This is a genomic window from Paraburkholderia sediminicola, from assembly GCF_046030555.1.
Lineage (GTDB): Bacteria > Pseudomonadota > Gammaproteobacteria > Burkholderiales > Burkholderiaceae > Paraburkholderia > Paraburkholderia sediminicola_E.
This window is the reverse complement of sequence record NZ_JAQQCH010000023.1, coordinates 1-56818: the sequence shown is the minus strand read 5'-3', so window position 1 is coordinate 56818 and position 56818 is coordinate 1. Positions and strand designations below refer to the sequence as shown.

Annotated in this window: 52 protein-coding genes, 1 other RNA gene and 3 pseudogenes (1 of these 56 cut by a window edge); 22 read left to right on the top strand and 34 right to left on the bottom strand. The window is 61.2% G+C overall.

Translation table 11 applies throughout. From position 1 onward, the window contains the following. From miaB to PQQ52_RS27150, 7 genes are all read left to right on the top strand, one after another. A protein-coding gene (gene miaB, locus PQQ52_RS27180; RefSeq protein ID WP_408218264.1) for a tRNA (N6-isopentenyl adenosine(37)-C2)-methylthiotransferase MiaB crosses the window boundary here: on the top strand, positions 1-1194 show its 3' portion. It extends 180 nt beyond the left edge of the window; the window shows 1194 of its 1374 coding nt (coding positions 181-1374); its start codon lies off the left edge, out of view; its stop codon occupies positions 1192-1194. A gap of 46 nt (positions 1195-1240) precedes the next feature. Continuing rightward, a complete protein-coding gene (locus PQQ52_RS27175; protein ID WP_408218262.1) occupies positions 1241-2314 on the top strand; it encodes a PhoH family protein in 1074 nt (357 codons plus the stop codon). An 83-nt stretch (positions 2315-2397) separates the two neighbouring features. Next, a complete protein-coding gene (gene ybeY / locus PQQ52_RS27170) occupies positions 2398-2859 on the top strand; it encodes an rRNA maturation RNase YbeY (protein WP_408218259.1) in 462 nt (153 codons plus the stop codon). 27 nt (positions 2860-2886) lie between these two features. Further along, positions 2887-3588, top strand: a complete 702-nt coding sequence (locus tag PQQ52_RS27165) for a gamma-glutamylcyclotransferase (protein WP_408218256.1) — start codon at positions 2887-2889, stop codon at positions 3586-3588. Positions 3589-3929: 341 nt separating this feature from the next. Further along, complete coding sequence (locus PQQ52_RS27160; protein WP_408218254.1) at positions 3930-4823, top strand: CorC family transporter; 894 nt, start codon at positions 3930-3932, stop codon at positions 4821-4823. Between the two features lie 49 nt (positions 4824-4872). Next, complete coding sequence (gene lnt / locus PQQ52_RS27155; RefSeq protein ID WP_408218251.1) at positions 4873-6588, top strand: apolipoprotein N-acyltransferase; 1716 nt, start codon at positions 4873-4875, stop codon at positions 6586-6588. Positions 6589-6623: 35 nt separating this feature from the next. Continuing rightward, entirely contained in the window at positions 6624-6755 is a 132-nt protein-coding gene (locus PQQ52_RS27150) for a SymE family type I addiction module toxin (RefSeq protein WP_408218400.1), read from the top strand. Between the two features lie 66 nt (positions 6756-6821). Here PQQ52_RS27150 and PQQ52_RS27145 read toward each other — a convergent pair whose 3' ends face one another. The 4 genes and pseudogenes from PQQ52_RS27145 to PQQ52_RS27130 form a co-directional block, all read right to left on the bottom strand. Continuing rightward, a complete protein-coding gene (locus PQQ52_RS27145; RefSeq protein WP_408218248.1) occupies positions 6822-7058 on the bottom strand; it encodes a hypothetical protein in 237 nt (78 codons plus the stop codon). A 196-nt stretch (positions 7059-7254) separates the two neighbouring features. Continuing rightward, positions 7255-7398: pseudogene (locus tag PQQ52_RS27140) on the bottom strand (RHS repeat-associated core domain-containing protein); the annotation flags it as partial. 699 nt (positions 7399-8097) lie between these two features. Then, positions 8098-8430, bottom strand: coding sequence for an RHS repeat-associated core domain-containing protein (locus tag PQQ52_RS27135; protein ID WP_408218397.1), 333 nt, complete (start codon positions 8428-8430; stop codon positions 8098-8100). Between the two features lie 879 nt (positions 8431-9309). Continuing rightward, positions 9310-9528 (bottom strand): annotated as a pseudogene (locus PQQ52_RS27130) (tyrosine-type recombinase/integrase); the annotation flags it as partial. Positions 9529-9545: 17 nt separating this feature from the next. On the opposite strand from PQQ52_RS27130, the gene PQQ52_RS27125 reads away from it, so the two are divergent. Both PQQ52_RS27125 and PQQ52_RS27120 read left to right on the top strand, forming a co-directional pair. Further along, positions 9546-9911, top strand: coding sequence for a helix-turn-helix domain-containing protein (locus tag PQQ52_RS27125; RefSeq protein WP_408218245.1), 366 nt, complete (start codon positions 9546-9548; stop codon positions 9909-9911). 98 nt (positions 9912-10009) lie between these two features. After that, positions 10010-10243 (top strand): SymE family type I addiction module toxin, encoded by a 234-nt coding sequence (locus tag PQQ52_RS27120; protein WP_408218242.1) that lies wholly within the window; start codon positions 10010-10012, stop codon positions 10241-10243. A gap of 55 nt (positions 10244-10298) precedes the next feature. Here PQQ52_RS27120 and PQQ52_RS27115 read toward each other — a convergent pair whose 3' ends face one another. The 6 genes from PQQ52_RS27115 to PQQ52_RS27090 form a co-directional block, all read right to left on the bottom strand. Beyond that, the gene (locus PQQ52_RS27115) at positions 10299-10700 is read right to left on the bottom strand and encodes a hypothetical protein (RefSeq protein WP_408211646.1); all 402 of its coding nucleotides are present in this window, start codon (positions 10698-10700) and stop codon (positions 10299-10301) included. A 17-nt stretch (positions 10701-10717) separates the two neighbouring features. Continuing rightward, positions 10718-11197, bottom strand: coding sequence for an RHS repeat-associated core domain-containing protein (locus PQQ52_RS27110; RefSeq protein WP_408218239.1), 480 nt, complete (start codon positions 11195-11197; stop codon positions 10718-10720). Between the two features lie 129 nt (positions 11198-11326). Next, entirely contained in the window at positions 11327-11779 is a 453-nt protein-coding gene (locus PQQ52_RS27105; RefSeq protein WP_408204096.1) for a hypothetical protein, read from the bottom strand. Beyond that, positions 11769-15455 (bottom strand): RHS repeat-associated core domain-containing protein, encoded by a 3687-nt coding sequence (locus PQQ52_RS27100; protein ID WP_408218237.1) that lies wholly within the window; start codon positions 15453-15455, stop codon positions 11769-11771. Before PQQ52_RS27100 ends, PQQ52_RS27105 begins: the two co-directional genes overlap by 11 nt. Before the next feature lie 585 nt (positions 15456-16040). Continuing rightward, a complete protein-coding gene (gene loiP / locus PQQ52_RS27095; protein ID WP_408218234.1) occupies positions 16041-16799 on the bottom strand; it encodes a metalloprotease LoiP in 759 nt (252 codons plus the stop codon). Between the two features lie 291 nt (positions 16800-17090). Beyond that, complete coding sequence (locus PQQ52_RS27090; RefSeq protein WP_408218231.1) at positions 17091-17705, bottom strand: glutathione S-transferase C-terminal domain-containing protein; 615 nt, start codon at positions 17703-17705, stop codon at positions 17091-17093. 233 nt (positions 17706-17938) lie between these two features. On the opposite strand from PQQ52_RS27090, the gene PQQ52_RS27085 reads away from it, so the two are divergent. From PQQ52_RS27085 to purH, 5 genes are all read left to right on the top strand, one after another. Next, entirely contained in the window at positions 17939-19345 is a 1407-nt protein-coding gene (locus PQQ52_RS27085) for an aminopeptidase P N-terminal domain-containing protein (RefSeq protein WP_408218228.1), read from the top strand. A gap of 52 nt (positions 19346-19397) precedes the next feature. After that, the gene (locus PQQ52_RS27080) at positions 19398-20633 is read left to right on the top strand and encodes a UbiH/UbiF/VisC/COQ6 family ubiquinone biosynthesis hydroxylase (RefSeq protein WP_408218225.1); all 1236 of its coding nucleotides are present in this window, start codon (positions 19398-19400) and stop codon (positions 20631-20633) included. A gap of 262 nt (positions 20634-20895) precedes the next feature. Continuing rightward, the gene (gene dusB, locus PQQ52_RS27075; RefSeq protein ID WP_408218222.1) at positions 20896-21963 is read left to right on the top strand and encodes a tRNA dihydrouridine synthase DusB; all 1068 of its coding nucleotides are present in this window, start codon (positions 20896-20898) and stop codon (positions 21961-21963) included. Further along, positions 21960-22193, top strand: coding sequence for a Fis family transcriptional regulator (locus PQQ52_RS27070; RefSeq protein WP_007180440.1), 234 nt, complete (start codon positions 21960-21962; stop codon positions 22191-22193). The genes dusB and PQQ52_RS27070 overlap by 4 nt, the downstream gene beginning before the upstream one ends. Positions 22194-22260: 67 nt before the next feature. Beyond that, entirely contained in the window at positions 22261-23826 is a 1566-nt protein-coding gene (gene purH / locus PQQ52_RS27065; protein WP_408218219.1) for a bifunctional phosphoribosylaminoimidazolecarboxamide formyltransferase/IMP cyclohydrolase, read from the top strand. Positions 23827-24136: 310 nt separating this feature from the next. Here purH and PQQ52_RS27060 read toward each other — a convergent pair whose 3' ends face one another. After that, on the bottom strand, positions 24137-24376 hold the full coding sequence (locus tag PQQ52_RS27060) for a hypothetical protein (RefSeq protein ID WP_408218216.1): 240 nt from the start codon (positions 24374-24376) through the stop codon (positions 24137-24139). 128 nt (positions 24377-24504) lie between these two features. On the opposite strand from PQQ52_RS27060, the gene ruvC reads away from it, so the two are divergent. Further along, a complete protein-coding gene (gene ruvC / locus PQQ52_RS27055; RefSeq protein WP_408218213.1) occupies positions 24505-25047 on the top strand; it encodes a crossover junction endodeoxyribonuclease RuvC in 543 nt (180 codons plus the stop codon). Positions 25048-25051: 4 nt separating this feature from the next. Here ruvC and PQQ52_RS27050 read toward each other — a convergent pair whose 3' ends face one another. Further along, entirely contained in the window at positions 25052-25684 is a 633-nt protein-coding gene (locus tag PQQ52_RS27050) for a LysE family translocator (RefSeq protein ID WP_408218211.1), read from the bottom strand. A 281-nt stretch (positions 25685-25965) separates the two neighbouring features. Between PQQ52_RS27050 and ruvA the strand changes: the two genes are divergently transcribed. Together ruvA and ruvB are read left to right on the top strand one after the other, a co-directional pair. Next, a complete protein-coding gene (ruvA, locus tag PQQ52_RS27045) occupies positions 25966-26547 on the top strand; it encodes a Holliday junction branch migration protein RuvA (protein WP_325047805.1) in 582 nt (193 codons plus the stop codon). A 33-nt stretch (positions 26548-26580) separates the two neighbouring features. Beyond that, positions 26581-27645: a Holliday junction branch migration DNA helicase RuvB gene (ruvB, locus tag PQQ52_RS27040; protein ID WP_408218208.1), complete on the top strand. Its 1065-nt coding sequence runs from the start codon at positions 26581-26583 to the stop codon at positions 27643-27645. A gap of 4 nt (positions 27646-27649) precedes the next feature. Here the strand turns inward: ruvB and PQQ52_RS27035 are convergent, their stop codons facing one another. The 3 genes from PQQ52_RS27035 to tyrS all read right to left on the bottom strand — a co-directional run bounded on the left by PQQ52_RS27035 (position 27650) and on the right by tyrS (position 30194). Then, positions 27650-28327 carry a histidine phosphatase family protein gene (locus tag PQQ52_RS27035; protein WP_408218205.1) on the bottom strand — a complete coding sequence of 226 codons (678 nt, stop codon included), beginning with the start codon at positions 28325-28327 and terminating at the stop codon, positions 27650-27652. A gap of 110 nt (positions 28328-28437) precedes the next feature. Next, positions 28438-28896, bottom strand: a complete 459-nt coding sequence (dtd, locus tag PQQ52_RS27030) for a D-aminoacyl-tRNA deacylase (RefSeq protein ID WP_408218202.1) — start codon at positions 28894-28896, stop codon at positions 28438-28440. Positions 28897-28949: 53 nt separating this feature from the next. Beyond that, complete coding sequence (gene tyrS / locus PQQ52_RS27025) at positions 28950-30194, bottom strand: tyrosine--tRNA ligase (RefSeq protein WP_408218199.1); 1245 nt, start codon at positions 30192-30194, stop codon at positions 28950-28952. Between the two features lie 205 nt (positions 30195-30399). Between tyrS and PQQ52_RS27020 the strand changes: the two genes are divergently transcribed. Continuing rightward, the gene (locus PQQ52_RS27020) at positions 30400-31530 is read left to right on the top strand and encodes an anhydro-N-acetylmuramic acid kinase (protein ID WP_408218196.1); all 1131 of its coding nucleotides are present in this window, start codon (positions 30400-30402) and stop codon (positions 31528-31530) included. An 88-nt stretch (positions 31531-31618) separates the two neighbouring features. Here the strand turns inward: PQQ52_RS27020 and erpA are convergent, their stop codons facing one another. The 3 genes from erpA to rplM form a co-directional block, all read right to left on the bottom strand. After that, entirely contained in the window at positions 31619-31984 is a 366-nt protein-coding gene (erpA, locus tag PQQ52_RS27015; protein WP_054034493.1) for an iron-sulfur cluster insertion protein ErpA, read from the bottom strand. A 266-nt stretch (positions 31985-32250) separates the two neighbouring features. Then, the gene (gene rpsI, locus PQQ52_RS27010; protein ID WP_074302436.1) at positions 32251-32643 is read right to left on the bottom strand and encodes a 30S ribosomal protein S9; all 393 of its coding nucleotides are present in this window, start codon (positions 32641-32643) and stop codon (positions 32251-32253) included. An 11-nt stretch (positions 32644-32654) separates the two neighbouring features. Beyond that, entirely contained in the window at positions 32655-33083 is a 429-nt protein-coding gene (gene rplM / locus PQQ52_RS27005; protein ID WP_007180422.1) for a 50S ribosomal protein L13, read from the bottom strand. Positions 33084-33767: 684 nt separating this feature from the next. On the opposite strand from rplM, the gene PQQ52_RS27000 reads away from it, so the two are divergent. Next, on the top strand, positions 33768-34190 hold the full coding sequence (locus tag PQQ52_RS27000) for an OsmC family protein (RefSeq protein WP_408218192.1): 423 nt from the start codon (positions 33768-33770) through the stop codon (positions 34188-34190). Between the two features lie 86 nt (positions 34191-34276). On the opposite strand, the gene rnpB is transcribed toward PQQ52_RS27000, so the two are convergent. The 3 genes from rnpB to pyrC form a co-directional block, all read right to left on the bottom strand. Then, positions 34277-34690, bottom strand: an RNA gene (gene rnpB / locus PQQ52_RS26995) — RNase P RNA component class A. A gap of 167 nt (positions 34691-34857) precedes the next feature. Continuing rightward, a complete protein-coding gene (locus PQQ52_RS26990) occupies positions 34858-35697 on the bottom strand; it encodes a DUF3025 domain-containing protein (RefSeq protein WP_408218190.1) in 840 nt (279 codons plus the stop codon). Positions 35698-35708: 11 nt separating this feature from the next. Beyond that, positions 35709-36788 (bottom strand): dihydroorotase, encoded by a 1080-nt coding sequence (pyrC, locus tag PQQ52_RS26985; protein ID WP_408218188.1) that lies wholly within the window; start codon positions 36786-36788, stop codon positions 35709-35711. A 178-nt stretch (positions 36789-36966) separates the two neighbouring features. Here pyrC and PQQ52_RS26980 point away from each other — a divergent pair, with 178 nt between their 5' ends. Further along, complete coding sequence (locus tag PQQ52_RS26980; protein WP_408218185.1) at positions 36967-37893, top strand: class II glutamine amidotransferase; 927 nt, start codon at positions 36967-36969, stop codon at positions 37891-37893. Between the two features lie 223 nt (positions 37894-38116). Here PQQ52_RS26980 and PQQ52_RS26975 read toward each other — a convergent pair whose 3' ends face one another. From PQQ52_RS26975 to PQQ52_RS26950, 6 genes are all read right to left on the bottom strand, one after another. Further along, on the bottom strand, positions 38117-38842 hold the full coding sequence (locus tag PQQ52_RS26975; protein ID WP_063497320.1) for an amino acid ABC transporter ATP-binding protein: 726 nt from the start codon (positions 38840-38842) through the stop codon (positions 38117-38119). Next, complete coding sequence (gltK, locus tag PQQ52_RS26970) at positions 38839-39516, bottom strand: glutamate/aspartate ABC transporter permease GltK (RefSeq protein ID WP_408218182.1); 678 nt, start codon at positions 39514-39516, stop codon at positions 38839-38841. The genes PQQ52_RS26975 and gltK overlap by 4 nt, the downstream gene beginning before the upstream one ends. Beyond that, a complete protein-coding gene (locus tag PQQ52_RS26965; protein WP_408218179.1) occupies positions 39516-40256 on the bottom strand; it encodes an amino acid ABC transporter permease in 741 nt (246 codons plus the stop codon). Before PQQ52_RS26965 ends, gltK begins: the two co-directional genes overlap by 1 nt. A gap of 81 nt (positions 40257-40337) precedes the next feature. Then, entirely contained in the window at positions 40338-41231 is an 894-nt protein-coding gene (locus tag PQQ52_RS26960; protein WP_408218176.1) for a glutamate/aspartate ABC transporter substrate-binding protein, read from the bottom strand. Positions 41232-41504: 273 nt separating this feature from the next. After that, on the bottom strand, positions 41505-42818 hold the full coding sequence (locus PQQ52_RS26955) for a Glu/Leu/Phe/Val family dehydrogenase (RefSeq protein WP_408218173.1): 1314 nt from the start codon (positions 42816-42818) through the stop codon (positions 41505-41507). A gap of 137 nt (positions 42819-42955) precedes the next feature. Then, a complete protein-coding gene (locus tag PQQ52_RS26950) occupies positions 42956-43918 on the bottom strand; it encodes a LysR family transcriptional regulator (RefSeq protein WP_408218171.1) in 963 nt (320 codons plus the stop codon). 289 nt (positions 43919-44207) lie between these two features. Between PQQ52_RS26950 and purB the strand changes: the two genes are divergently transcribed. After that, positions 44208-45596, top strand: coding sequence for an adenylosuccinate lyase (purB, locus tag PQQ52_RS26945; protein WP_408218168.1), 1389 nt, complete (start codon positions 44208-44210; stop codon positions 45594-45596). 127 nt (positions 45597-45723) lie between these two features. Here the strand turns inward: purB and PQQ52_RS26940 are convergent, their stop codons facing one another. From PQQ52_RS26940 to edd, 5 genes are all read right to left on the bottom strand, one after another. Beyond that, positions 45724-46485: a class I SAM-dependent methyltransferase gene (locus PQQ52_RS26940; protein ID WP_408218165.1), complete on the bottom strand. Its 762-nt coding sequence runs from the start codon at positions 46483-46485 to the stop codon at positions 45724-45726. Positions 46486-46680: 195 nt separating this feature from the next. Further along, positions 46681-47184 (bottom strand): gluconokinase, encoded by a 504-nt coding sequence (locus PQQ52_RS26935; RefSeq protein ID WP_408218163.1) that lies wholly within the window; start codon positions 47182-47184, stop codon positions 46681-46683. A 10-nt stretch (positions 47185-47194) separates the two neighbouring features. Continuing rightward, complete coding sequence (locus tag PQQ52_RS26930) at positions 47195-48556, bottom strand: GntP family permease (protein ID WP_408218160.1); 1362 nt, start codon at positions 48554-48556, stop codon at positions 47195-47197. Positions 48557-48809: 253 nt separating this feature from the next. Beyond that, on the bottom strand, positions 48810-49451 hold the full coding sequence (gene eda, locus PQQ52_RS26925; protein ID WP_408218158.1) for a bifunctional 4-hydroxy-2-oxoglutarate aldolase/2-dehydro-3-deoxy-phosphogluconate aldolase: 642 nt from the start codon (positions 49449-49451) through the stop codon (positions 48810-48812). Positions 49452-49477: 26 nt separating this feature from the next. Then, on the bottom strand, positions 49478-51382 hold the full coding sequence (edd, locus tag PQQ52_RS26920) for a phosphogluconate dehydratase (RefSeq protein ID WP_408218155.1): 1905 nt from the start codon (positions 51380-51382) through the stop codon (positions 49478-49480). A 304-nt stretch (positions 51383-51686) separates the two neighbouring features. Between edd and PQQ52_RS26915 the strand changes: the two genes are divergently transcribed. Further along, positions 51687-52532, top strand: a complete 846-nt coding sequence (locus PQQ52_RS26915) for a MurR/RpiR family transcriptional regulator (RefSeq protein ID WP_408218152.1) — start codon at positions 51687-51689, stop codon at positions 52530-52532. 66 nt (positions 52533-52598) lie between these two features. On the opposite strand, the gene PQQ52_RS26910 is transcribed toward PQQ52_RS26915, so the two are convergent. Beyond that, positions 52599-52955 carry an OmpA family protein gene (locus tag PQQ52_RS26910; protein ID WP_408218150.1) on the bottom strand — a complete coding sequence of 119 codons (357 nt, stop codon included), beginning with the start codon at positions 52953-52955 and terminating at the stop codon, positions 52599-52601. 302 nt (positions 52956-53257) lie between these two features. Next, positions 53258-56791, bottom strand: a pseudogene (locus tag PQQ52_RS26905) (YadA-like family protein); the annotation flags it as partial. Positions 56792-56818 lie beyond the last annotated feature (27 nt).

The following is a 56818-nucleotide window of genomic DNA, read 5'->3' as shown; positions in this document are numbered from 1 at the left end:
TCCGAACTCGGCCGTGTGCGCGAGTTGAAAGAAGCGAACCCGAATCTGATCATCGGTGTGGGCGGTTGCGTGGCGAGCCAGGAAGGCGCGTCCATCGTGGCGCGCGCGCCCTATGTCGATCTGGTGTTCGGGCCGCAAACGCTGCACCGTCTGCCGCAAATGATCGACAAGCGCCGCGAAACCGGCCGTGCTCAGGTCGACATCTCGTTCCCGGAAATCGAAAAGTTCGATCACCTGCCGCCCGCGCGCGTCGACGGCGCGAGTGCGTTCGTGTCGATCATGGAAGGTTGCAGCAAATACTGCAGCTACTGCGTCGTGCCCTACACGCGCGGCGAAGAAGTGTCGCGTCCGCTGGACGACGTGCTGACCGAAATCGCCGGCCTCGCCGACCAGGGCGTGCGCGAAGTCACGCTGCTCGGCCAGAATGTCAATGCGTACCGTGCCGGCATCACGCTTGGCTCGAGCGAAATCGCCGACTTCGCTCAGTTGATCGAATACGTCGCGGATATTCCGGGCATCGAGCGGATCCGCTACACCACGTCGCATCCGAAGGAATTCACGCAGCGCCTCATCGACACCTACGCCAAGGTGCCGAAGCTCGTCAGCCACCTGCATCTACCGGTGCAGCACGGTTCCGACCGCATCCTGATGGCGATGAAGCGCGGCTACACCGTGCTCGAATACAAGTCGGTGATCCGCAAGCTGCGCGCGATCCGCCCGGACCTGTCTTTGTCGACCGACATGATCGTAGGCTTCCCCGGCGAGACGGAAGAAGACTTCGACAAGATGATGACGTTGATCCACGAGATGAAGTACGACACGAGCTTCTCGTTCATCTACAGCCCGCGTCCCGGTACGCCGGCCGCGAATCTGCACGACGACACGCCGCACGAAGTGAAGCTCAAGCGTCTGTACCATCTGCAGGCTACGATCGAAGAAAACGTGCAGCGCATCAGCGATTCGATGGTCGGCAAGGTCGAGCGGATTCTGGTCGAGCGCCCGGCGCGCAAGGACCCGAACGAGCTCGCGGGCCGCACCGAGAACAACCGCGTGGTGAATTTCCCGGCGCCGATCGCATCGCACGCGCGGCTGATCGGTCAGATGGTGGACGTGAAAATCGTCCATGCGTACCCACATTCGTTACGTGGCGAACTCGTGCTGGTGCACGACGACACGCCCGCAACCACCCACTGAGCGACGCCAGCCAGCGTCACAAACCCGACAGGATCGATCCACCGCCTTGAAGACCACTCAGCAGCATCTGGAATTCACCGCACCGCGCGATGACAACGCGCGGCTCGCCAACCTCTGCGGACCGCTCGACGAAAATCTGCGGCAGATCGAGCAGGCGCTCGACGTGACGCTGCAACGCCGTGGCCACCGCATCACGATTCGCGGGCGCGGCGCGAAACTCGCGCTCACCGCGCTCGAAAAGTTCTACAACAACTCGCAGGCGCCGCTGTCGGTCGACGACATCCAGCTCGCGCTCGTCGAAGTGCGTCAGCCGGCACGGCATCGCACGAACGGCAACGATCATGGCGGCGAAACCGGCGACTCGCGCTTTCCGGGCAATCCGGATCATCCGTTCGACCAACCCGCCGACAACGGCGACGAAGACCTCGAAGAACTCGGCCCGAAGCTGTACACGCGGCGCGCCGATCTGCGCGGCCGCACGCCGGCGCAACGCGAGTATCTGAAGCAGATCATTGCGCATGACGTGACCTTCGGTGTGGGGCCTGCGGGGACCGGCAAGACGTATCTCGCCGTGGCTTGCGCGGTGGACGCGCTGGAGCGCGATCAGGTCAAACGCATCGTGCTGACGCGCCCGGCCGTCGAAGCGGGTGAACGCCTCGGCTTTTTGCCGGGCGATCTGGCACAGAAGGTGGATCCGTATCTGCGTCCTTTGTACGACGCGCTGTACGACCTGCTCGGCTTCGACAAGACCGCCAAGATGTTCGAGCGGCAGATGATCGAAATCGCACCGCTCGCGTACATGCGCGGGCGCACGCTGAATCACGCGTTCATCATCCTCGACGAGGCGCAGAACACCACGCCCGAGCAGATGAAGATGTTTCTCACGCGGATTGGCTTCGGCTCGAAGGCGGTGGTCACCGGCGATACGACCCAGGTCGACTTGCCGCGCGGCGCGAAGAGCGGGCTGATCGAAGCTCAGCAGGTGCTCGCAGACGTACGTGGCATTGCGCTCACGCGCTTTACCAGCGCGGACGTGGTGCGCCATCCACTGGTCGCGCGAATTGTGGAGGCGTACGATGCGCATTCGCAAAAAACCGCCGGTCCGGCGGATTCCCGCTAATTCGCGGCGCTGATTAGCGTCACTAATTTGCGTTGAATTTCACTGGATCTGCCGCAGCAACCCTAGCAACACATCGACACCGCATGAGCCGCGCACCGAAACTGACGTTGAATCTGCAATTCCCGGCCGCCAAAGCCTGGCCGGAACACAAGGCACTGCTGCCGCGCGCCACCGTGGCCGGCTGGATTAAGGCGGCGCTCTTCGCGGACGGTGAGCTGACCGTGCGTTTCGTCGACGCCGAAGAAGGCCGTACCCTGAATCGCACCTATCGCGGCAAGGATTATTCGACCAACGTGCTGACGTTTGCGTACGCCGAATCGGAAGACGATCCGGTAACGGGCGACCTGATCCTGTGCTGTCCGGTGGTGGCAAAGGAAGCCGCCGAACAGGGCAAGCCGCTCCTCGCACACTACGCGCATCTGCTGGTGCACGGCGCCCTCCATGCGCAAGGCTACGACCACGAGATCGAGGAAGAAGCCGAGGAAATGGAAGCGATCGAAACCGAAATTCTCGGCAAGCTCGGTTTCATGGATCCTTATCAATAGTCTTTGCCGTCATCGTCAGAAACCACCGTGAGCACTTCGTCCCCTGAAGCCGATACCCAAAGCACGCCTTGCCCGGACTATCCGCCCGCGCTCGGTGAATCGCGGCTGCTGACGGACGAGGAGTTGCGCGCGTCGCTGGAATGCACTTTGCGCGACTGGGACCGCAAGAGCGACCTGTGGCTGTTCGGCTATGGTTCGCTGATCTGGAATCCCGGTCTGCCCACCGTCGAAGCGGCCCGTTCAAAAGTGCATGGCTACCACCGCGGCTTGTATTTGTGGTCGCGCGTGAATCGCGGCACCCCCGAACAACCAGGGCTCGTACTCGCGCTCGATCGCGGCGGTTCGTGCTCCGGCATCGCCTTCCGCCTCGCCGCGGAGGGTGCGATGCCGCATCTGGAAGCGTTGTGGCGCCGTGAAATGCCGATGGGTTCGTACCGCCCGGCGTGGCTGCCCTGCGTGCTCGCCGACGGCCGGCGCGTCGACGCGCTCGCGTTCGTAATGCGCCGCGACGTGCCGACCTACACCGGCAAGCTGCGCGACGAGGTGGTCAAAACCGTGTTTGGCTGCGCGTGCGGCCGCTATGGCACGACGCTCGATTACGTCAGCCGCACCGTCCATGCGTTGCGCGAAAGCGGCATGCCCGACCGCGCGCTCGAAGCGCTGCTCGAGCGTTGCCGCGAGGAAAGCGGCGAGGCCGGCCGGACGGACGAGCAGCGAACAAGTCCATGACCGGACCGATAAGCTGCAAGCCGCGAGCCGACTGATGACGCGCAGCCGACCGGTTTGCGAACAGTTGCGAACCGCCACCGTGGGCGCAGTGCTGAGCAGCAAAACAGCGCCGGCCACGTCGACCTGCACCGCGCTCGCCGCGCGACGAAGCGGGCTTTTTTGCTCGAAAACGCTTTTCCCCACGTAATCAGTTAGGATTGACCCACGCCCACCGCACGTGACCGGGCGGTTTCATTACAGCTTCATTCATCGCCCAGCCAGGCGGGACACGGTCCTGCCATGTGCCTGGTGTATCCTTAATGCTCTGCAACAGCGCGCCCAGTCTCGCCGGGCGCACTACCATGAACGACACGTATCCCAGTCGACGCCAAATCGACAAACCGCAAGAGAAACGCTCACTCCTCGAGCGTTTGACCGACTTCATCTCGCCCGAGCCCGACTCGCGCGCAGAACTCCTGGAAATCCTGCAGGACGCGCACGAGCGCAACCTGATCGACGCCGACTCGCTGTCGATGATCGAAGGCGTGTTCCAGGTATCCGAACTCAGCGCGCGCGACATCATGGTGCCGCGCGCGCAAATGGACGCGATCAACATCGCGGACAATCCCGCCGAATTCATCCCCTACGTGCTGGAAAAAGCACACTCGCGCTATCCGGTTTTCGAAGGCAACCGCGACAACATCATCGGCGTGCTGCTCGCGAAAGACCTGCTGCGCTACTACGCTGAAGACGAATTCGACGTGCGCGGCATGCTGCGCCCGGCCGTCTTCATTCCCGAGTCGAAGCGCCTGAACGTGCTGCTGCACGACTTCCGCGTGAATCGCAATCACCTCGCGGTGGTGGTCGACGAATACGGCGGTGTGGCCGGCCTGATCACGATCGAAGACGTGCTGGAACAGATCGTCGGCGATATCGAAGACGAATACGATTTTGACGAGGAAAGCGGCAACATCATTGCCTCGCCGGACGGCCGCTTCCGCGTGCGCGCGCTCACCGAAATCGAGCAGTTCAACGAGGCCTTCGGCACGGATTATTCGGACGACGAGGTCGATACGATCGGCGGTCTCGTCACGCACCATTTCGGACGGGTGCCACATCGCGGCGAAAAAGTCCGCCTCGACGATCTGATCTTCGAGATTCTGCGCGGCGACGCCCGCCAGATTCACATGCTGCTGGTGCGCCGCGACCCGCTCGCCGGCCAGCGCGAGCGCGAAGCACAGCACGTGCAGACCTGATCCGCTTCCTTTCTTCGCTTCTTCAACTCCTCACGCCGACCGCGCAACAATGGCCGACCCGATTACTTCCCGTTCGCGCCGCGGCGTGAGTGCCCCTGCCGCCGGAGAAACACGCGGCCGTGCACTGCCCCGCTGGCATTATCTCGTCGCATTGGTCGCCGGTGCGGCCAACACGTTTTCGTTCGCGCCGACGCCGCATGGCGGCTGGCTCGAACTCGTGATCTTCGTGTTCTTCTTCGCCTGGCTCACGCGGACGACCGGCTGGAAAAGTGCCGCGTTGACCGGCGGCGCTTTCGGCTTCGGCAACTTCGTCACAGGCGTGTGGTGGCTGTACGTCAGCATGCACTACTACGGCGGCATGGCCGCGCCACTCGCGGGCGCGGCGGTCGTGCTGTTTTCGCTATATCTGGCGGTGTATCCGGCGCTGGCTGCAGGCGTCTGGTCGTTCTGCGCCGGTCACGCACGCAACGGCGCGTCAGACACCGACAAACCTTTCTCGCCGACCTGGCACGGCGCGCTGGCTTTTGCGAGCGCGTGGGCAATCGGTGAATGGTTGCGCGGCACCGTGTTCACCGGCTTTCCGTGGCTTGCGAGCGGTTATGCGCAAGTGGACGGCCCGTTCGCCGGGTTTGCACCGGTAGCGGGCGTGTACGGCGTCGGCTGGATGCTGGCGTTGGTGGCAGCGTTGATCGTGCAGGCGCTGGTGCCGCTGCTGCCTTCGCGCGGGCAACTCGATGCCGCCGACGGCGGCAATGCTGGAAATACGGTGATTGGGGCTCAACGCAGTATCGCGCGCGTCGCGGTGCCGGGCGGAATCGCGATTGTGCTGATCGCGGCCGGCCTGTTGCTGCCGCTCGCGCAATGGACGCTGCCCGCCAACGCGCCGCTGACGGTGCGCCTCCTGCAAGGCAACGTCAAACAGGAAATGAAGTTCGAAGAAGCAGGCATGCGCGCCGCGATCGACCAGTATCAGCAGATGATCACGTCGAAACCGGCTGACCTGATTGTCACGCCGGAAACCGCCATTCCAGTGCTCGCGCAGCAATTGCCGCCGCAGTTTGCATCGGCGGTGCGCACCTTCTCAGATACGACCGGCACCGCGATCCTGTTCGGCGCGATCGGCGGCACGATTACGCCGGAAGGTCAGGTGATCGACTATACGAACAGCCTGTTCGGCGTCACCCCGGGCACGCGCGACGTGTATCGCTACGACAAACACCATCTCGTGCCGTTTGGCGAATTCGTGCCGTGGGGCTTCCGCTGGTTCGTGAATCTGATGAGCATTCCGCTCGGCGATTTCGCGCGCGGCGCGCCGGTGCAGAAACCGTTCATCGTGCATAACCAGCCGGTGGCCGTCAACATCTGCTACGAAGACATTTTCGGCGAAGAAATCGCCCGGAACATTCGCGAGAGCGATACGCCTGCGGGCGTGCTGGTCAACTCGACCAATCTCGCGTGGTTCGGCGACACGATCGCGCTGGATCAGCATCTGCAGATCGCGCGTATGCGGTCGCTGGAAACCGGCCGGCCGATGCTGCGCGCCACCAACACGGGCATGACGGCTGCGATCGATGCGAACGGCAAGGTGATCGGGCGCCTGACGCCATACACCATCGGTTCGCTCGATGTGACGGTGCAAGGGACCTCGGGCAGCACGCCGTATGTGACGAGTGGCAACAATACGGTGCTGGCGGTTTCGTTGCTGCTGCTGGCGTTTGGGTTTGCGTTTGGGCCGGGGATTATGCGGCGTCGGACAAAGTACTAAGTCAGATTCGGGGTTTGGCATGCCTGCCCTTCCATATGCGCAAGGAGCCGCCCACCTTTCCGTGGATGAAGCTCTCCGGACGGTGGATCGAGACCGCCGGCTTTGAACCCGGACAGCGCGTGCGTATCACCGTCGAACACCAGCGGCTTATCATTACGCCGCTTTAAATACAAAAGCGGCCGCGAATGCGGCCCCTTCTGTGATACCACAAACTCCTGGCAATAGCCGGGACCTTAGCCGCTTGATGCATCGTTGACGATCCGGAATATCTCATCCGTGTCGTCTATGACGCTTTCATCGCCCGCGAACTGAGACATCTCCAGTCTTCCGTCGTTAAATACATCAATCTCTATCCGCTTGCCGGGCAACGTCAAAGAAACCAACACCGAGTCTATACGGTGCCTACTTAAGCTGTAGTACAGCCGCCGACTATCGAGCTCTTCCAACAAGTCGTACAGCGCGTGGGTCATAGCGCCTCCATCAAGTTCACTTTCTGAACCGGCTATCGTTCAAGAGCTTCCAAGCCGTCTTGGCATCACGATCTCCGTTGCGCGATAACGCTTTTATCTCGTCCAAGGTCATGCCCAGATACTGCCCTGGGAAAACGCGCCGCACACTCGCTTGGCATTGACTAGAAATAATTTCATCAGCAGTCGGTGTCGTAGCCAGACCAAACGGATCGACATTTTGAACCGGATTGCCGCCTACATAAGCATACGCGTTCGTCTGCCCACTCGCCCAGCCGATCGGGTCCTCACTGATGAATCGTGCGGTCGTTGGACTGTAATACCGGTTCCGATAGTAGTACATCGAGACAGCGGCCCACACAAACCGTCAACAGTTGGGATGTCCCATCGTAGCCGCAAGGGTCGCGAACATATCGATTTTCGAAGGGCCCCCACACCCCTTCGCGGCTCGCTACGTAACGGCATCGGTCTCATCGTCGGAACAGGGGTATCCGACCGTCTCGAGGGACATGCCGCAATCCGCCAACAACCTTAGCGTTTGTGATGACGCGGAAAACGAAAATACAATCGTTTCACTCAATTTGCACTGGCAACGCTCAACCTAATTTACGCCGTCACTTGCATAAACATATATGTCAACGGTCGCACCGACGTCGCCAACTGCCTTGAGAAACGATGGCGTGAGCGAAATCGGGTAAATAGCTGTGTCGGGCAACCAGAAGAGGCCCATGCGGAACTCGACCGCGTCCACCCCGGGAAACCTGACCAGCCGCCTCACTTCAGCCTCGTAGCTTCGCAAGAAACTGAGCGTCGCATCAATCTGCGGTTCAAGGAGATGCTCGTCAATTGGCGACACCGCGATTTGTAGGGACGAGGACTCTCTGATGGGGCGGTATGCATTCCCAGTCGGCCCGCGTCGAAATATGTCTGCTATACCGGACCACGGAGAGGACGCCAAGAATCCGTCTACATCGAAGTCCGCACCAGATCCACAAAAAATGCAACCAGGCATAAAGTTCATCACCTCACAAATATTGAGCCTTCACCCGCATTGCCCGGTCTCTAAAAGATATATCTTGTAGTACTCCAACGCAGTGTATTTCGGGACCTGCCCGGTCCGTGGGTCTTTAAGCTCTTTGATCAACGAACCGCCATCTTGCCGGTGGAGCCAATTCCAATAAGTATTCGACAAGCCATACTTCTGGTCCCATGGTCCAAGCCCAAACGGATCATTGAACTGAATCGGGTTCCCACCCACATAAGCATACGCATTCGTCTGCCCACTCGCGTAGCCAATCGGGTCTTCACTGATGAACCGTGCCGTGCTCGGGCTGTAATACCGGTTCCGGTAGTAAACAAACGTCCCGACGCGAATCCGCCCTCACATGGGCCGCTTCCCCTTAGCCGGCAAGGCTTTGCCGCGTATCGACTTCGCCGGTCAGGGAATTTTTTTCCAGACGCGATTCTCGATTGATTCGCATCTCGAAACAAGTGTAATCAGCCCGATCACACTCTTTCACATTCAGCCCGCCGGGTTTGACGGCGCGCGCAGCGCGACGGCAAACCCGGCGGAACCGGGCTGTCGTGCCCCACTGCGCCAGAACCGCGCAGACCCTGGCGTTACGCGGTAACGGCGCATATCCGACTACGCACGCTTGCTCCGTCAAGGCCGCGCACAGCGCGCCGAAGGGCAGCCTTGACGGCCACCGGGGTTCTAGGCTCGGACATGCGGTGCAAGACGACATGGCGGCTTGCACCGCATGCGAAGCACGCTTTGTGCTTTTTCGTTCTTCACTTTGGGGAGCCCCATGGGGGCGGACGGGAGGCAGGCTGCGAACACGGCGCGAAGGCCGCACTGCGGCCGCAGCCCGCGCGCAGCAGACTGACGGGTGGGCGGGGCTCACTTCATGACCGGCCGCTTCGCGGCCCCTGACTTTGTCTTGCGCGTAGCGCCATGCCCGGATTGTTTCGTGCACCAGGTGACTGGCCGCACGGCGGCCCTGATGTATTGCTGTGCGCCTCGCGCACCCGGCCGGGCCGGGGGCGCCAGACATAACGCAAATTAGCACCGTCTGGCGGGCCGGCAGAGGGGACAGGTGGAGCGATGACGGCCCGCCAAACGGTGCTAATTTCCCAGCGTTATGTTTAATGTTGGGACGGCGCAGCCGGCCCAACATTTACCCCCGGCCCCCGTTGCCTCCGGCCGCAGGCCGCTGGACCTTCTTCACCATCGGGCCGCCAGGCCCGCACTCCCTTACTCTGCTTCCCCGTCCACTTCAGCGTCGATAGCAGCTAGCAGGGAGAGCGCGTCACGCTCCAGCTTCGCCGGATGCGTCGCCGCGTGGATCTCCTTCAGTTTGCCGATCGCCACCTGCGTGTAGATCTGCGTGCTCGACAGGTCCGCATGGCCTAGCAGCGCCTGGATGAACCGGATATCCGCACCATTCTCCAGCATGTGCGTCGCGCACGCGTGAAGTTCCGACATCAGCCATGTCTATCTCCGACGACGAGCGTGCTTTTTTTGTCGCCCTGGGCGAACGCATCACCCAGTTCCGCAAGACGCGCAACATCACGCAGGTCAAGCTTGCCGAAACACTTGGCGTGTCCCAGCAGACCTATCAGTCGTATGAGGTAGGGCGCAGGCGCATTCCTGTCTCGGCGCTGCCGGTCGTGGCGCGAACCCTGTCGGTTTCGCTGGAGGAGTTGTTCGGCGAGCCCGATAGCTCACCTCGCAAACGCGGCCCCATGCCCAGATGGCAGAAGCACATCGAAGCCATTGCGCAGCTGCCCAAAGCGAAACAGCAGTTCGTCGCGCAGATGCTCGAAGCCGTGCTCGCGCAGGCGCAGCAGCAGTAAGGAAGGTGATGTAACGCCGTAAACGAAGCGCGGGCGATGAGTGCTACCAACACTCACCGCCCGCTGACCACCACCCACTCTTACCAGGAGAGTCGATCATGGCTGACGCCAATCATAAAGCACCCCCACCCGTTACCGAACGGTTCGTCACCATCCAGGAATCCTGGCGCTATCAGAAGGAGGCTCGCATGCCCTTCCATCTGCGCAAGGAGCCGGCCACCTTTCCGTGGATGAAGCTCTCCGGACGATGGATCGAGACCGCCGGCTTTGAGCCTGGACAGCGCGTGCGTATTACCGTCGAGCACCAGAAGCTCATCATTACGCCGCTTTAAATACAGAGGGGCCGCGAATGCGGCCCCTCTGTCACAACTTCATCCCCAAACACATCTACCTGTTTATGGCTACGCTCTTCGCAAGAAGAACAATCCATCCGCCATATACAGGCTCGATTTCGACGAACACTTTTTCCCCTCGCTCGATCGCAACCACTTCGCGCTCAATCACCGGTAACCAGACTGCCTCATTCCTCTGGTCACCACTCACCCCGGACAACAGAAGCGCTAGAGAATCCCGATAGTCATTCGGCTCACTCGCCGAATCCCACAGATGAACTCTGTCAACAATGTTCTGCTCGCGGAATTCATCAGCAACAAAGCGATCCACTCCTTCCGCAACCAGCGTGAAGCGCTGTCTAGCTTGTCCGCGGAAAAAAATGCTGACGCCTTTATCGTCCTCAGTAAAGGTGATTCCAGTGACATGCGCCTCCACGAAATCAGAGAAATCAATCATCGATGCGCTCCCGTCTGTCATGGTTTTCGGGGCCACGGCGAGTAAGGACGCCCCGGCTCCTCGCGCGCGCCCCCTGGCCATTCATGCACATGATCCACCTCGTTGCCTTGGTGCGGTTTGTCATAGTCGCGCTGCGGCAAACCATCCGGTCCGTATTCACGCCCCCGACGCGGACCCTCAATCCAACCATTTGCCGGACCCTCATCGGGTGGATTTTTGGGCCTATTAAAAGTCAACCCATCAATCAGGTCCTGAAACCACTTCGGAACATCTCTCGATCCTGGACTGCAACTCGGCCCAGCCAGTGGAGGGGGCGCAGGAACCGGAATTGCCTGCAACCCGCGCGGATCTCTGAACTGAACCGGATTCCCACCTACATAAGCATACGCATTCGTCTGCCCACTCGCCCACCCGATCGGGTCTTCACTGATGAACCGTCCGGTCGCCGGACTGTAATACCGGTTCCGATAGTAATACAACGGTACTGCGATATTCACTACCGTTTACAGTTGGGAGGTTGCGTCATAGTTGCACCACTCGAACGTACGTACCGCCACTTTTGGCGCATGCCGAAGAACAGATGGCCCATCGCCGGTCATGCCAGCGTCAGGCTGCCGGTGCAAGCTCTACGCAGATATTTCTGAGCATGAGGAGGCAGGTATTCTTGATTTAAAAATGAAAACCCCGAGTCGAACGCCCACCCACATCCCGGCCCCCACTCCGAAAAATATTAGTGATTGGGTAGATTCATGCCATCCATATCTGAAAAAAAGGGCCACCCACTCACCAACGCTTATTGACAAGATCGCCATGGAGAAAAGATGTATCCATTGCCATGGCGACACCAAACCACTCGACCATGTTGGCATCTCCCATTTTCTTTTTTTGGGCCAAGCAACATGGTGCAACAGGAGAAACCCCAAGGAAAATAGCGCGCCCATTGCCGCTCCTACTAGTCCAATAAATGCCCTAACCGCCAGCGGAAAATGGTCAAGCGGTGACGCAAAAAGTCCTGCGATCAGAGCGCCCAACAGCACTACGATCTTGATCGCAGGCCAAATCATGAATTTATTTTCCACGAGTATTGGTCACCTCAATGCCAACTGCTGCGCAGGCAGAACCTCTAAATCCATCACTCGGAAATCCGATCGCAACGCCACTTCCCGACCCTCGATAGGGCCTTCCCCCGAATCCCGGAAGCCCTGAAGAACCGGACTGGTTGAATTCCACTCCATTGGAAACCCCAACGCTTGTGGCAAAGGGCCCCCAACTAGCGCCGGCCTCCGCAAAGCCACCGATAGTTACGGATGAACCCGTATCACCTCTGCTGGGAGGCGCGCCGTTTGGATCATAACTAACTCCCCCACCTACGCCGAAGCCACCGCGCCCTCCGACGCCCGTAATATTTGAGCCATCCCCATAGACAGTGACCTGCCCACCGACAACTACGTAGCCGCCAGCGCTGATGCTCCAGAGCCCGAAGGGGTCGTACAGCGACACGGGATTTCCATTGACGTAGGCATACGCATTCGTCTGTCCACTCGCGTAGCCAATCGGGTCTTCACTGATGAACCGTGCCGTGCTCGGGCTGTAATACCGGTTCCGGTAGTAATACAGCCCCGTCCCATCACTCTCCCGCCCCGTGTACTGCTGCGGATTCACATCCGCCGCACCGCTCTGCGTCGTCGTGCCGTACGGCTCGTACCGATATTGCGTCACGATCTGCTGGTTCGCGTCCGTCAGCGCAATCACATTGTTATTCGCATCGCGCAGGACATACCGGTCCTGACTCGCATCGTCCCCGATACGCCGGTACGTCAGTTCATCCAGCCCGCTCTCCGGATACGGCGAGAATTGACGGATACGGCGCGCGTAGTCGTTGTCGACAATCGTGAAGTTCAACTCATCGCCAATCCAGAACGACTGTGTCCGGTGACCATTGATCGTCCTGTCCCGGCGACGGCCCCAGATGTCGTAGCTGAAGCTCGCGTTCACACCGCCACTGATCTGCCCAAGCAGGTTCTGCTCGTCCCATTTGTACTGGTTCACACCATCGCTGGCCAAATTGCCGTTCAGATCATAGGCAAACGACTTGCCCGCCCAGCGCGTCAACTGGTTCGCCGCGTTGTACTGCGCGTCGTTCACCGCCTGTGGCAGGTCTACTTTCGCCATGCTCCCGGCCGCCTTCGTGCGATGGCCGCCCAGATCATAGCCGTATGTCAGGTCACCCAGCACGCTGCCATCGGCACGTTTGTACGTAATGCCAGTCAGCTGGCTGGCTGCATCCCACACGTAGTCTGCCGTGATCCCGTTGGCCAGCGTCGCCTCACTAAGCCGGCCTAGCGCGTCATAGCTGTAGCGGAACGTGCGCGGCGCTTCGTCGTTCACCCTGTACTGGATCTGCGTGACCCGGTGTTCGGCGTCGCGGCTGTAGTCCACCGTCGCGTCTTTCATCTCGATGCGCGACAGATCCCGGCTGTCAGCCGCATAGCGCAGCCACCACGGCCCCTGCTGGCCTGCCGGAATATCAATCCACTGGTTAAATTTGCCGGTGACACTATCGTAGTAAAAATTCGTACCGCCGGGGGACCGGTTTTGGCCACTATCACTGGTCCCCCGTAACCGGCCAAACTCATCCCAGCCATAGCCCAAATTCCGAACCGGCCTGGCGTTCGGATTACCGTCCGGCATGAAATAGATCGAATTTAGGTGGCCCGCCGCGTCATACCAGTACGTCCTCAACTGGCCTCTGCGGTCAGTCACTGTCGCCAATTGCCCCGCGCTGTTCCACGTGTACGTCTCGCTGTGGTCCAGCGGATCGGTCTTACTCACCGGCAGGCCGATCGCGTTGTACGTGTAGCGCGTCGTTACGCCCTTTGGATCCGCCTGACCGAGCAGGTGTCCATTGCGATCCCACGTGAAGCGGGTCACACCGTTCAGTGCATCGGTGACGTCAGTCGTGCGGTCCAGCGCGTCGAACGTGCGTTTCGTTTTATTGCCCAGCGGATCCTGCACGACCGTCACACGGCCGGCGGCATCCGTTGTGTACTGGGTGGTGCGCTTCAGTGGGTCGGTAACGCTGGTCAGATCCGCGCCGGTATACGTGAACCTGGTCACGCCCTTGAGCGCATCGGTCACCGTCAGCGGGCGGCCCTGACCATCGTTTGTGAAAGTCGTGCGGTTACCCATGCGGTCGGTGACCGTCAGCAGGTTGCCGTTCGGGTCGTACGTGTACACCGTGGCGACGCCACGCTGCGGGTCGCCCGCCTGCGCCTCGGTCAGCAATTGGCTATAACTGTCGAACGTCCGTGTAACCAGCGTGCCTGCCTGGTCAGCCTCGCTCGTGCGATTGCCGTTCGTGTCGTAGGTGTACGCGTACTGGCGATCGCCCGCAGTGAGGTTCGTCACCCGGCCCGTTGCGTCGTACGTGAAGGTCTGGACCTGCTGGATCGACTGGCCGGCCGGATACGTGTTGCGCACCACCCGTCCGTTTGCGTCGAATTCAACGCGCCGGATGCTGTCGCGCCGGTCTGTCACTGCGGTTTGCGTGACCTTGCCGTTAGCAACCGTGTAGGCGAAGCCGAACGTGCTGTCATCCGCGAGTTTCTGGAAAATAACGCGGTCGTTGTCGTCGTAGGTATTGGTGACCTGAACGTTACCTTCCGGATCCGTGACCGTCACCAGCCGTGATTTGCTGTCCCAGCCGTATTTCCATACGCCGCCGCCGGCGTCAGTCACCTGCGTCAGACGGTCCTGGCTGTCGTAGGTGTAGTTGACCTGGCGGTTCAGCGGATCGCTGACGCGGGAAATCAGCGGCGTGCCGCGTGTGCCCACGATTGCGGTGAATGTCAGCACGCGCCCGTTCGGACCGGTGATGCTGGTGATCGCACCGGTTTTGCTATTGCGCGCGATCGACACCGTATTGCCGTTGCGATCCTTCACGCTGCTCAGCCGGTAGGTCCCGGCCGCCATCGTGAAGCGCTGCACCCGTCCATCGCGCAGTGTCAATACCTTCGCGCTGCCGCTGTTGCTGAGGGTGGCCTTGAAGTAATCGCCCGGGCTCGTCAGGTTGTCCCAGATCGTGGTGGTGTTGGCTCGCGCCGTGAACGGGATGCGGATGCCGCTCGGCAGGTACAGCTCGACGAGTGGTCTCAAGCCGTTAGAATCGGCGGCGCTGAACGTCAGGTACTGGTCGTAGTTGAACGTCGCGCCGATGCCAAAGGCACCGGCCATCGGTCTGCCCGACGTGTCGTAGGCGCTGCTGCGGTACACACGTGCCAGATCCAGCGCGATCGTGTCGGCTACATGGAGGTCGTGGCTGACCAGATGGAACTGGCCCGTGTACAACCTGACCGGATCACCGCCCGAGGTGCTGCTGCCGCAACCCGCGGAGGCGTCTCCTCCCGAGCATCCGCCCGCGTCGCCGGGTTGCCCGTCCGTCCCGTCGCCATCGAGGGCGGCGGCTTCGTCGGGCGACGGCGGTTCATCCGTGGTGCCGTTGGAGGGGCCGCTACAGTAGGTGGCGATGACAGCCGGGTCCGCGCAGTTATAGCTGCCCATACCGAAACTGGCGGTAGACGCCTGTATCGGGCACAGCGGATCGGAGGGATACGCGCCGACCGCGATGTACAGCGAAGGACAGTCGGTTTCGGCATGCGCATGCGGCGCGGCAAACCACGACATCAACACGAACAAAAACAGCACGAACGGGCGCAACAGCGCGCGACGCACCACAAGAGCATCAATGGATCGCATAAGAATCTCGAGAAACCGGAAAGGGATCGATCGCCGCGAGCGCCTAGCGCACCCTGGTCTGGGCTGAGGCAGGCGAGGGTGGCCGCGAATCTTCAGTGGCACGGAAAGAACCTCCACTACTCGCCGGCACCGCCGCAGCCGCCCCCTGTCGCCTGATCGCCGTGATATTACCCGCCGCATCGTAGTCGTAATACGCGCTAGCACCCGCGACCGCCACCGAGGTGAGCTGCCCTAATGCGTCATATCCGTAGGTGATGTCTTCGGCACGAACGGCAGAAGAAAGCATCACCAGGCAGGCTGCAATACAACAAGCACTAATCGGCCTGACACCAGCGGTGCGTGCTGCAAATGAACCCGAGAGTTGAATCATCGATGTCGCCTCAAAGACTCTTATGCTTTATGAGTGGCCTGCGGAGAATATGGGATTTCCAATCGAATAACAATCAGTCAATTTTTTGATTAACGTAGGAAATCAATGCCCCCAACGTAGGAAAATATTCTCGCATGACGGGCATTTACAAGATCCAACTACGGAAAAACGTGCCCCTGCAAAATCAAGGAGCACGTACATGAAAGAATCGGGTTTTACTGATTCGAAGCGATCCGCTGCTGAATATGCTGTGCGCGTGCCGGCGAAGACGGATGCGAACTCAACATACTCGACTTACCGCCGTCCAGTTGCGAGAGCTTGTTGAACGCCGTCACTAATCCCGACGGATCGAGATTCTTCTTTTTCTGCAAGTCGAACGAATAATCGTCCGCAGCACTTTCCTGGGTTTGCGAGAACTGCGCGTTAATCAGCTTCTCGGAGAAATCGCCGAGCTGCGAGCCGGACAACGACCCCGCCACACCACCCGCCGACGATGCCACCGAGCGCGCCGCCGAAGTCGCGTACGCGACCTGCATCGCCTTCTTCGTATGGCCGAGTGCAACGTGGCCCATCTCATGACCGACCACGCCGCGCACTTCGTTGTCGTTCATCATGTCCATCAGCCCGCTATAGACGCGCACGCAGCCATTTGCCATCGCCCATGCATTCACATCTTTGGTGACGTACACCTTGTAGTTCACCGGCACGCCGTTGATGTTATTGCCCAGTTGCGCGGCGATCTTGTTCAGGCGTTTCTGGTACTTGCTGTTCGCGGCGGCAATCTGATTTTCGCTATCCAGCTGCGCGCACGACTTGTCGGTCAGCGCGCGCACGTCAGCGTCGCTTAATGTGGCGGCCTGAGCGGCCTGCTGGCCGGACTGGATCAAAGCGGTCGGATTAACGTTGCTGATGTTCGAACACGCAGCAAACAATGCGCAGGCGGAAGCGGCAATGACAAAGCGGTACGGTTTCATGGTGGAAGTCTCTTTTGCGGATGTTATTAATATCGACGGCGCCGTTAATGCACCGCCATTCGCAATGGCCGCATATCACCGGAGAAAAACTCCATGTATGTCGATTGCATAAACCATTGCACCACGCGGCAGACAAAAAAATGCGCCTGACGAGCAGGCGCATTTTTACCACAAACGTAAGCTTATATTCAGGCTTCTGGAAGCTTCAATGACATCATTTTGCAATCTGGCGAAAATTGCAGGCGGCGTGATCCAGACAACCGCACCGCCAGGCAGCCGCGAACACTTCGCTCAATTCGCCGGCGCCGTGTCAATAAACGACTGACGCAGCGACAACTTCTGGAAATGCTTATCCAGATTCGGATACCCTTCGCGCCAGTTCAACTCAGGCATGCGGAAATCGAGGTAGCCCAGCGCGCAACCCACTGCAATGTCCGCGAGCGTGTAGTGATTGCCCGTGCACCACGGCTTGCTGCCCAAGCCCTGCGACATCGCGATCAGACCTTCGTCGATCTTGCGTTGCTGCCGCGCGACCCATGCGTCCACGCGCTGCTCTGGCGTGCGCTGGGTGCTTTCGAGGCGAATCAGCACCGCGGCGTCAAGGATGCCGTCAGCGAGCGCTTCCCAGCAGCGCACTTCGACGCGCTCGCGGCCTGACGGCGGAATCAGCTTGCCAACTGGCGACAGCGTATCGACGTATTCGCAGATCACCCGCGAGTCGAACACCGCTTCACCGTCTTCCATCACGAGGCACGGCACCTTGCCGAGCGGATTGAAGGTGTGAATCGTGGTCTCGGGCGCCCAGACGTTCTCGGGCACGAGTTCGTAGTCGATCTTCTTGTCGGCCAGAACGATCCGCGCTTTGCGCACGAACGGGCTGGCGAGCGAACCGATGAGTTTCATCATTACCATCTGCCTTTTCTTGAATTCGGCGAAAGTATAAGTGGTCGGCGGCATTCCCGAGCACAGCGCAGTCGCTTCGCAAGCCGCATGGATGCTCGCTGTGGATGGATTGCAACATTGCCGCGACGCTCGCGCGCCGTCTACCCGGCCGAATGGCTAATGTGGTTGAAGCGACGACCTTCCCCCGCCAGTATCCGCGCAAAATAAGTCTCCGCATTGGGCGCTACAATCGTGAGATGAACCAGCCGACCGAACCCACCATCGCCATCGACGTCTACCGCACGCGCCGCGAGCGCGTACTCGCCGCGCTGCGCGCAGCGGGCGGGGGCGTCGCCATCGTCCCCACCGCGCCGGAAAAGGTACGCAACCGGGACGCCGACTACCCCTACCGGCACGATAGCTATTTCTACTATCTGACCGGCTTCACCGAGCCCGAGGCGTTGCTGGTGCTCGACGCCAGCGCAGCATCTGGCGAGCCGGCTTCGATCCTGTTCTGTCGCGAGAAGAATGTCGAGCGCGAAACGTGGGAAGGTTTCCGTTTCGGGCCGGACGGCGCGCGCGAGGCGTTCGGCTTCGACGCCGCCTTCGCCGTGAGGGAAGTCGATACGCAACTGCCGCGCATTCTGGCTGACAAACCGTCGCTGCACTACGCGCTCGGCACGTCGGCGGAACTGGACGAACAGGTGCGCGGCTGGCTCGACGCTGTGCGCGCACAAAGCCGCGGCGGCGTCGCCGCCCCCACCGTCGCGCATGACCTGATCCCGCTGCTCGACGACATGCGGCTCGTCAAAGATGCCCACGAACTCGCCATCATGCGCCGCGCCGGACAGATTTCCGCGCAAGCGCACCGCCGCGCCATGGCGGCCTGCCACCCCGGCGTGCGTGAGTACGAACTCGAGGCCGAACTGCTCTACATGTTCCGCAAGTTCGGCGCGCAGGCGCCGGCTTACACGTCGATCGTCGCTGCAGGCGCCAACGCCTGCGTGCTGCACTATCCGGCCGGCAACGCGATTGCCCAGGACGGCGATCTGATCCTGATCGACGCCGCCTGCGAACTCGACGGCTACGCATCCGACATCACCCGCACCTTTCCGGCAAGCGCCCGCTTTACGCCGGCGCAGCGCGAGCTGTACGACATCGTGCTGGCCGCCCAGCAGGCTGCCGTCGAGGCCACCCGCGTCGGCGCCACCTTCGACGATCCGCATCAGGCCGCCGTGCGCGTGCTGTCGCAAGGGCTGCTCGACACCGGCATCATCGATCGCACGAAGTTCGCCTCGGTTGACGACGCGATCGCCGAGCGCGCCTATGCGCCGTTCTATATGCACCGTACCGGCCACTGGATCGGCATGGACGTGCACGATGTCGGCGACTACCGCGAACGCAGCGCGCCGCGCGACGAAGCGGGCGCGCTGCCGTGGCGCACGCTGCAGGTGGGGATGACGCTGACCATCGAGCCCGGTCTGTATATCCGTCCGGCCGAAGGCGTGCCCGAACGCTACTGGAACATCGGCATCCGCATCGAGGACGACGCGATCGTCACGCCGGCCGGTTGTGAACTGATCACACGCGACGTCCCGGTGGCGGCCGACGAGATCGAGACGCTGATGCAGCAAGCCCGCGCGGCCCAGGAAGCTGGACAGTGACCCAGAGTCGACCCAGAAGCAATCCAGGCAGTAACCCGAGGAAGTGCCCGCAATGAACGACGTTTCCCAGTCGACGGTGATTCTGAAACCCGCCGCGTCCGACCATCCGTTCGATTTCGACGTGACGATCGTCGGCGCCGGGCCGGTCGGGCTGGCGCTTGCCGGCTGGCTGGCGCGCCGCAGCGCGACGCAGGCGCTGAAGATCGCGCTGATCGACGCGCGCGAGCCGGAAGATTCGATTGCCGATCCGCGCGCGATCGCCGTGTCGCATGGCAGCCGGATGATTCTCGAACCGCTGAGCTGGCCCGCCGACGCTACCGCGATCCAGCGCATCCACGTGTCGCAGCGCGGCCATTTCGGCCGCACGCTGATCGACCACAGCGAGCATGGCTTGCCGGCGCTCGGCTACGTACTGCGTTATGGCTCGATCGTGCATGGTCTCGCCGAGACGGTGCATGCGACGTCCGTACACTGGTTCCGCTCCACTTCCGCGGCGGCGCCGACTCAGGACCTCGACGGCGTCACACTGCCGATCGAAACCGCCGGTGTCACACGCAATCTGCGCACGCGAATTCTGGTGAATGCGGAAGGCAGCCTGTTCGGCGACCAGAAAACCGCCAGGGGCGTAGGTCATACTGATGGCGGCGGTACGCGCGATTACGGGCAAACCGCGCTGGTCGGCACGGTCAGCGTGTCGGCGCCGAAACCGCATGTGGCGTGGGAGCGCTTCACGTCGCAAGGGCCGATCGCGCTGCTGCCGATGGGCGGCGTGCGCGGCGCGAATTACGCGCTGGTCTGGTGCTGTGCACCCGACGAAGCAGCGCGACGCGCACAGCTCCCGGACGACGATTTCCTGCGCGAACTCGGCGCCGCGTTCGGCAGCCGCATGGGCAGTTTTACGCAAATAAAAGGACGCGCGTCGTTCCCGCTGGGACTCAACGCGGTCGATACGCTCGTGAAGGGCCATGTCGTCGCAATCGGCAATGCGGCGCAGACGCTGCATCCGGTCGCGGGCCAAGGTCTGAATCTCGGTCTGCGCGACGCGCACGCGCTCGCCGATGCCTTGTCGGTGGAAGGCCCCACCCCGCTCGCACTGGCGACGTTCGCACAACGCCGCGCGCTCGACCGGCGCCTGACGATCGGCGCGACCGATACGCTGGCACGTCTTTTCACTGTCGACTTCCCGCCGCTCGCCACCTTGCGCGGCCTCGCCCTCACTGCGCTCGAATTCGTGCCGCCGGTGAAAACCGCACTGGCGCGGCAAATGATGTTCGGTCAACGCCGCTGAGCGCGCCGCCTGGTCGCGGCCCACAGCCTCTGCACGCTTTTTAGGCACCGCAATCCGGCCCATATGCGAGGCCGCGCGAGCGGTGCCGGCTCTATGAACCGGACCACTTTCATAGAAGATTTAATGAGTTACGACAGATGCAAGTCAGGTGCCGGCTATCTGTTAACGCTAAAATAGCGGTTTTCCCTCGCATTTCGCGAATGCTCCGATTGACAGAATCTGAAAAGAAACTGAAGCAATCGGTCACAGGCGCGTCCAAGTCATGCCCACTCTCGGCTCCCACAATCTGCGCAATAACCTGTTCGTCGCCCCCATGGCCGGCGTGACCGACCGGCCGTTCCGGCAGTTGTGCAAACGGCTGGGCGCGGGCTATGCGGTGTCGGAAATGGTCGCCTCGAACGCGCAGTTGTGGAAAAGCGAAAAGACCATGCGCCGTGCCAACCACACCGGCGAGGTCGAGCCGATCGCCGTGCAGATCGCCGGTGCCGATCCGGCCATGATGGCCGAAGCGGCACGTTACAACGTGGCGAACGGCGCGCAGATCATCGACATCAACATGGGCTGTCCGGCCAAGAAGGTGTGCAACGTGGCCGCGGGTTCGGCCTTGCTGCAGAACGAACCGCTGGTTCAGCGCATCGTCGAGGCGGTGGTAGGCGCGGTGGGCATCGGGCCGGATGCCGTGCCCGTCACGCTGAAGATCCGCACCGGCTGGGACCGCGACAACAAGAACGCACTCTCCGTCGCGCGTCTGGCAGAGGCCGCCGGCATTTCGATGCTGACCGTGCATGGCCGCACGCGCGCCGACCTGTATCACGGCGACGCCGAATACGAGACCATCGCCGCCGTCAAAGCGGCGGTGCGCATTCCGGTGGTCGCCAATGGCGACATAACGTCGCCGCAAAAAGCCCGCGAAGTGCTCGCCGCCACCGGCGCCGATGCCATCATGATCGGCCGCGCCGCGCAGGGGCGTCCGTGGCTGTTCCGCGAGATCGAGCATTTCCTGCAAACGGGCGAGTTGTTGCCGCCGCCGCGCATCGACGAAATCCAGCAGGTCATGAACGAGCATCTCGAAGATCACTACGCGTTCTACGGCGAATTTACGGGCGTACGCACAGCGCGTAAGCATATCGGCTGGTACACTCGCGGCCTTTCTGGCGCCAACGTGTTCCGGCACCGCATGAATACGCTGGACACCACGCGCGAACAACTCCTCGCCGTCAACGAGTTCTTCGACGCCCAAAAGGCGATCTCCGACCGCCTCGTCTACGTCGACGAGACGCTCACCAAGAACGACGGCGAGCCGGACCATACCGACCGACTAGCAGCATGAGCAAGAACAATATCGAACAATCTGTCCGCGACAGTCTGGGGATGTATTTCCAGGATCTCGACGGCTCCAATCCGCATGACGTCTACGACATGGTCATTTCATGCGTAGAAAAACCATTGCTCGAAGTGGTGCTCGAGCAGGCCGGCGGCAACCAGTCGCTGGCCGCCGAGTATCTCGGCATCAACCGCAATACGCTGCGCAAGAAACTGCAACAGCACGGCCTCTTGTAGCTCGTTGTAGCTTGTTTTAGTTTCTTTTGCGCCCTGCCACGTTTCCCTTCGGCTTTTCGTCTTCATCATGATCAAGCAAGCGCTCATCTCCGTTTCCGATAAGTCCGGCATCGTCGACTTCGCCAAGTCGCTGTCGGACCTCGGCGTCAAGATCCTGTCGACCGGCGGCACCGCGAAACTCCTCGCGGACGCGGGTCTGCCCGTCACCGAAGTCGCCGACTACACGGGCTTCCCGGAAATGCTGGACGGGCGCGTGAAAACGCTGCATCCGAAGGTGCACGGCGGCATTCTCGCGCGCCGCGACCTGCCGGAACACATGGCAGCGCTTGAAAAGCACGACATCCCGACGATCGACCTGCTGGTCGTGAATCTGTATCCGTTCGTGCAGACCGTGTCGAAAGAAGAGTGCTCGCTGGAAGACGCGATCGAGAACATCGACATTGGCGGCCCGACCATGCTGCGCTCGGCCGCGAAGAATCATCGCGACGTGACGGTGGTGGTCGATCCGGCGGATTACGCAGTCGTGCTCGACGAAATGCGCGCGAACAGCAACGCGGTTTCGTACAAGACGAACTTCCGCCTCGCCACCAAGGTATTCGCGCACACCGCCCAGTACGACGGCGCGATCACGAACTACCTGACGAGCCTGACCGACGAGCTGCAACATTCGTCGCGCAATGCTTACCCGGCTACGTTCAACCTGGCGTTCACCAAGGTGCAGGACCTGCGCTACGGCGAAAACCCGCATCAAAGCGCCGCGTTTTACCGCGACCTGGCGGTGCAGCCGGGCGCACTGGCGAACTACAGCCAGTTGCAGGGCAAGGAACTGTCGTACAACAACATCGCCGATTCCGATGCTGCGTGGGAATGCGTGAAGACGTTCGACGTGCCGGCCTGCGTGATCGTCAAGCACGCGAATCCATGCGGCGTGGCCGTCGGCGCGGACGCGAACGAAGCGTATGCGAAGGCGTTCCAGACCGATCCGACCTCGGCGTTCGGCGGCATCATCGCGTTCAACCGTGAAGTCGACGAAACGGCGGCGCAAGCGGTGGCCAAGCAGTTTGTCGAAGTGCTGATCGCACCATCGTTCAGCGCGGCGGCTCGCCAGGTGTTCGCGGCCAAGCAGAACGTGCGTCTCCTGGAAATCGCTTTGGGCGCAGGCCATAACGCGTTCGATCTGAAGCGCGTTGGCGGCGGCCTGCTGGTGCAATCGCTCGATTCGAAGAACGTGCAACCGCACGAATTGCGCGTGGTCACGAAGCGTCACCCGACGCCGAAGGAAATGGACGATCTGCTGTTCGCGTGGCGCGTCGCCAAGTACGTGAAGTCGAACGCGATCGTGTTCTGCGGCAACGGCATGACGCTCGGCGTCGGCGCGGGCCAGATGAGCCGCGTGGACTCGGCGCGTATTGCGAGCATCAAGGCGCAAAACGCCGGTTTGACGCTGACCGGTTCGGCCGTCGCCTCGGATGCGTTCTTCCCGTTCCGTGACGGCCTGGATGTGGTGGTCGCGGCAGGCGCGACCTGCGTGATTCAACCGGGCGGCTCGATGCGTGATGATGAAGTAGTCGGCGCAGCGGACGAGCACAATATCGCGATGGTGTTGACCGGGGTGCGTCACTTCCGGCATTGATTTCGGCTTCGCGGACACCGCCTGATTCTTTGCGATGCGGTCGTCGCTAACGTAGCCGGAGCGAAACGGCTCGGTGGATTTTCCGCCCGGCCGTTTTTCTTTTGGCGGTGTTTGGGTGGGGGCGCCAGGTCGGTCGTGTGGTGCGGTCGTGTGGTGCGGTCGTGTGGTGCGGTCGTGTGGTGCGGTCGTGTTGTGCGGTTGGCAGGCGTGTTGGTTGGCGGTTGGCTGCTCTTTGACCGCTCCCGGCCGCTCTTCTTGGCTGCGCCTTTCAGACCACCGCCTCAGGCCGACGTCTCCCTGCGGCACTGGTTTAGTCGTCCGGGTCCTTTCTCGCGTAGCCTCCGCTCACGTCTGCGTGCTGGCTAATGTAGGTGCTAAGCCCCCGCCCTTGCTGCGCCAGACGCTTGAGCATACCGACGTGCTTCGCGCCGACGCTCGCCTCCGTGTACCAATACACGACGCCCGATCTGAAGCGGACCGCGACGAAGTCGTCGCCGATTTCGTACGCGTCGACGCCTGAGTCGCCGCTGAGATTCCGATAGTGCTCCATGTGCGCCCCCCTCTCAACGCATGCAGCAGCAGTTTTTATTCCGCCGGCATCGCTGTACACCAACCGCCACTCGGCGCGTTCGTTGTAGTATCGCAAGCACTAAGTTTTCCCCGCATGCGCGGCACCTCATGAGAATTCTCGGCATCGACCCCGGCTTGCGCGTGACCGGTTTTGGCGTAATCGATCAAACCGGACACACGCTCAGCTACGTCGCAAGCGGCGTGATCAAAACCGCCGACGCCGATCTGCCGTCGCGTCTTGGCACCATTTTCGAAGGCATTTCGACGTTGATCCGCCAGCATTCGCCGGACCAGTCGGCGATCGAAAAGGTGTTCGTCAACGTCAACCCGCAATCCACCCTGCTGCTCGGCCAGGCGCGCGGCGCGGCGATCTGTGGACTGGTGGCGGGCGGCGTGCCGGTCGCGGAATATACGGCGCTGCAGTTGAAGCAGGCTGTGGTCGGTTACGGCCGCGCAACCAAGGAGCAGATGCAGCAGATGGTGGTGCGGCTCCTCAACCTCTCCGGCGTACCGGGCACCGACGCCGCTGACGCCCTTGGTATGGCGATCTGCCACGCGCACAGCGGCTCGACGCTTAGTACGCTCGGCGGCATTGCGCCTTCGCTGGCGAAGAAGGGTTTGCGCGTCAGACGTGGACGCTTGGTGGGGTAGGCACTCAGTTCCGACTCGCCAGCGCCAACCGGCAAGCTAGCCCGGTGAACACTGTCCCCAGCAGATACTGCGGCACCCGCGACGGCCGGCGCCCCGCCGACAGCTTACGGCTCAACTTGCTCGCCATCAGAATCACCGCGCCGTTCACGCACAACCCGATGAGATTCAGCACCGTAGCCAACACCATAATCTGCAACGCCACCGAACCCGCTTCGGGCCGTACGAATTGCGGAAACAGCGCGAGCACGAACAGCGCGACTTTGGGATTCAGCAAATTAGTGAAGAGACCCTGCCGGAAAATACGGCCGACCGGATAACGGTTCATCGACGCATTCGGCGATAGCACCGTGCCTTGCGTGCGGAACGTCTTCCAGGCGAGATACAGCAGGTAGGCGGCGCCGGCAAAACGCACGACGTCATAGGCCATCGGTACGGCCAGAAACAGCTGCGACAGACCGAAAGCGGCGGCCAGTGCATGACAGTAAGTGCCGACCAGAATCCCCGCCAACGAGGCGAAACCTGCAGGACGTCCTTGGCTCACGCTGCGCGAAGCGATCAGCAACATGTCGGGGCCGGGCGCGGCGGTCAACGCGAGACACGCACCGGCAAACAGCGCGAGAGTGGTGAGGCTCAGCATGGAAGCTCCTTCTGGGTTGTGCCGGGCGAGAACCCGCCAAAAGGGATCTCAGTCTAGGGGGCCGCAACGCACAGGTCAACCGCGATTGGGCGTAGTGCGCCGCGACCGCGATTGGGCGTAGTGCGCCGCGACTATTGCGCGCCTTCTCGCTGCCGCGCCTCCAGGTCCGCGCGCGCTCAGCGGCTCCGATCCGGGCTCGCCGCTCCCCAACGCTCTTTTGCATATCACCGCCGCCCACTCGCTGCGCTACACTCGCCCTTTCTCTCAAGATTGAATCCGCCATGATCGGTCGCATTGCCGGCGTTCTGCTGGAAAAAAACCCGCCGCATCTGCTCGTTGACTGCAACGGCGTCGGCTACGAAGTCGACGTGCCGATGAGCACGTTCTACAACCTGCCGTCGACCGGCGAACGCGTCGTGCTGCTCACGCAAATGATCGTGCGCGAAGACGCACATCTGCTTTACGGCTTCGGCTCCGCCGAGGAACGCTCGACCTTCCGTGAACTGCTGAAGATCACGGGCATCGGCGCGCGCATGGCGCTCGCCGTGCTCTCCGGCATGAGCGTGCATGAACTGGCGCAGACCGTCACGATGCAGGACGCAGCGCGCCTCACACGCGTGCCTGGCATCGGTAAGAAGACGGCTGAGCGGCTGCTCCTTGAACTGAAGGGCAAGATCGGCGCCGACCTGGGCGCGATGGCCGGCGCGGCGTCGGCATCCGACCACGCCTCCGACATCCTGAACGCACTGATCGCATTGGGATACTCCGAAAAAGAAGCGTTGGCGGCCGTCAAGAACGTGCCGGCGGGCACCGGCGTTTCCGAGGGCATCAAGCTCGCGCTGAAGGCGCTCTCCAAGGGCTGAAGTTAAGGCGGGCGCGCGCGGTACAATGAACGCATGATCGAAACCGACAAACTCGCCCCCGAGCGCATCATTGCGGCCACGCCCGTCTCGCCGAACGAAGAAGCGTTCGAGCGCGCGTTGCGCCCGCGCCAGCTCGAAGAATATGTCGGGCAGGAAAAAATACGCGGTCAGCTGGAAATCTTCATTGAGGCCGCCAGGCGCCGTTCCGAATCGCTCGACCACGTCTTGCTGTTCGGGCCGCCAGGTCTCGGCAAGACCACGCTCGCGCACATCATCGCGCGGGAAATGGGGGTCAATCTGCGGCAAACCTCCGGTCCGGTGCTCGAGCGCGCCGGCGACCTCGCCGCGTTGCTCACCAATCTCGAAGCCAACGACGTCCTGTTCATCGACGAAATCCACCGGCTCTCGCCGGTCGTCGAAGAAATTCTCTATCCGGCGTTGGAGGACTATCAGATCGATATCATGATCGGCGAGGGACCCGCTGCACGCAGCGTGAAGCTGGATCTGCAGCCGTTCACGCTGGTCGGCGCGACCACGCGCGCGGGCATGCTGACCAATCCGCTGCGCGATCGCTTCGGGATCGTCGCGCGACTCGAGTTTTATAACGCCGAAGAACTGGCGCGCATCGTCACGCGTTCAGCGTCGTTGCTGCATGCGCAGATCCACCCGGATGGCGCCTTCGAAATCGCCAAGCGCGCGCGCGGCACGCCACGGATCGCGAACCGGCTGTTGCGCCGTGTGCGCGATTTCGCCGAGGTAAAAGCAGACGGCAACATCACCGCGGAAGTGGCCGACGCCGCGCTCAAAATGCTCGACGTGGACGCGGTCGGCTTCGACCTGATGGACCGCAAACTGCTCGAAGCGATTCTGCATAAATTCGACGGCGGTCCGGTCGGCGTCGACAATCTGGCCGCGGCAATCGGCGAAGAACGCGACACGATTGAAGACGTACTCGAACCGTATCTGATCCAGCAGGGCTTCCTGCAGCGCACGCCGCGCGGCCGCGTCGCCACGCTGCTCACGTACCGACATTTCGGTCTCGCCGCGCCAGACGCTTCGAGCCCCATAGCCGGCATTTGGGATTCCGCCACACCCTGAGCGCTCAGCGTCCCGGTTCCGGCGCCCTCTTGAAGGTATCGTCCGCGCTCGGCGCGTCGAGATGCGACACGTCCGCCCAAGACACGATCGTCGCTTTGCTGGCGTCGTCGGCATAATCGACCACGTTGACGCTCGTGTTCAGCAACGCGTAGTCACGCGGCGCATCGAGCGACAATCCGCAGGCGAACCGCCGCACGCAGTCCAGCACGCCACCATGGGCGACGACAGCGATCCGCCCGCCCCGATGCGCGGCGACGATCGGCTCGATTGCATGCAGCACGCGATGGTAGAGGGTGCGCTGCGATTCACCTTCGGGGGGCGCAAAGCCCGCATCGCGGGTCTGCCAGTGCGCGTATTCATCCGGGAAACGGACGGCGATCTCGTCGCTGTCATGCCCCTGGAACGCGCCGTATGAGCGCTCGCGCAAACCTTCACGCAGTTGCAACGGCAAGCCGAGCGCGTCGGCGATCGGCTGCGCGGTTTGCTGTGCGCGTAGCAGATCGCTCGAATAAATGGCGTCAAGCCGCGCGCCCTCTTTCACCTCACTTGCGATGCGGCGTGCAAGGCGTTGCGCCTGCTCAAGGCCGGTCGTCGCGAGCGGAATATCGATGTGACCTTGAATGCGCTTGATGCGGTTCCAGTCGGTCTCGCCGTGGCGAATGAATAGAATCTGCGTGGTCATGGAATGAGAGCGAGCGCCGGTAGCGGGTTATGCCGAGCCGCTATTGTCGCAAAAAGCGGCTGGAGGAGTAGATACATGCCGCCGCTTGCACCCGCAACGGCAGTTGAATCTCAAGCGTTCGTCTGCAGCCAGAACGTGACTGGCCCGTCATTGACGAGCGACACCTGCATATCGGCGCCGAACTCGCCTGTTTCGACGGTTGGGTGCTTTGCACGGGCTGCCGAGACGAAGTAATCGAACAGCCGCTTGCCCTCATCGGGCGGTGCGGCGGGCGTAAAGCTCGGACGCAGGCCGCTGTTGGTGTCAGCGGCCAACGTGAACTGCGAAACGAGCAGCAAACCGCCCGCGCGCCCGGCACCGTCGAGATTCTGCACGGAGAGATTCATCTTGCCGGCCGCATCGCTGAAGACGCGGTAGCCGAGCACCTTGGCGAGCAGCCGGTCGGCTGCGGCCTCTGTGTCACCACGTTCTGCGCACACGAGTGCGAGCAGGCCCGCCTCGATCGCGCCGGTCACACGATCGCCCACGCGCACTTCCGCGCGCCGCACGCGCTGAATCAGCGCGATCATCGTCTCGACTCAAAATGGAACGCATGAATCATCATCGCGTTATCGCTGAGCCATCAAGCCGTCAGCGTGACGCGCGCAAAACGACGCTTGCCGACTTGCACAACGTACTCGCCGGCCTCAACCTTCAAGCCCTTGTCGGACACGGTCGCACCATCGATCTTCACGCCACCTTGCTCGATATTGCGCGAGGCCTCGCTGGTCGACGGCACGAGGTTGGCCTGCTTGAGCAACTGGCCGATTGCGAGCGGTGCGCCCGCGAGCGTCACGGCCGGGATATCGTCCGGCACGCCGCCCTTCGCGCGATGATTGAAGTCTTCGAGCGCGCGCTCGGCATCGGCTTGCGAGTGAAAGCGCGCGACGATTTCCTGGCCGAGCATCACCTTGAAATCGCGCGGATTGCGGCCCGCTTCGATCTCTTTTTTGAAGCCGGCGATCTCGTCCATCGGACGGAACGACAGCAGTTCGAAGTAACGCCACATCAGCACATCGGAAATGCTCATCAGCTTGCCGAACATGTCCGTCGGCTTTTCGCTGATGCCGATGTAGTTGTTCTTCGACTTCGACATTTTCTCGACGCCGTCCAAGCCTTCGAGCAACGGCATCGTCAAGATGCACTGCTGTTCCTGACCGTATTGCTTCTGCAGTTCACGACCCACCAGCAGGTTGAACTTCTGGTCTGTGCCGCCGAGCTCGAGGTCGGCATTCAGCGCGACCGAGTCGTAGCCTTGCATCAGCGGGTACAGCAATTCGTGGATCGAGATGGGCACGCCGCCCTGGAAACGCTTGGTGAAGTCTTCGCGTTCGAGAATACGCGCCACCGTGTAGCGCGATGCGAGCTTGATCATGCCGTCGGCGCCGAGCGGCATCGACCATTCGCTGTTGTAGCGAATTTCGGTCTTGTCGCGGTCGAGCACGAGCGCGGCCTGTTCGAAGTACGTCTTCGCGTTGGATTCGATCTGCTCGCGCGTAAGCGGCGGGCGCGTGGCGTTGCGCCCCGACGGATCGCCAATCAGCGAGGTGAAGTCGCCGATCAGGAAAATCACCGTGTGACCGAGATCCTGCAATTGGCGCATCTTGTTCAACACAACCGTATGGCCGATGTGGATGTCAGGCGCGGTCGGATCGAGACCGAGCTTGATGCGCAGTGGCTTACCGGTCGCCGCGCTCTTCGCGAGCTTTTGCGCGAATTCGTCTTCGATCAGCAGTTCGTCGACGCCGCGTTTAGTGACGGCGAGTGCGTGACGGACTTCGTCGGTGATCGGGAAGGCGGGGCTGGGCTTGGTGGACTCGGTGCTCATGCTGGAAACTTGAAGTCGCGAAAAAAGGAGATTGTCCCATAGATGCGCGCCGCCGCGCCCACTGAGTCAGGCACAAGCGCCCACCGGCATGCGATTTTGCGCCGCCGGGCCGCACCATTGGCACCGTGACGCTTTATGTTCGGCCGCGCTTGAGTCGATAATCTGCTAAAACAGGTCGCAACGAATCATCGAGAGGAGCAGCAACGTGGCGCAAGACCCCGCAGATGGCGTGTATTTTGGATTGATGTCCGGCACGAGCATGGACGGCGTGGACGGTATTGCCGTCAGATTCGCGAAAGGAAAACCGCCAGTGGTGCTGGCCGAGGCGTTTGTCGGCTTCGCGGCAGGCTTGCGCGAGGCATTATTCGCGCTTCAACAGCCGGGGGACAACGAGATCGAACGCGAAGCGCTGGCTGCCAATGCGCTCGCCACGCGCTACACGGTGTGCTGCCACGAATTGCTGCAAGGCAGCCGCGTGCCAGCCTCGGAGGTCCGCGCGATCGGCGTGCATGGCCAGACGGTGCGGCATCGGCCGGAAAAGGGGTACACGCGGCAGATCAACAATCCTGCGCTGCTCGCGGAAATGATGAACATCGACGTGGTCGCCGACTTCCGCAGCCGCGACGTCGCGGCCGGCGGCCAGGGCGCACCGCTCGTGCCCGCATTTCACGCCACCGTCTTCGGTGCGAAAGACGAAACGCGGGTGGTCTGCAATCTTGGCGGCATCAGCAACATCACGATCCTCAATGCGACCGGCGGCGTACGCGGTTTCGACTGCGGGCCGGCGAATGCGCTGCTCGACGAATGGGCGCAGCGCCATCTCGGCAAGCCTTTTGACGAGAACGGCCATTTCGCCGCGGGTGGACAGGTCGATCGCACGTTGCTGAACGCCCTGCTCGACGAGCCCTTTTTCTCGCAACAACCGCCGAAAAGCACCGGTCGCGACTTGTTCAACCCGCAATGGATGGATGCAAAGCTCCAGCCGTTCCCCGCGCTCGCCCCCGCCGACGTGCAAGCCACACTAGTCGCGCTAACCGCGGTAACAGTTGCTCGCGAAATCGAGCGGCATGCGTCGGACGCCAAAGCGGTCTATGTGTGTGGCGGTGGTGCGCGCAATCCGGAGATTCTGAAAGCGCTGCAACAGGCGCTGGAGGACAGCGGCGTAAGCGGCGTGCCGGTAATGACAACCGACGCGCTCGGCGTACCGCCGAGCCAGGTTGAGCCGCTGGCGTTCGCATGGCTGGCGATGCGCTGCGTGGCGCGGCTGCCGGGCAATTTGCCGGCAGTCACTGGTGCTGCTGGCGAGCGCGTGCTGGGGGCGATCTACCCACGTTAATCGACGAGCCGGGGTTTTAGCTCAGGCAATAAAAAACGGGGCCAAAGCCCCGTTTTCTTTTACAACCTGTCGCCTAACCGGCCAGCAATCAAACCGAGAACGACGAGCCGCAACCACACGTGGTTTGAGCATTCGGGTTCTTGATGACGAACTGCGCGCCGTTGATGTCGTCCTTATAGTCGATCTCTGCGCCGACCAGATACTGGTAGCTCATCGAATCGATCAGCAGCTGGACGCCGCTCTTGTTCATGACGGTGTCGTCTTCGTTGACGGCTTCGTCGAACGTAAAACCGTACTGAAAGCCCGAGCAACCGCCGCCCTGCACGAAAACGCGCAGTTTGAGGTCCGCATTGCCTTCTTCTTCGATCAGTTGCTTGACCTTGTCAGCCGCTGCGTCGGTAAAAACGAAAGGGGCGGGCATCTCGGTCACGGGTGTATCGGTGACTGCGTTCATTCGAACTCTCCAAAAAGCTTCTAACCGCTATTGTAGGGCTGATCTCGATATCGTGCCGAAGCCCACAAAATCAATGGGTTCTTCCGCAAAATCAATGGATGGCCCTCATCCCGCCACCGGCCTGCCTGAGCGGGCCAAATCGCCGCCCCGGCAACAAAGCCGTCACTGCAAAGCTAGGCCGCGAACAAATAAAAAAGCCGCCGTCGCGAAAGCGTTGGCGGCTTTTGCAGCGTTCCAGCCCGAAAGCCGGATCGCACACGAAGCGATTAACGCTTCGAGAATTGCTTCCTGCGACGTGCCTTGTGGAAGCCGACCTTCTTACGTTCGACTTCACGAGCGTCACGCGTAACGAAGCCAGCCTTCGACAGTTCCGGCTTCAGCGTTGCGTCATAGTCCATCAGCGCGCGGGTAATGCCGTGGCGAACCGCACCGGCTTGACCCGTTTCACCGCCACCCGACACGTTGACCTTGATGTCGAACGTGACGCCGTGGTTCGTGAGTTCCAGCGGCTGACGCACGATCATCAGCGACGTTTCGCGCGAGAAGTACTCAGCGATGGGCTTACCGTTCACAACGATATCGCCCTTGCCTGCCTTGATGAACACACGTGCAGTGGCGCTCTTGCGGCGGCCCGTGCCGTAATTCCAGTTACCGATCATGTGGGCTCCCCTTAGATCTCGAGCGCTTTCGGCTGTTGTGCCGAATGCGGATGCGTTGCTTCAGCGTAGACCTTCAGCTTCTTGATCATCGCGTAGCCGAGCGGGCCCTTCGGCAGCATGCCCTTGACCGCTTTCTCGAGCGCACGGCCCGGGAAGCGTTCTTGCATCTTGCCGAACGTCGTTTCATAAATACCGCCCGGGTAACCCGAGTGACGGTAGTACTTCTTGTCAGTAGCCTTGTTACCCGTGACGCGCAACTTGCCGGCGTTGATAACGATGATGAAATCACCGGTGTCGACGTGCGGAGTGAATTCAGGCTTGTGCTTGCCGCGAAGACGGTGTGCCACTTCGCTGGCGACACGCCCGAGAACCTTATCCGTCGCGTCAATCACGTACCATTCACGCGTAACCTCATGGGCTTTTGCGGAAAACGTCTTCATGATCGATCCAAAAAAAATGCTGCGCCCAATGTGTTTTTTCCTGCTTGTAGTGTGCGCATCGAGGCGCGTGCAGGCTCTCCCTGGTTCTTCCTCCGCGGGCGCGGATGCGGAAAAGCTCTGAATTATAAAGGAATTTGTCACGCCGAGTCAAAGCCTGCGGGGGGTTTGGGCGAGAAATCGGGCGATCCGGTCGCCAGATACAGCCATTTGCCCTTCCCACTAGCCCTGAAACCGGCGTCGGCGAGATCAAAAGTGCGAGCGAAAAAAAACCCGAACTAGTGGTTCGGGTTTAATCCACCAAAGGAGGAGGTGGAGGAGACAGCGGAGGTTGCAGAACTGCTGCAACCGATGGAATCGATTATATGAGGCAGCCTTGTGCGACGCAAGAACATTTGCATTGTGAAATACGATTTTACAATGTGACAGATGCGCCCGCAGGCGGCAAAACGCTGAATTCCTTTTAAAATCAATAGCAAAAACCATTTCAAGTGACTGCTCAAGCGTACATCAGCTAGAGTAAAACCCCTAAACCTGTCAGGGCATTCCCGAACCGGCGCAACATGCCGCACCGCAACACGCAAGTAGTCACCGCGCATAAGTTCCGGCGAAAGTCCCTTCGGGCGGACACGCAAACACCGGGCTACAATGCCGTTTCGATATAAGCGCAGCGCGGTGGAGCACAGCATGGAATGCAAAGTGAGCTGGATGGGGCAAGACGGGATGGCATTTGCGGCCGAGACGGGCAGCGGCCATTTGGTCACGATGGACGGCGCGCCGGAAGGCGGCGGCCGCAATCTTTCGCCGCGCCCGATGGAAATGGTTCTGCTCGGCACGGGCGGTTGCACGGCGTACGACGTCGTGATGATCCTGAAAAAGAGCCGCCAGGAAATCGCCGGCTGCTCGGTGACGCTGAAGGCCGAACGCGCCAGCGAAGATCCGAAGGTGTTCACCAAAGTCCACTTCCACTTCACCGTGACGGGCAAGAATCTGAACCCGGCTACGGTGGAACGCGCGATCAATCTGTCGCACGACAAATACTGCTCGGCGTCGATCATGATCGCGAAGACCGCCGAGCTCACGCACTCGTTCGACATCGTCGCGAGTTGAGCACGGCGCTTCGGCGCAGCTGACCCAAAGCGCGAGTCAAAGTAAAAATGCCGGCGTCCACACGGACGCCGGCATTTTTTATTGGGTGGCAAAGCAGGCCGATAAGCCGGATTCTGTGCACGCGCCACGTCCGAAAACGCGACGCGCGTAGCAGTCATTCCTCTAGGCGCGCCATTACTGACGCGCTCAAGCTTCCTACCCGCAGACGTGACGGGGGCCCCGTCCTGCATCTCGAAGATGCTAGCCTGCCTACTTGGAATTGCTCCGGGTGGAGGTTACCTTGCCGGTCTGCCTTGCAGCAGCCGCGGTGCGCTCTTACCGCACCGTTTCACCCTTACCTGATCCCGGCTTGCGCCGGGCCATCGGCGGTTTGCTTTCTGTTGCCCTATTCCGCGTGTCACCACGGATGGCCGTTAGCCATCACCCTGCCCTATGGAGTCCGGACTTTCCTCGCCCTCGTTGGCCGAAGCCGCAGAGGCCGCGACTGCCTAGCCTGCTTTGCTGGGGCGCATTTTAACACTGCGGCGAATCTGCGCGGCTTCAACATCTGGAATAGCCGGATCGCTCCGCTATCCCACTCGAACCGTGGCGACGCTTCGGGCCAAGATGCGTTTGCGCGAGGCTATCGCTCAAACCGCTCTTCAACGCGTTCACCCGAAGCGGGTTTTTAGCGCGAACGCCGCCCTGGGCGAAAGACGGACGTGTCGTCGTAAAACGCGGGCGATTCGTTCTCCGCCCACCACCCCGGAATCCCCAGTACGGGCAGCGGCGCGAACATACGGCTCGTCAATGCATCGGTGCCCAGTAGTACCGCGCTGACAGACTCGTCGAGCCATGCGTCGCGAGCCGCGGCGTCCCATGCGAAGTACCCGGATGGCACGTCGACAATCCACGCGTGACCCGTGCAGGCCTTGAACGGCGCGATCAGCTTTTCCAGCAGCGCGTGACCAAAACAGCGCACTTCACAGCGCGCCCCCCAGGCGTCACGGCGAGCAACCAGCAGCGTCTGCCAGTCAAACCCGCGCAAGGCCACGCTCAACGCCGGGTCGGCACAGGCGAACAGCAACGCGTTTTCGTCGAACAAGGTCAACGCGTCACGCACGCCGCCGCGGGTTGGGCCAACGCCTAATACGTCGATCGCCGCCGACTGCCGCGCGTTCAGCGCCGCCTTGATACGCGGAAATGCAAACCACATCGACCCGTTGAAGAAGTCATGCAGATTGTGGCGCGTCGGCACACAGCCCGTTGACGCGATGTGCGCCTCGTAAGCCGCGCCCGGTGGCAGATCGTCCTGCGCAATGAACGCGAGTCTCTGACCGCGCCCCGTGGCCTGCCGCGTCTCGGCAGCATCGGCATTCATTTCTGCGAGCAAGGCCGCGTAGCTCGTCAGCGCGCCCTGCTGCCAGCGCTCGCCGCGCGCCGCGAATTGCGCGAACCACGGCTTCGACCAGTCGATATCGGCGAAACCCAAGCCTGAGGCTACGCGCGCCGCCTCTTGCACCTGCATCTAGCGCAACCTCAGATGAGGCGCCAACCGATCGACTCACCACCACGCAGCGGCACAACAGGTGTGTCGCCGACCGGCAATTCAGCCGGCAGCATCCATTCTTCGCGACGCAGCGTGACTTTCTCTTCGCTGCGCGGCAGGCCGTAGAAGTCCGCCCCGAAGAAGCTGGCGAAGCCTTCGAGCTTGTCCAGTGCGCCGGCCTTGTCGAACGCTTCCGTATAGAGCTCGAGTGCATGCAGCGCCGTGTAGCAACCCGCGCAGCCGCAGGCATGCTCCTTCAAGCCCTTCGGATGTGGCGCGCTATCCGTACCGAGGAAGAAGCGTGGATTGCCCGAGGTCGCCGCCTCGACCAGCGCCACACGATGCGTCTCGCGCTTCAACACCGGCAGGCAGTAGTAATGCGGGCGAATGCCGCCCTGGAAGATCGCGTTGCGGTTGTACAGCAGATGGTGCGCGGTAATCGTCGCGCCCAGCAGCCCCGGCGCCACACCGGCCTCGCGGATGTAGTCGACTGCATCTTTCGTGGTGATGTGCTCGAACACCACCTTCAGCGCCGGAAATTCGCGGCGCAACGGCGTCATAACGCGATCGATGAACACTTTCTCGCGGTCGAACAAATCGATCGACGAATCCGTCACTTCGCCGTGCACCAGCAGCGGCATGCCGGTTTCCTGCATCACTTCGAGCGTTTTGGCGCACTTCATGATGTCAGTGACGCCTGCATCCGAATTGGTCGTGGCACCCGCCGGGTACAGCTTCACGCCATGCACGAAGCCGCTTTCGCGCGCGCGGCGGATTTCGTCGGGCGGCGTGTTGTCGGTCAGGTACAGCGTCATCAGCGGTTCGAACTTCGCACCGGCCGGGATCGCGGCGACGATGCGCTCGCGGTACGCCTCTGCCATCGCGGTCGTGGTGACCGGTGGCTTCAGGTTAGGCATGATGATGGCGCGGCCGAACTGGCGCACGGTATCCGGCAACACGGCCGCGAGCATCTCGCCGTCGCGAACGTGCAGGTGCCAGTCGTCCGGGCGGGCGAGCGTAACGGAGTCGATGGTGTCAATCGAATCGAGGGAGGCGTTGGAAGCGGTCATGGCGAGAGGGGAACGAGATTCGGCGATAAAAGCGTGATCGACGTGCGCACACTGCGGCAATTCGTGCCGTTGCGGCCTAAACACACGTCAATTTTGCTATTTGGCGCTTCTGGCTCGGTGATATGCTTGGAAAATCATCATTGTAACGGCTCGCCCCGTTCACAGGCTTACCCGCAACATGTGCCAACTTCTCGGAATGAACTGCGCCGCGCCGACGGACGTCACGTTCTCGTTCACCGGCTTTGCGGCGCGCGGCGGCGTCACCGATCACCACGCGGACGGCTGGGGCATCGCCTTCTTCGAAGACAAAGCCTGCCGCCTGTTCATCGACCATCAATCGTCGGCCACCTCGCCGATCGCCGAAATGGTCAAGCGCTACCCGATCAAGTCAAAGAACACAATCGCGCATATTCGCAAGGCGACGCAAGGGCACATCCTGCTCGAGAACTGCCATCCGTTCATGCGCGAACTGTGGGGGCGCCACTGGATCTTTGCGCACAACGGCGATCTGAAAGAGTATTCGCCGGCGCTAAACGGCGTCTACCAACCTGTCGGTACAACCGATAGCGAGCTCGCCTTCTGCGCGCTGCTGCAAGGCTTGCGCAAGACTTTCCCGGGCACGCAGCCGCCGCTCGACGAACTGTTCAAGGCGCTCGAAACCCTCACACGCGAGATTACGCAGTTCGGCGTTTTCAATTTCCTGATGTCGAACGGCCAGGCGCAGTTCGCGCATTGCTCGACGCATCTGCACTACATCGTGCGGCGCTGGCCGTTCTCGACCGCCCATCTGGTCGATGCAGACGTATCGATCGATTTCGCCAAATACACGACGCCGGAAGACCGCGTCGCCGTGATCGCGACCAAGCCGCTCACCGATAACGAAGTCTGGACGGCTTTTCAGCCAGGCGATCTGATGATGTTCCAGCATGGCGAAGTGATCGGCCGGGTCAACGTGCCCGTGCCCACTTCGGTGCTGGAGAAGCTGCGCAATCCGCAGCTGGATGCATCGGCTTCGGCGACCACGATTGCGGCCTCGGTCGAGGCGGTGGCCACGGACGAGGTCGACCTTGAGGCGGCCGACGACGCCGCCGCGTTCGAATCCTGACCTGCGAATGCGCTCGCTAACATTGGAACACCGGTCCTATGCCTGCGTTCACACACGCATGATTTCTTAACCCGCATCCGCATTCACGCACGGCAGAACGACCAGCTCGTGCACACCAGAACGTCAGAAACAAAAAAGCCGCTTCTCCGAAGCGGCTTTTTTTCTGCGCCGGCCACACCGCATAAGCAGCGTGAGCCGATAGCAGCGTGAGCCGATAAAAACCTCAGTGCAGGATCTTTGCCAGAAAATCCTTCGCACGATCCGACTTCGGATTCGCGAAGAAGTCTTCCTTCTTGTCGTCTTCCACGATCAAGCCCTTGTCCATGAAAATCACACGGTGCGCGACCTTCTTGGCAAAGCCCATTTCGTGCGTGACGCACATCATCGTCATGCCTTCCTGCGCGAGTTCGACCATCACATCGAGCACTTCATTAATCATTTCCGGATCGAGCGCGGAGGTTGGCTCGTCGAACAGCATCGCGATCGGATCCATGGACAGCGCGCGCGCAATTGCCACACGTTGTTGCTGACCGCCCGACAACTGCCCCGGAAACTTATCCGCATGCGCACGCAGACCAACGCGATCGAGCAGCTTGTAGCCCTTGGTCGTGGCTTCGTCCTTCGAGCGGCCGAGCACCTTGATCTGCGCGAGCGTCAGGTTCTGCACGATCGACAGATGCGGGAACAGTTCGAAGTGCTGGAACACCATGCCGACCTTCGCACGCAGCTTCGACAGGTTGGTTTTCTTGTCGGTCAGCGACTGGCCATTGATGACGATCTCGCCCTTCTGGAACGGCTCGAGGCCGTTGACGGTTTTGATCAGCGTGGACTTGCCCGAGCCCGACGGCCCGCACACCACCACCACTTCACCTTTTTTGACTTCCGTCGTGCAATCGGTCAGCACTTGAAACTGGCCGTACCACTTCGAAACATTCTTGATAGAGATCATCTTGCGACCTTTTTCTGAAGACCTTTGACGAGGCTCGACGCGATCACGCAGACCACGAAATAACACGCGCCCGCGAACAGTACCATCTCGACATTCGTGCCGTCACGGTCGCCAATATTCGTGGCGGTGCGGAAAAAGTCAGCGAGGCTGATCACGTAGACGAGCGACGTATCCTGAAACAGCACAATACCTTGCGTAAGCAGCAGCGGCACCATCGCACGGAACGCCTGCGGCAGCACGATGAGGCGCATCGCCTGCGGGTAGCTCATGCCGAGCGCGAACGCGGCATTGATCTGCCCGCGCGGCACCGCCTGAATGCCGGCGCGGATGATTTCCGAATAGTACGCTGCCTCGAACAGCGAGAAAGCGACCATTGCCGAAGCTAGCCGAATATCGATATCCGGCGACAAACCCAGCACGTTTTGCAGCACCTGCGGCACGATCAGGAAGAACCACAGCAGCACCATCACCAGCGGGATCGAACGGAACACCGTGACATAGGCCTTCGCGAACCATTCGAACGGCTTGAATGGCGAGAGCCGCATGATCGCGAGAATGGTGCCCCAGATAATGCCGATCACAATCGCAAGCAGCGTGATCTTGATGGTGACGATGGCGCCGGTCCACAGCGTAGGCAGTGCGCCCGGAATACCGCTCCAGTCGAAATGATGCATCACTTACCTCCGATATAGCCGGGCAACCGGGTCTTGTGTTCGACCCAGCGCATCAGTTGCATCACGACCAGATTGATCAGCACATACGCCAGCGTGACCGCGATGAACGACTCATACGTCTGCGACGTGTAGTCGACCAGTTGACGCGCCTGGGCGGACAGGTCCAACAGACCGATGGTCGACGCGACCGCCGAGTTCTTGAAAATGTTCAGAAACTCGGACGTGAGCGGCGGCACGATGATCCGGTACGCAACCGGCAGCAGCACGTAGCGATACGTCTGCCATTGCGTGAAACCCATTGCCAGACCCGCGGCGCGCTGGCCGCGCGGCAATGCATTGATGCCCGAGCGCACCTGCTCGCACACGCGCGCGGCAGTGAAGAGCCCGAGACACAGGATCGACGACGAAAAGAACTGCGCGCCAGGCGGCAGCTGCTTGTACCAGTTACCGATCGACACGGGCAGCAACTCCGGTATCACCAGATACCAGATGAAGAACTGCACGATGAGCGGGATGTTACGGAAAATCGCGACATAGAGCGTACCGATACCCGACGCCCATTTGTTCGGCACCGTGCGCAGCACACCGAACAACGAACCGACGATCAGCGCGATCACCCATGCCGACAGCGACACGGTAATCGTCACCCAGAAGCCGGACATCAGCCAGCCCAGATAGGTGGTCGGCTCGCCGGTCGAGACCGGGCTCAGCAGAATGCCCCAGTTCCAGTGATATGACATGACCAAGACTCCAGCAAAAAGAAACGGAAGAAGCGCGTGGCCCCTTCCGTCTCATTCAGCGTTTCAAAAAACAGCTAAGGTTTAGTCAATTGCCTTGTCATTCGGGCTCTTGTAGAGCGCCTTGATGTCGTCGCTTTCCGGGAAATTCAGGTTCAGGCCCTTCGGCGGAATCGGCGATTCGAACCACTTCTTGTAGATCTGATCGGCTTCGCCCGAGGTTTCGACCTTCGCGATCGCTTCGTCGACGACCTTCTTGAACTCCGGATCGTTCTTGCGGATCATGCAGCCGTACGCTTCATGCGATTGCGGCGTGCCAACGATCACGAAGTCGCCCGGGGTGTTCGACTTGGCGCGCTCGCCTGCCAGCAGCGCGTCGTCCATCATGAACGCAGCAGCACGGCCGGTGGAGAGCGTCAGGAACGACTCGCCATGGTCCTTCGCGCTGATGATGTTCATGCCCATGCTCTTGTCCTGGTTCATCTTGCGAAGCAGGCGCTCGGAAGTAGTGCCGGCCGTCGTGACGACGGTCTTGCCCTTCAGGTCCGCGAAGTCCTTGATGCCGGAGTCTTTCTTGGTCATCAGACGCGTGCCGATCACGAAGATCGTGTTCGAGAACGCAGCCTGTTGCTGGCGCTCGGCGTTATTGGTGGTCGAACCGCATTCCATGTCGACAGTGCCGTTTTGCACCAGCGGAATACGGTTTTGCGACGTGACAGGCGTCAGCTTGACCTTCAGATTAGGCATGTTCAGCTTCTGCTTGACCGCCTCAACCACCTTCAGCGCGAATTCCTGCGAGTAGCCGATGACATTCTGCTTGTCGTCGTAGTACGAAAACGGGATCGACGATTCGCGGTGTCCCAGCGAAATGACGCCCGTATCTTTGATCTTTTTCAGCGTACCAGCGTCTTGCGCATGCGCGCCAACCGTAAACAGTCCGAGAGTCGCGAGCAGCAGCGCAGCTTTTTTAACCTTCATGTGTGATCTCCTTGGCAAGAACCGGCGCCAGTTTAGCAAAGTAATTATTCTGAAAGTATTGCTATAAACCATGTTTGTTGCATCTGCGCTGCTACAGGATTACGGCGCCTTATCCGGCAATCCCGTAGCGGCAGACACGCAAAGGCGGGCGGCATCGATACGATGCCGCCCGCCGGGTAAAACACGCGGTCTTATGAACCACGTCAACGCAAGGATTGGCAGCGGGTCCGAGATGGCGGGCCCGCCGTTTCACGCAGAACGATCAGGGGTCAATCAGGGATACAGGCCGCGCAGTTCGCGCGCTTCGAGGATCCGCTTACACGCTACGATAAACGCCGCGGTCCGCACGGACACCTTCTGTTCGCTCGACACTTGCCAGACTGCGGCAAACGCCTCGCGCATCACGCGCTCGAGACGCTGGTTGATCTCGTCTTCGGTCCAGAAGAAGCTCGAAAAGTCTTGTACCCACTCGAAGTACGACACCGTCACACCACCGGCGTTGGCCACCACGTCCGGAATCACGAGGATGCCGCGGTCGTGCAGAATGTCGTCCGCCGCCGTGGTGGTCGGGCCGTTGGCGCCTTCCACGACGATCTTCGTCTTGATCTTGCCTGCGTTCTTTTCGGTGATCTGGTTTTCCAGTGCCGCCGGAATCAGGATGTCCGATTCGACCGTCCAGAATTCTTCGTTCGTGACTGCATCGGCTTCAGGGAAACCGCCCACGCCGCCGGTCTTCGCAACATGCTCGAGCAGTGCGTTGGCGTCGATACCGGTCGACTTGTACAGCGAACCGGTGTGATCCTGCACCGCAACCACTTTCGCGCCCGCTTCCTGGAACAGACGTGCGGCGATACCGCCCACGTTACCGAAGCCCTGAACCGCAATACGTGCGCCTTCGATGTCGAAGCCGATGCGGCGTGCCGCTTCGCTGCCGACTACGAACACCCCACGGCCCGTTGCTTCACGACGGCCCAGCGAACCGCCGAGCGTGATCGGCTTGCCGGTCACGACGCCCGTAGCCGTTTGGCCCTGGTTCATCGAGTACGTGTCCATCATCCACGCCATGATCTGCTCGTTCGTGTTCACGTCCGGCGCGGGAATGTCGGTATTCGGTCCGATGATGATGCCGATTTCGCTGGTGTAGCGGCGCGTCATGCGCTCTAGCTCACCACGCGACAGCGTGCGCGGGTCGACACGGATACCGCCCTTCGCGCCGCCGTACGGCACGTTCACAGCAGCGTTCTTCACCGACATCCACGCCGACAGCGCCATCACTTCCGACAGCGTCACGTCCTGGTGATAGCGCACGCCGCCCTTACCCGGACCACGCGACACGTTGTGCTGCACGCGATAGCCTTCGAAGTGCGCCACCGTGCCGTTATCAAGTTCGATAGGCACATCGACGATCAGAATGCGCTTCGGGCGCTTGAGGGTTTCGAGCCAGCGGGACAGCGAGCCGAGGTACGGCGCGACGCGGTCGACCTGACGCAGGTAGTTGCCCCAAGGGCCGAGGTCTTCACTATTCAGGTAGGAGGGAACGGACTGCAACGATGATGCGGATTGTGCGACTTGCTGCTGGGAAGACATGAACGCTCCGGCGTTGATCGAATAGCAGCATTGTCGAAAAACGCCGTTTTGAAATCCAATGCCGTTTCCTTATCCGATTATGTTTTTTTTGCATAACCGTTCAGAAGCTGCAAATTCACGTCGTAGGGAAGCAGGTTTCAGGCAGCGTCCGCGCCCTGCGCCAGTTCCTCCGACACCACGTCCCACAGTTGCCGAACGAGTATCTGCCGCGCATCGTCGCTCTTCGCCGCAAGCTTGTCGCGATAGAGGCGGATCTCCATGCTTAGCGTGAGCTGCCCTTCGGGCGTGCCGCGGGTTGCACGATCGAGGCGGATCAGCTTGCCGTCGGCGACCGCGTCTTCCACCGCGCTGTGCGGCAGGAACGCGATCCCGTGGCCGGCCAGCGCCATCGCCTTAAGCCCTTCGGCCATGTCGGTCTCGTAGAGATGGTCGAGATACAGGCGTTCCGGCGCGTTGGCGAGGATCACTTCGGTCATGCGGCCCAGGTACGCGTTCGGCGTGTAGGTCAGATAGGGGGCGGGTGCCTCGGCAGTGCCCGGCAGCGTGTGCCGGGGCCGCCCGGCGCGGCCCGGCGCCGAGAACGGGCTGATCGGCTCGTTGCCGAGCGTGAGCATGTCGTAGCGCGCCGGATCGAGTGCGACCGGATGACTCGGATGGTGATAGCCCATCATCAGATCGCAACCGCCTTCCACCAGCGCCAAAGCCGCGTCGTGGACGTTCAACGCCCGCAGCCTGGTGTGGATCGGGCCCATCTGCGCTTCGATACGCTGCAGCCAGCGCGGGAAGTACGTCAGCGAAAGCGTGTGCGGCACCGCGAACTCGATGGTCGCCTGCGGCGTCGCCGTGTGCCCGCGCAGCAGAGCACGCGCCTCGTGGAACTGCGACAGCATGGCGAGCGCCTGCTCATAGAATACCTGGCCGGCTGCGGTGAGTCGCGTCGGATAAACCGAACGGTCGATCAGTTCGGTGCCGAGCCACGCCTCCAGCGCCTGAATCCGCCGCGAGAACGCCGGCTGCGTGACGTGACGCGATTCGGCCGAGCGGCTGAAACTACGCGTTTCCGCGAGCGAGACGAAGTCTTCGAGCCATTTCAGTTCCATGCGGAGCCTGCTGTCAGCGGGAGGGAAGAAGTCAGCATTCTAGCGGCGTGGCCGCCGTACGGGATTGCCGCGCGGGTTTCAGTCCGCGTTGCCACCTGCCTGGCGGTGCGGTTCGAGCGGGCACGACGTGCGGACTTCATGTGCCGGCCCGGTTCGTGGCCAGATCGCGGCCCACTTCGGGCCAAAAGGCGCACAGTGGTAAAATTCCCGGTTCCCTCCGTTCCCGAACTGGTCACTGCGCGCTTACTCAGCGTTCAACGCCCCAATTCACCCCAACTCGCGCCCCATCATGTCCGACACCCGCCCCGACACCCTGTTCGCGCTGAACGCGCTCTCCCCGCTCGACGGCCGCTACGCCTCGAAAACCGAAGCCCTGCGCGACTGGCTCTCGGAAGCCGCTTTCATGCGCAATCGCGTGACGGTTGAGATCCATTGGCTGATCGCACTGTCGCAAGCCGGTTTCGCGGAAGTGCCGCGCTTTTCCGAAGCCGCCGAACAATTCCTGCTGCAACTGGCCGAGCGCTTCACCGCGCACGACGCCGCGCGCATCAAGGAAATCGAGCGTGTGACGAATCACGACGTGAAAGCGGTCGAGTATTGGCTGAAGGAGTCGGTCAAGGGTCAGGAGGAACTGGAACGCGCGAGCGAGTTCATCCACTTCGCCTGCACGTCGGAAGACATCAACAACACGTCGCACGGCCTGATGCTCGCCGGCGCACGTGAACACGTGATCCTGCCGGCACTGCGCGCGGTGCATCAGCGCCTCGTTGCGTTGGCTCACGCGCAAGCCGAACAGCCGATGCTGTCGCGCACGCACGGCCAGCCGGCCAGCCCCACCACGCTCGGCAAGGAAATCGCCAACGTCGCCGCGCGTCTGGAACGCGCGATCGACCGTGTCGCGAAAGTCGAACTGCTGGGCAAGATGAATGGCGCGGTCGGCAACTTCAATGCGCATTTGTCTGCGTATCCGGAATTCGACTGGGAGACGTTTTCGCGTGAAGTGGTCGAGCAACGTCTGAAACTTACGTTCAATCCGTACACGATCCAGATCGAACCGCACGACTACATGGCTGAACTGTTCGACGCCGTGTCGCGCGCGAACATTATCCTGCTGGATCTGGACCGCGACGTGTGGGGCTACATCTCGGTCGGTTACTTCAAGCAGCGCACGAAGGCCGGCGAAATCGGTTCGTCGACGATGCCGCACAAGGTCAATCCGATCGACTTCGAAAATTCAGAAGGCAATCTCGGTCTGGCAAACGCAACGCTGCGCCATCTGGCCGACAAGCTGCCGATTTCACGCTGGCAGCGCGACCTGACCGACTCGACGGTGCTGCGCAATATCGGCGTCGCGTTCGGCTACTCGCTGCTCGCCTACGACTCGCTGATCCGCGGTCTGGACAAGCTCGAAGTGAATGCGCAGCGTCTGAACGAAGACCTCGACAACTGCTGGGAAGTGCTGGCCGAGCCGGTGCAAACGGTGATGCGCCGTTACGGCATCGAGAACCCGTACGAGCAATTGAAGGAACTGACGCGCGGCAAGGGCATCACGCGCGAAGCGCTGCAAACGTTCGTGAGCGGCCTGGCGATTCCACAAGATGCGAAGGATCGTTTGCTCGCCATGACGCCGGGTTCGTATATCGGCAAGGCGGTCGAGCTGGCGAAGCGGATCGCTTAAACGAAGCGGCACGCGCCTCTAACACCTGGCGTAGCAAGTCGCTGTGTCACGCAACAAAGAAGATATAGCGGGACCAGAATGCCGTTCAGTCAGTCACTGAACGGCATTTTTGTTTGTGGGCTGAACGTTACGACAACCAGTCAGGTGTCTCGCGCAAGGCCAGATGAAGGTTTTTGTTGAAGTGATGCACCCGGTAGCCGAACGTCGCAAAGAGTGTTTGCAGAGACGGCGCAGTATGAATCGTGATGTGCCCATTGCGCGGCGCGATATACCAATGATCCATGGCGCGCGGCGGCAGATCATCCATGGTCATCGTCGAAAACAGCATCACGCCGCGTTGCCGTAGTGCGCCAAGCGCCTGTTCGACGGTCGCGAGCGGCTCGGGCGTATGCTCCAGCACTTCGAAGGCAGTGACCAGATCGAACGAGCCGAGCGGCGGTTCAGTTGCGTCCTCAGCCATTGGATCCCAACTGTGCGCATCAAGATCCCGCCCCCGCAATAGTCCGCTCAATGTGCCATTTCCGCCGCCATAATCAAGACACCGGAGCGCGTTCCCTTTCGCGATGAAATCCGCAACCATGACCGCATTGGCCGTCGCGCGGGCGTCGACGTAGTCCGGATCGACCACCTCGTAGTGCTCGTTATAAATGTGCTTCAGATAAGCGCTCTTTTGCCAGCGATCGAAAGCTCGAGTGAAAATCAGACCGCAACGATCACAGCGGTGGTAGTAAATCGGAATGCCACTCTGGGGCAGGAAGCCGCCACGACGTTCTTCGCAATTCTTGTTGAAATCGACCACGCCATAGAGCGGGGCTTCACCGTGGCAAACCTTGCAAACTGAAACGCCTGCGACCGGTTCAAGCCTGTCGCCCGAGATGTGCATCACCATTTCAACCGCCGTCCGCGTTTTAATCTGACATAGAGAGCAGTCATTTCATCAGGGTGCGGCGGGTAACGGAATCAGATGCTTCTTAAAGGCGGCTGCCGAAACGTCAAACGTACGAACAAGCTGCCGCACAAAATGAAACGCCCCGACCGTGCAAGCGGTCGGGGCGTCGATATCATGCTGGTCGTCGTTACAAAATCAACGCGCCTTCATCTGGACCAACACCTCGTCGACGATTTCTTCCGGCGACAGTTCGATGCTCACCGTGATCGCTTCATCCTGACCCGGCTCTTCGAGCGTATCGAGCTGGCTTTGCAGCAGCGACGGATCGAAGAAGTGACCGGTGCGCGTGGTCAGCCGCTCGCGCAGTACTTCAAACGAACCCTTCAGATAGACGAAGCACACGTCCTTATCACCGTTGCTGCCGCCGCGCAGAACATCGCGGTACGAACGCTTCAGTGACGAACACGTGAACACCGCCTTTTCGCCCGCGCTCTGCTTCTCCACGATCGCCACACGGATGGTTTGCAACCACGGCCAACGATCTTCGTCGGTAAGCGGAATGCCGTGATGCATTTTCTCCTTGTTGGCGGCGCTGTGAAATGCGTCGCCGTCGGTAAATGCGCAGTGCAGGCGTTCCGCCAGCATTTCGCCAATCCTCGTTTTGCCGGCGCCCGACACGCCCATTGCGATCAGAATCATCAAAAACTCCTTACACGACCGTCGCGAGCGCGAAAGTCAAACCCAAGCCCATCAGCGAAATGATGGTTTCGAGGAGCGACCATGTCTTGAAGGTCTGCCCCACCGTCATACCGAAGTATTCCTTGACCAGCCAGAAACCGCCGTCGTTCACATGCGAAAAAATCAGTGAACCGGAACCGGTGGCGAGCACCAATAATTCCGGTGTGACCTGCACCCCACTCGCCGAGGCAATCGGCGCGACGATACCGCAGGCGGTGGTCATTGCGACTGTTGCCGAACCCGTGGCCAGGCGAATCAGCGCGGCCACCAGCCAACCGAACAGCAGCGGCGACAGATGCATGGCCGTTGCCACACTGACGATTTCCTTCGAGATGCCGCTATCCATCAGTACGCGCCCGAAACCGCCGCCCGCGCCCACGATCAACGTGATGCCCGCGATCGGCGCGAGACAGTCGCCGCAGAATTTCTGGATTTGCTCACGATTGAAGCCGCGGCTCGCGCCGAAGGTCCAGAAACTGACCAGCACGGCGATCAATAGCGCGACGTCAGAGTTGCCGACGAAACGCAGCAGATCGTTCGCCAGGGTCTTCGGCGTAAAGACGAGGTCGGCCCAACTGCCGATCAGCATCAGGATCACCGGCAGCAGGATCGTGAACAGCGTAATGCCGAAGCTCGGCAGTTCGCGCTTTTCCTTTTTCTCGTCAGCGCCGAGAAACTGCGCCGCCAGCGGATTGTTCTGCGGCAACTTGATGTAGCGGCTGATCAACAGCGCGAACAGCGGACCGGCAACGATTGCCGTCGGCACACCCACGATCAGCCCATAAGCAATCGTCTTGCCGATGTCGGCGTGATACGCCTGCACCGCGAGCATCGCGGCCGGGTGCGGCGGAATCAAACCGTGCACGACGGATAGACCCGCGATCATCGGCAAGCCGATCAGCAGCAGCGACTTGTTGGTGCGTTTGGCAACGTTGAACGCGATCGGAATCAGCAGCACGAAGCCGACTTCAAAAAACACCGGCAAACCGACGATGATCGCCACGACCATCATGGCCCAGTGAATGTGCTTCTCGCCGAACTTGTCGATCAGCGTGGTGGCGATGCGCTCCGCGCCGCCCGACTCGGCCATCATCTTGCCGAGCATGGTGCCGAGGCCGACCACGATCGCAATGTGGCCGAGCGTATTGCCGTTGCCAGTTTCGAACGATTTGACGATCGTGCCTATCGGCATGCCGGATACGAGACCCAGCAGCAGCGAAACGATGATCAGGACGAGGAACGGATAAACCTTGTAGCGGGTGATCAGCAGGATCAGAAGTGCGATGGCGATCACCGCGAAGACCAGCAGCGTGCTGCCGTGGACAGCTTCCATGAAGCTCCTCCTTTGCGTTATTGATATCGGTGCGGAACACGGCTAGCACCTTGTCTCATAGCGACCTGAAGCGGTGCCAGAAAACCCGGCAAGCCGCGCGGACGCTGAATTTTACTGTTTGTTGTCTCTAAAAGCGCGCGAATCCGGCACGCATATCGTCAAGAAGCCTCGCCGCGACAGCCTGACAGGCTGTATCGACGAGGCTCCTTGGCGTTGTACCTTGCTAACGGACTAGAATGCGGGCCGTTTCAACTCAATGGGCCGGCGCGGCCAACTGGCTGGCGGCACGCGCCAGACGGGTGACTTCGTCCCAGTTTTGAGCGGCGAGCGCGGCTTTCGGCGTCAACCACGAACCGCCCACGCACACTACGTTCGGCAGCGACAGGAAATGCGTTGCCGTTTCGGCCGTGATGCCACCGGTCGGGCAGAACTTCAGCGTCGGGAAAGGGCCGTGGAAAGCTTGCAGCATCGGCACGCCGCCGGCCTGTTGCGCCGGGAAAAACTTCACGATCTCGTAGCCGAGTTCCAGTGCGGTGATGATGTCGGTCGGCGTCATGACGCCCGGCAGCAGCGGCAAGCCCGCATCTTGCGCGGCCTTGTGCATGTCCCGCGTCAGGCCCGGTGACACGCCGAACTGAGCGCCCGCCTTCTTCGCCTGAGCGCAATGCTCAGGCCTCGTGATCGTGCCGACGCCCACCACGATGTCTTCGGCCAACTGGCTCGCGCGCTCGATCGCTTCCAGACCGGCTGCCGTGCGCAGCGTGATTTCCAGCACCTTCACGCCACCCGCATGCAGTGCGCGCGACACGTGCTCACCCTGCTCGACCGAGTCGAATGCGAGCACCGGAATCACCGGGCCGAGGCGCACGATATCGCTTACTGTTTTCGCCGTCATAGTCAGACTCCTTGTTTCTGCAGCGTTTAGCTGGCTTGAGTGGTGCTTGTGTGTTCTTCTGCGTGGGCTTTGGCCCGCTTACCGTGTTGCGCCGCGTGCTCGCCCACCATCGGACCGAACACCGAAGCGCCCTGCTCCGCCGGCGCTGCCGCCGCACGGAACACGCCGAACAGTTCACGGCCGAAGCCGACTTCGTTTTCCGCCTGATGCTGCGGCAATGCTTCCGGCCGCGCCGCCCATTCGGCTGCATCGATTTCGATGTCGAGCACGCCTGCGTCCGCGTCGATCACCAGCATGTCACCGGTGCGAACCTTGCCGATCGGGCCTTGCAGCAAGGCTTCCGGCGACAGGTGGATCACCGCCGGCACCTTGCCCGACGCGCCCGACATGCGGCCATCGGTCACCAGTGCAACGTGGAAACCTTGATCCTGCAACACACCGAGCAACGGCGTCAAACGATGCAGCTCAGGCATGCCGTTTGCGCGTGCGCCCTGGAAGCGCACGACGGCAATGAAATCGCGCTTCAGTTCGCCGTTGTCGAAGGCGGCCTGCACCGCTTCCTGCGAATCGAACACGATGGCCGGCGCCTTCACCTTGCGATGCTGCGCCGCCACCGCGGAAATCTTGATCACGCCGCGGCCAAGCTTGCCTTGCATCAGACGCAAGCCGCCATCAGGCTGGAACGGTTCCTTGATGCCGCGCAGCACGGCCGTGTCTTCGCTCTTTTCCGCGCCCGGCACCCATTGCAGCTTGCCGTCGATCAGCTTCGGCTCTTCGGTGTAGTGCCTGAGTCCTTTCCCGGCGACGGTGTTCACGTCTTCATGGAGCAAGCCGCCTTCCAGCAGATTGCGGACCAGGAACGCGACGCCGCCCGCAGCGTGGAAATGGTTCACATCGGCCTTGCCGTTCGGATAGATCTTCGCGAGCAGCGGCACGGCTTGCGACAGCGTGTCGAAGTCGTCCCAGTCGATCACGATGCCGGCCGCACGCGCGATCGCGACCAGATGCAGCGTGTGATTGGTCGAGCCGCCCGTCGCCAGCAACGCGACGATTCCGTTGACGATCGCTTTTTCGTCGACCACGTGGCCGATCGGCGTGTAATTGCCGCGCTCCACCGTCAGATCGAGCACTCGGCGCGCGGCCTGCGCGGTCAGCGCGTCGCGCAGCGCCGTATGCGGATGCACGAACGCGGAACTCGGCAGATGCAGCCCCATGACTTCCATGAGCATCTGGTTGCTGTTCGCGGTGCCGTAGAACGTGCAGGTGCCTTGACTGTGGTAAGCGGCAGCTTCCGCTTCGAGCAGCGCGTCGCGGCCGCACTGGCCAGTGGCGAACAGCTGACGCGTCTTGGCTTTGTCGTCGTTCGACAGACCGCTCCCCATCGGACCGGCCGGCACGAAAATCGTCGGCAGATGGCCGAATTGCAGCGCGCCGATCAACAGGCCCGGCACGATCTTGTCGCAAATGCCGAGGCACAGCGCAGCGTCGAACATGTTGTGCGTCAACGCGACCGCCGTGCTCATCGCGATCACTTCGCGCGAGAACAGCGACAGTTCCATGCCCGCGTTACCTTGCGTGACGCCGTCGCACATGGCCGGCACACCGCCCGCGAATTGCGCGACGCCGCCATTTTCACGCGCGGCTTCCTTGATGATGTCCGGGTAGTTTTTGTACGGCGCGTGCGCGGACAGCATTTCGTTGTACGACGACACGATGCCAATGTTCGGCTCGCGGATCGCCTTGATGGCGAACTTGTCGTTGCCTTCGAGCCCAGCAAAACCGTGCGCCAGATTGGCGCAGGAGAGCGCGCCGCGCGCCGGAAACTTGCCTTGAGCGTGGTGGATGCGGGCCAGATACGCCTCGCGCGTGGGCTTGCTACGCTCGACCACGCGTTGCGTGACCTTCAACAATTGCGAATGCGGGGAAACCATCGGAGCTCCTTCGTCGCTGGCCGCATGCGCTTGACTCGGGCGTGCGCGCACTATGCCAGGTAGGTATCGCGGGGATGTCGTATCAGTCGACGACGCAATTTTAGTAGAAAAACTACATGATCGCAATCGCAACTCCTGTTGCATCGCGGCACCTTTGATTAGCCGCGTTTCCTTACTGGCATTGCCTTAGCGCCATAGACACCTAAACCTAGGGATTACACCTAGCGCCCGATATGTAGTTTTTGTAGCTTCTTCAGCAATCAGATATAGTCCACGCATTCTTCAGCATAGTGCGAGTTTTCCGATGATGCTGTCCCAGGTGGCAGAGATGCGCGAACAGTTGCGCCCGTCCGAGCGCAAGCTGGCCGATTACGTGATTGAAGCGCCACGCGAGGTACTCGATCTGTCGATGACCGAAGTGGCCGCCCGCGCGGGCGTCAGCCAGCCGACCATCGCGCGGTTTTGTCATGCGCTCGGCTTTTCGGGGTTTCGCGAATTCAAGATCAGGCTGGCGCAAGGGATCGCGTCGGGCGTGCCCACCGTCTATCGCGACGTGCGGCCTGACGAAGACGCGCCAGGCCTCATCGCGAAGGTGTTCGACCGAACCATCGGCACGTTGATCGAGGTACGCAACAGCCTGTCGCCGGATAGCGTCGACGCTGCCGTAGCACTGCTGGCGAACGCGGCACGCATCGAGTTCTATGGAGCGGGCGGGTCGGGCATTGCCGCTCAAGATATCCAGCACAAGTTTTTCCGGCTCGGCATGCCGAGCGTCGCGTACTCCGATCCGCATACGTATTCGATGTCGGCAGCGCTGCTCGGACCCGGCGACGTAGTGGTGGCGATATCCAATACCGGTCGAACCCGCGACATCATCGAGGCTGCGCGTTCCGCGCTCGCTCGCGGTGCGAAGGTGATTGCCATCACGCACGGCAGTTCACCGCTTGCGCGGGTCGCGTCCATCTGTCTTTTTTCGAACGTGGTCGAGGAAAACGACGTGTTTTCGCCGATGACATCACGCATGTCGCATCTGGCGATCGGCGACATTCTGGCGGTCGGTGTCGCGCTGAAGCGCGGGCCCGAGTTGGTAGAGCGCTTGGGGCAGGCGAAAGGGGTGATCGGCCGGTTGAGGATCGACGGCGAGGCCTGAAATGTTTGAAACAAAAAAGGCCTGCTCGATGGCAGGCCTTCGTGGTCAAGCAATGCGTGTCGCTGCTTACTCCGCGAACACGCGGACATCGACGCGGCGGTTCTGCAAGCGGCCTTCGGCCGTCGCATTCGACGCGACCGGATCGGCGCTGCCCAAACCTTCTGCAACAAACTGGTCAGAGTGGAGGCCGCCATCGTGCAGATATTTCACGACAGCTGAGGCACGTGCCTGGGACAGTTTCAGGTTACGGGCTTCCGAACCGGTGTTGTCGGTATAACCCATCACGCTCACGCGATGCAAGTTGACACCCTGGTTCATGCTCATGAAGTGATTGAGGCTTTCCTTTGCAACCGGGTTAAGCACCGCGCTATCGGTGGCGAAGTTCGCGTTACCTTGCAGCAGTAACCGAACCTGCGGCGGCACCTGTTTTACTTACGGCTGCGGAGCCGGTTGCTGAACCGGCTGTTGCGGAGCCGGCTGCACCACGGGCTGCTGTACAACCCGCTTACCGCACATGAAGGTCATTTCGCGCGGATCCTTCACCGGAGCGGGCGCCGAGCAGCGGCGCGCGGAGATATTTAAAAAGAGTTGCGTTCATTTTTTCAGAAATTCAGTCGATTGAAGCGGCGCTCTCGCCACGTGTTCCATGAACGAGAGCGCGCTTGCAGTTAAGTCAAGGCGAATCCGGCTGACGGACGGGGCCGACGCCCCGTCCGTCACGGCACTTACCACTGATACGAAGCACCCAAACCCACTGTCGTGCCACCCGAGCTGGTACCCGTGCCGGCCTTCATCTTCAGGTTCTCGGTGATGCGTGCCGAGACGCCGAGCGCCACAGCCTGCGAACCCTTGTACGAGCCGCCACCGATGCCGACCGCGATCGTCTTGCCTTGATCGACGTCCGGGATCATCGTCAGCGCCGTAGCCGCTGCGATACCTGAGTACGCGTTCTTGGCAACTGCGTTGACACCGTTCTGCACCGAGTTGATCTGCTGATCGGTGTAGTTCTTCGCCGTCATGCCAGCCGGCAGATTGCCGACCGCCGCGCCGATCGAGTCGTTCAACTGGCCGACGTTGACTGCGTCGGTCGTTGCCGTACCGGCCGCGACGTTGGTGACCTGGCGTTCGTTGCCCGCCGAGCCCACCGACACCGTGTTCGCACGGTCCGCCACCGAGTTAGCACCCAGTGCCACCGAGTTGGCCGCGCTCGCGCTGGCGTTCGCGCCCATTGCCGTGGAATGCGTGCCGCTGGCGACTGCTGCTTCCGTGTCACGGCTGCCGTCTGCTGCAAACATCGGGTTGTTCGCCGCAGCGGCAATGTTCGTGACGGTGGAGATCGCCGCGTTCATCTGATTGACGTTGACTGCATCGTCGCCGGCCGTGCCTGCTGCCACATTGTGAATAGTCGTACCGCCATCAACACCGTTACCCATCGTGACGCTGTTGTAGTTGGTCGAACCGTCGGTGTTATGGTCGTATGTGACCGCCGCGTTGGTCGTTCCGTTCGGATTGATGATGCCCGACGCCCTCAACTGCGCGACGTTTACCGCATCCGTGTCCGCCGTACCGGCCGCCACGTTGGTGATCTGGCGCTCCGCTCCGGCCGCGCCCACCGACACCGTATTGGCACGGTCAGCCACCGAGTTCGAACCCAATGCAACCGAGTTCGCTGCCAACGACTGCGCGTTACCGCCGATCGCCACCGACTCCGCACCCGTTGCTTGCGAATCCGCCAGCGTCGAGTTGGCGTGGAAGTACTTGACGCCCATACTACCGTTGGTGATGTTGTTCAGCGTGCTGTTGATGCTGGTGATATCCGTGGTGTTCTCCGTCACACGACCATCAATGTTCGTGATCGCGTCACCCACGTTGTTCACGGTCGTACCGTCCACTACGTATGTCGGGTTCGTAATCGTGCCATCGTTGTTCACCGTCGAGCCGCCACCCAATGCATCAGCCGTCGAACTGGCCAGTGCGTACAGTTGCGAACCGTTCACTGCGTCCACGCTCGTTGCGTTCACGTCGCCGGCCGACACACCCGTCAGCTTGCGCGCCCCCTTCGTACCGGTGAAGTCCACCACCGTGCCGTCAGTGTCTTTCGCCACCGTGATGTTACGCGAGGCCGCGTCCTGCTGCACGAGACCCACGCCACCATTGGTGATGGAGTTCGTCAGGTTGGTGATGTCTGTCGAGTTCTGCGTCACCTGCTGATTGGTTGCAAACAATTCGCTGCCATTGACCGCATCCGTGCTCGTTGCGCTCAGACGGCCAGCCGCCACATTCGTGATGGTGCGTTCGCTACCCGCTGCGCCCACGCTCACCGTGCTCGACGGAGCCGTGCCCGCAAACTTGTAGGTGATGCCGCCAATCGTCGTGCCAGTGGTCGCCACTGCCGCCGTCGTCTTCGAGCCAGCGCCCAGTGCAACTGCGCCAGCGTTACTTGCGTTCGCGCCGTTGCCCAGTGCGACTGCGTCGGTAGCGCTCGCCACTGCTGCCGGACCAGCCGCCAGGCTGTCGATACCCGTGGCCGACGAATCTGCCAGCGTCGAGTTCGCGTGGAAGTACTTGATGCCCGTGCCACCGTTGGTGATGTTGTTCACCGTGTTGCTGATGTTCGTAACGTTGCCTGCCAGGTTCGACACGTTCTGGTTCGTTGCGTACAGCTGTGAACCGTTGACCGCGTCCGTGCTCGTTGCGCTCACGTCACCCGCCGTCAGGTTGGTGATCTTCGTGCCCTTTTTGCCACCCAGCGTCACCACGTCATGTGCCGACGAGTCGTACACCACCGCACCGGCCATCTGGCCATTGATGGTCGTGATCTGCGTGTTCAGATTGGTAATGTCGCTGGTGTTCTGGTTCACCTTCGCGTCTTCCGACATCAGCTGGCTCACGTTCACCGCGTCCGTAGCGGCCGAGCCGGCTGCCACGTTGGTCACGCGACGTTCTGCGCCTGCCGCGCCCACCGACACTTCGCCGTTAGTCGCCGATGCCGTGCCCGACAGCGCCAGACTGCCCGGGTTGTAGCCCGCTGCCGACAGGTTCGCCTTCGTCGTCGAGCCCGAACCCAGTGCCACCGAATTCGTCGCCGATGCCGTCGCGCCCAACCCCAGCGCCGCCGACTGGCTTCCCGAAGCAGTAGAGTTCGTACCGATGCTCACCGACTTGTCGCCCGATGCTTTTGCCGAAGCGCCCATCGCTGTGGCCCAAAGGCCATTTGCCGACGAGTTGACGCCAACTGCAACACCGTAGTCTGCACCAGACGTGTCCGCACCGTTGCCGATCGACACCGAGTGGTCACCGGCCTTGGAGTCTCCGCCGATGGACGTCGAGTTATTGCCGCTCGTCGTCGCGTTTACGCCCACTGCGATTGCCGCTGTACCCACTGACGTCGCCGCCTGACCAATTGCGATCGAGTTCGATCCCGACGCCGTCGAATCCGCTCCCGTCGAGTTCGCGTGGAAATACTTGATGCCACCGCCGTTGGTGATGTTGTTCACCGTGTTGCTGATGTTCGTGACGTTGTTGCTCAGGTTGTTCACGTTGTTGTTGATCGTGTTCACCTTCGCGTCTTCCGACTGCAGCTGGCTCACGTTCACCGCGTCCGTAGCGGCCGAACCGGCTGCCACGTTCGTCACGCGACGTTCCTTGCCTGCCGAACCCACCGACACTTCACCGTTAGCCGCCGAAGCCGTACCCGACAGCGCTGCCGTACCCGGGTTGTAGCCCGCGGCCGACAGGTTCGCCGTCGTCGTCGAATACGCCCCCAGTGCTACCGAGTTTGCCGCCGACGCATTCGCAGCCACGCCCAGCGCCATCGAGTTTGCCGCCGAAGCCACTGCGGTATTGCCGATCGCCACCGAATTGTTCGCGCCAGTGGCCGATGCTTGCGAACCAATGGCCGTGCCGCCGTTGTCAGCAACAGCCTTCCAACCCAGCGCGGCACCTGCCTGCGTCGACGTGCCCGTGGCCGACGAACCCTGGCCAATCGCGATATCGCTGCCCTTATTGGCCGTCGCACCATTGCCCATCGCAATGCTGTTGCTACCTGTGGCCACGGCCAGCGGGCCAATGGCCGTTGCATTCGTGCCCGTGGCCGACGCGTCAGCCAGCGTCGAGTTCGTATGGAAGTACTTGATGCCACCACCGTTGGTGATGTTGTTCACCGTGTTGCCAATGTTCGCCACGTTCTGGTTCGTCGCATACAGTTGCGAACCGTTCACCGCGTCCGTACTTGATGCGCTCAGGTTACCGGCTGTCATGTTCGTGACATTATGGCCCCCCATGTC

What these genes read in the sequence shown, in the direction of transcription:
- ybeY (WP_408218259.1), top strand. Translation starts at nt 2,398, where the DNA reads ATGAGCCGCGCACCGAAACTGACGTTGAATCTGCAATTCCCGGCCGCC.
- PQQ52_RS27160 (WP_408218254.1), top strand. Translation starts at nt 3,930, where the DNA reads ATGAACGACACGTATCCCAGTCGACGCCAAATCGACAAACCGCAAGAG.
- lnt (WP_408218251.1), top strand. Translation starts at nt 4,873, where the DNA reads ATGGCCGACCCGATTACTTCCCGTTCGCGCCGCGGCGTGAGTGCCCCT.
- PQQ52_RS27150 (WP_408218400.1), top strand. Translation starts at nt 6,624, where the DNA reads ATGCGCAAGGAGCCGCCCACCTTTCCGTGGATGAAGCTCTCCGGACGG.
- PQQ52_RS27145 (WP_408218248.1), bottom strand. Translation starts at nt 7,058, where the DNA reads ATGACCCACGCGCTGTACGACTTGTTGGAAGAGCTCGATAGTCGGCGG.
- PQQ52_RS27125 (WP_408218245.1), top strand. Translation starts at nt 9,546, where the DNA reads ATGTCTATCTCCGACGACGAGCGTGCTTTTTTTGTCGCCCTGGGCGAA.
- PQQ52_RS27120 (WP_408218242.1), top strand. Translation starts at nt 10,010, where the DNA reads ATGGCTGACGCCAATCATAAAGCACCCCCACCCGTTACCGAACGGTTC.
- PQQ52_RS27115 (WP_408211646.1), bottom strand. Translation starts at nt 10,700, where the DNA reads ATGATTGATTTCTCTGATTTCGTGGAGGCGCATGTCACTGGAATCACC.
- PQQ52_RS27100 (WP_408218237.1), bottom strand. Translation starts at nt 15,455, where the DNA reads ATGCGATCCATTGATGCTCTTGTGGTGCGTCGCGCGCTGTTGCGCCCG.
- loiP (WP_408218234.1), bottom strand. Translation starts at nt 16,799, where the DNA reads ATGAAACCGTACCGCTTTGTCATTGCCGCTTCCGCCTGCGCATTGTTT.
- PQQ52_RS27090 (WP_408218231.1), bottom strand. Translation starts at nt 17,705, where the DNA reads ATGATGAAACTCATCGGTTCGCTCGCCAGCCCGTTCGTGCGCAAAGCG.
- PQQ52_RS27085 (WP_408218228.1), top strand. Translation starts at nt 17,939, where the DNA reads ATGAACCAGCCGACCGAACCCACCATCGCCATCGACGTCTACCGCACG.
- PQQ52_RS27080 (WP_408218225.1), top strand. Translation starts at nt 19,398, where the DNA reads ATGAACGACGTTTCCCAGTCGACGGTGATTCTGAAACCCGCCGCGTCC.
- dusB (WP_408218222.1), top strand. Translation starts at nt 20,896, where the DNA reads ATGCCCACTCTCGGCTCCCACAATCTGCGCAATAACCTGTTCGTCGCC.
- PQQ52_RS27070 (WP_007180440.1), top strand. Translation starts at nt 21,960, where the DNA reads ATGAGCAAGAACAATATCGAACAATCTGTCCGCGACAGTCTGGGGATG.
- purH (WP_408218219.1), top strand. Translation starts at nt 22,261, where the DNA reads ATGATCAAGCAAGCGCTCATCTCCGTTTCCGATAAGTCCGGCATCGTC.
- PQQ52_RS27060 (WP_408218216.1), bottom strand. Translation starts at nt 24,376, where the DNA reads ATGGAGCACTATCGGAATCTCAGCGGCGACTCAGGCGTCGACGCGTAC.
- ruvC (WP_408218213.1), top strand. Translation starts at nt 24,505, where the DNA reads ATGAGAATTCTCGGCATCGACCCCGGCTTGCGCGTGACCGGTTTTGGC.
- PQQ52_RS27050 (WP_408218211.1), bottom strand. Translation starts at nt 25,684, where the DNA reads ATGCTGAGCCTCACCACTCTCGCGCTGTTTGCCGGTGCGTGTCTCGCG.
- ruvA (WP_325047805.1), top strand. Translation starts at nt 25,966, where the DNA reads ATGATCGGTCGCATTGCCGGCGTTCTGCTGGAAAAAAACCCGCCGCAT.
- ruvB (WP_408218208.1), top strand. Translation starts at nt 26,581, where the DNA reads ATGATCGAAACCGACAAACTCGCCCCCGAGCGCATCATTGCGGCCACG.
- PQQ52_RS27035 (WP_408218205.1), bottom strand. Translation starts at nt 28,327, where the DNA reads ATGACCACGCAGATTCTATTCATTCGCCACGGCGAGACCGACTGGAAC.
- dtd (WP_408218202.1), bottom strand. Translation starts at nt 28,896, where the DNA reads ATGATCGCGCTGATTCAGCGCGTGCGGCGCGCGGAAGTGCGCGTGGGC.
- tyrS (WP_408218199.1), bottom strand. Translation starts at nt 30,194, where the DNA reads ATGAGCACCGAGTCCACCAAGCCCAGCCCCGCCTTCCCGATCACCGAC.
- erpA (WP_054034493.1), bottom strand. Translation starts at nt 31,984, where the DNA reads ATGAACGCAGTCACCGATACACCCGTGACCGAGATGCCCGCCCCTTTC.
- rpsI (WP_074302436.1), bottom strand. Translation starts at nt 32,643, where the DNA reads ATGATCGGTAACTGGAATTACGGCACGGGCCGCCGCAAGAGCGCCACT.
- rplM (WP_007180422.1), bottom strand. Translation starts at nt 33,083, where the DNA reads ATGAAGACGTTTTCCGCAAAAGCCCATGAGGTTACGCGTGAATGGTAC.
- PQQ52_RS27000 (WP_408218192.1), top strand. Translation starts at nt 33,768, where the DNA reads ATGGAATGCAAAGTGAGCTGGATGGGGCAAGACGGGATGGCATTTGCG.
- PQQ52_RS26990 (WP_408218190.1), bottom strand. Translation starts at nt 35,697, where the DNA reads ATGCAGGTGCAAGAGGCGGCGCGCGTAGCCTCAGGCTTGGGTTTCGCC.
- pyrC (WP_408218188.1), bottom strand. Translation starts at nt 36,788, where the DNA reads ATGACCGCTTCCAACGCCTCCCTCGATTCGATTGACACCATCGACTCC.
- PQQ52_RS26980 (WP_408218185.1), top strand. Translation starts at nt 36,967, where the DNA reads ATGTGCCAACTTCTCGGAATGAACTGCGCCGCGCCGACGGACGTCACG.
- PQQ52_RS26975 (WP_063497320.1), bottom strand. Translation starts at nt 38,842, where the DNA reads ATGATCTCTATCAAGAATGTTTCGAAGTGGTACGGCCAGTTTCAAGTG.
- gltK (WP_408218182.1), bottom strand. Translation starts at nt 39,516, where the DNA reads ATGCATCATTTCGACTGGAGCGGTATTCCGGGCGCACTGCCTACGCTG.
- PQQ52_RS26965 (WP_408218179.1), bottom strand. Translation starts at nt 40,256, where the DNA reads ATGTCATATCACTGGAACTGGGGCATTCTGCTGAGCCCGGTCTCGACC.
- PQQ52_RS26960 (WP_408218176.1), bottom strand. Translation starts at nt 41,231, where the DNA reads ATGAAGGTTAAAAAAGCTGCGCTGCTGCTCGCGACTCTCGGACTGTTT.
- PQQ52_RS26955 (WP_408218173.1), bottom strand. Translation starts at nt 42,818, where the DNA reads ATGTCTTCCCAGCAGCAAGTCGCACAATCCGCATCATCGTTGCAGTCC.
- PQQ52_RS26950 (WP_408218171.1), bottom strand. Translation starts at nt 43,918, where the DNA reads ATGGAACTGAAATGGCTCGAAGACTTCGTCTCGCTCGCGGAAACGCGT.
- purB (WP_408218168.1), top strand. Translation starts at nt 44,208, where the DNA reads ATGTCCGACACCCGCCCCGACACCCTGTTCGCGCTGAACGCGCTCTCC.
- PQQ52_RS26940 (WP_408218165.1), bottom strand. Translation starts at nt 46,485, where the DNA reads ATGGTGATGCACATCTCGGGCGACAGGCTTGAACCGGTCGCAGGCGTT.
- PQQ52_RS26935 (WP_408218163.1), bottom strand. Translation starts at nt 47,184, where the DNA reads ATGATTCTGATCGCAATGGGCGTGTCGGGCGCCGGCAAAACGAGGATT.
- PQQ52_RS26930 (WP_408218160.1), bottom strand. Translation starts at nt 48,556, where the DNA reads ATGGAAGCTGTCCACGGCAGCACGCTGCTGGTCTTCGCGGTGATCGCC.
- eda (WP_408218158.1), bottom strand. Translation starts at nt 49,451, where the DNA reads ATGACGGCGAAAACAGTAAGCGATATCGTGCGCCTCGGCCCGGTGATT.
- edd (WP_408218155.1), bottom strand. Translation starts at nt 51,382, where the DNA reads ATGGTTTCCCCGCATTCGCAATTGTTGAAGGTCACGCAACGCGTGGTC.
- PQQ52_RS26915 (WP_408218152.1), top strand. Translation starts at nt 51,687, where the DNA reads ATGATGCTGTCCCAGGTGGCAGAGATGCGCGAACAGTTGCGCCCGTCC.